The organism is Micrococcus luteus (assembly GCF_022664405.1).
GTDB classification, from domain to species: domain Bacteria; phylum Actinomycetota; class Actinomycetes; order Actinomycetales; family Micrococcaceae; genus Micrococcus; species Micrococcus luteus.
Genome location: NZ_JAKRLB010000010.1, coordinates 1 through 57,671 on the forward strand (window position 1 = coordinate 1; position 57,671 = coordinate 57,671).

The following is a 57,671-nucleotide window of genomic DNA, read 5'->3' on the forward strand; positions in this document are numbered from 1 at the left end:
GACGCGCCAGTCCCGGGCCCGCCGGCGGCGCTGGCCCGCCCCGGCGCCCGCGTGGGACGGGCCGCCGCCCCGGAGCGTGCTCGCGCGGGGCAGCAGGCGCGCACGGACGGCGTCGGAGACCAGCCACGGCGCCGGCAGCGCCCGGGTGAGCTCGGCGAGCGGGTCGTAGCCGCGCCGTCGGAATCCGACCGCGCCGCCCGGGACCGGGACGAGCAGGGCGTGCCGCGCCCCGGGCAGGTCCGGCTCGAGGCGCGCCGCGGCGACGGTCCGGCAGAGGGCCTCGCCCAGCACGCCGCGCAGGTGCAGCGCGTGATGGTCCTTGAACGCGAGCACGGCGGCCGCCAGCGGTTCTGCGTAGCGACCGGCCGCCATCACCGGCAGGGGAGCGCCGCCGGGGCCCAAGGGCAGGGCCGGGGCGTCCTGCTCCGCCCGGAAGGGCAGGGACAGGGCGGCGGTCAGTCCCTCCGCGCAGGCCGGGCAGAGCCGGTGGCCCGGCGCCGCGCACACCGCGCACTCGGCGGGCAGGACCAGGTCGGCCAGGGCCCGACCGAGGGCGCCGAACGCCGACGCCGGGGACGGGGAGGACGGCGGGGAAGGCATGCGATGAGTCCACCGCACGCCACCGCCGTCCGGGCGCCGGGGCGGGCCGCTGTGCGGGACGGGGCGGCTGTGCAGGAATGGACGACGGGCGCCCGGCGCGGGCCCGGCTCAGTCCGGGAACGAGAGGTCGCGCACCCCGCGGTCGAGCTCCTGCGCCCGCCACGAGGAGCCCACCAGCAGGAACACGAACTCCTCCGTCTCCGCGTAATAGGCGCCGTCGTCGCCGGCGGAGATCCCCCGCAGACCGCCCAGCGGGTTGAGCTCCCGGACGGTGCCGTCGATCGAGACGATCCGCGGCACCACGCGCTCCTCCGGCTTCTCGGCGTACGCCGAGACGAGCAGGTTCGTGTCGCCGGCCCACTCCACCGAGTCCTCCGACCCGGAGGAGGGCAGCAGGATCGGCTCGGTCAGGGCGTTCGGCACCCCGTCCGAACCGCGCACGACGCCGGACACGCGCAGAGTGGTCCGCTGGCCGTCGTCGACGAGCATCGCGGCCCGGGCCCCGCTCCGGGACAACCGCAGGTCGACGATCCGCTCGCCGGGCCGCAGCCACGTGGCCGTCACGATGCGCTCCTGCCCGCCGGGCTGGGCCGAGACGGCGCGGATCCGCGAGGTCGTCCCCCGGTCGGCCGCCCACACCCAGCCCAGGAGGTCCAGCGACGGGACGGTGAGCCCGGTGCCGCGCAGCACCTCCCGCAGGGAGCCGTCCGTGCCGGCGACGTGGACCGCCGTCCGGTCACGGGTGACGAACGCGAAGCGGCTGCGGTCGCCGGACATCGTCGGGCGGACCGGATCGAGCGCGGTGACGTCCGGGGCGCCGCCCACCGGCGTGACGCTGGTCCCCTGCACGTAGACGAGTCCGCCCGTCGCCGTGTCGATGCCCACCTGGACCGAGCCGACGGCGGCGTCGGTCTGGACCGGGGCGGGGCCGTCGTCTCCCGACGTGGACAGCTGGGCGCCGGCGACGGTCACCTCGACCTCCTTGACCGACTGGAGGCCCGTCAGGGTCAGCTCCAGCTGCTCCCGCATGCGGTGCCGCCGGTCGGCGTCGGCCCCCTCGGCAGCCGCCTGGGTGAGGTCGACGTGGGCCACCCCGTCGTCGTCGACGGGCACCGTGGGCGCGGCCAGGTCGGTGCCGGTGCGCAGCGGGAAGGCCGTGTCCACCGCCCCGGCCAGATACGGTGCCGGCCCGCGCAGCAGCGCTCGCGTCACCGCGGTCACGGTGGTGCCCCGATTGACGAACCACCGCACGTCCGGCACGACGTAGCGCTTCGCGGTGTCGTAGAAGGCGAGCTCGTGCGGGGCGAACAGCTGTCCGAACTGCGCCTGGGAGAGCAGCGTGCCGTTCTCCGTGGACGTGATCCGCATGCCCTGCGGCCGTTCCTGCACCGTGACCGCCCAAGCCCGCGTGGTCCCCGGCGGCGCGATGGTCCGCAGGCCGTACTCGTCGATCTCCGAGTCGACCTCGACCTGGATCTGGTAGTGCCCGGCGCCGTCGCCCCGGGTGATGCGCGGCTCCGCCGAGTACACGAGAGTGCGCTGTCCGGGCGTCCACTGGGTGGCCGCTGGCCCGTCGAGGAACTCGCGCGCCACCGCGTAGTCGTCCTGCGGGCTCGTGCCCGCGAGCAGGAAGCCCCGGATGGCCTCCTCCGCTGTGTCCGACTCGGCCGGTCCCGGCGGATGGAACTGCGGCGCGTCGGCGGCCGCGGTGGCCCCGTCGACCGGGTCGGCGCTGCGCACCTCGGAGCTCTGGGGGATCTGGGTGCAGCCGCTGAGGGCGAGCACCAGGGCGACGATCACGCCGACGACGGCGACCCGCGGCGGGCGGGGCGGCTGCGGATCCACGGTGGTCATCGGGCCTCCTCTGCCCCGTTATCGCCGGTCCGGTCCCCGGCAGCCGACCCGTCGGCGGGAGGGACCACGCGCACCGGCCGGGTCGGCGCGGTCAGGGCCTGCTCGGCCTGGCGCGCGGACGGCGGGGCGGCCGCGGCCGCCGCGGCGACGTCCGTGATCGCGCCGGCGGCGTCGGCGTCCGCCTCCTGCGGGACGGGCCGGGACAGGTCATCGGCGTACCGGCGGTCCGCCGTGCTGTAGCGGGGCGGAATGGGCAGCACGGAGCGGCCGATCGGTTCGGGGGCCTCCGCGCCCTGCACGGCCGGGCGCGGCGCCCGCGGCAGGGTCACCATGAAGGTGGATCCCTCCCCCAGCTCGCCCCACGCCTCGAGCCGGCCGCCGTGCAGCCGGGTGTCCTCGGTGGCGATCGCCAGACCCAGTCCGGACCCGCCGGTGGTGCGCTTGCGTGCGGGGTCGGCGCGCCAGAACCGGTCGAACACGCGCTGCACCTGCTCGGGGCTCATGCCGATGCCGTGATCCACGACGGCGAACGTGACGGCCTCCTCGTCGGCCGCCACGAGCACGTCCACCGGCCGGCCCTCGGCGTGCTCGATCGCGTTGTTCACCAGGTTGCGCAGGATCCGTTCGATCCGCCGCGGGTCGACCCAGGCGACGTGGCCGTCGGCGCGGTCCCGGTCCATGGGCACCACGTACACGGGCACGCCGATCTGGTCGGCCAGCGGCTGAGAGGTGAGCACGACGTCGCGGGCCAGCTCGAGCATGTCCGTGGCCTCGAGGGCCGGGGTGGCGGCGCCGGCGTCGAACCGGGTGATCTCCAGCAGGTCCGCGAGCATGGCCTGGAAGCGGTCCACCTGGTGGTAGAGCAGCTCGGTCGAGCGTCGGTTGACCGGGTCGAAGTCCTCGCGTGAGCCGTACAGCACGTCGGCCGCCATCCGCACGGTCGTCAGCGGCGTGCGCAGCTCATGGGAGACGTCCGAGACGAACCGCTGCTGCATCTGGGACAGCTGGGCGAGCTGGCCGATCTGGTCCTGGATGCTGTCCGCCATCCGGTTGAAGGACATGCTCAGGCGGGCCATCTCGTCCTCACCGTCGACCGGCATCCGCACGGCCAGGTTACCGCTCGAGAGGGACTCGGCCGCCCGGGCCGCCTGCTGCACGGGCCGGGTCACCCGCCGCGAGACCCACCACGAGACCAGCACGTTGATCACCAGGAAGCCGACGCCGAACACCAGCAGCACCCCCAGCACCGAGTCGAGCGAGCTCTGGACGTCCGAGAGGTCGTAGACGAGGTAGAGCCCGTAGGTGGCACCCGGGGGCAGCACCACCTGGGCGCCGAACACGAGGCCGGGTCGGGTGCCACCGCCGGGGTCCGGCAGCGCCACGCTCGCGTCATACACGCCCGGCCCGGAGGCGACCGCGTCCTGCAGCTCCTGGGGGATCACCGCGGGATCGAGCCCGGCGGAGGAGATCGTCCCCACGTACGCGGACTCGGAGTCCGGCAGCGGGGCGAGGTGGTAGCGGCGACGGATCGTGGTGCCCGAGTCCCCCTCGAGGGCACGCAGGGTCTGGGTCACCAGCACGTCCGTGCTCTGCGCGTCCGTGGCGGTGGTCTGCGCGAACGTCTCGCGCACCTGGCTCAGGCCACGGCGGGCCTCGGCCTGGACCTGCTCGTAGCGGGCCTCGAAGAGGGCCTGGGTGATCTGCTGCGTCAGGAACGCGGCGACCACGAGGCCCGCGAGGATCGAGAGCAGGGCCGCGAGCACCGCCGTGCGCAGCCGCAGGGACCGGCGCCACCGGCGGCGCAGCGCACGCCACGCGGGGCCGGGGACCCACGACCGTGGGCGGCCGGCGGCGGGCTCGACCGGCTCGGCACCGGACTCGGCCGCCGGGGCCGCGCTCACATCCGGGCCGGACACGGTCATGCGCTCAGCCCTGGCCGGCCTTGTACCCGACGCCGCGGACGGTCAGCACGACGCACGGGTTCTCGGGATCCGGCTCGACCTTGGAGCGCAGGCGCTGGACGTGGACGTTCACGAGCCGGGTGTCGGCCTGGTGCCGGTAGCCCCAGACCTCCTCCAGGAGCATCTCGCGAGTGAAGACGTGGCGCGGCCGCCGGGCGAGGGCCACGAGGAGATCGAACTCCAGCGGGGTGAGGGCGATGCCGACGCCGCCGCGGGTGACCTGGTGGCCCGCCACATCGATCTCGAGGTCCCCGATGTGCAGGACCTCCGCCGGCTTGGCCTCCCCCTCACGCAGGCGCGCCCGGACGCGAACCACGAGCTCGGCTGGCTTGAACGGCTTGGGCACGTAGTCGTCCGCACCCGACTCGAGGCCGCGCACCACGTCCGCCGTGTCCGATTTGGCCGTGAGCATCACGATCGGCACGTCCGACTCGGCTCGGATGAGCCTGCAGACCTCGATGCCGTCGATGCCGGGGAGCATGAGGTCCAGCAGCACGAGATCGGGGCGCTCGCGGTGGAACGCGGGCAGTGCGGAGGTGCCGTCTGCGGCGAACGTCGGCTCGAAGCCGTCGTTGCGCAGGACGATGCCGATCATCTCGGCCAGCGCCTCGTCGTCGTCCACCACCAGGATCTTGGCCTTGCCCATCCTGACCTCCTCGTCAGCGCTCCCCCCGGCGCCGCGGGCGGGACCGGCCCCGGGCACAGGAAATTTTCAGGATCAGCCCGATGATACCCGCCGGGCGGGCCCGTCCCCGGCGGACGACGCCGGAGGTCGCCCCGGTCCGTCGGGGCGCCGGCTCAGCCGCGCAGCTCGGCGAGCCGTGCGGTCAGCTCCTCCGCGTCCCGCCGCAGAGTGCGGAGCACGGCGGGGTCGTGCGACCCCGCCGCCGTGAGGCCGACGTCGCCCACGCGTCCGGGGTCCACCCCCAGCCGTTCCCACGTGCGGACGACGTCGACCGGGCGCACGCCCGGCTCGGGGGCCAGCGTCAGCCCGCGCCCCACGTCGGCCCAGCCGGCCGCCGCCTCCCACGCCTCGCGGGTGCCGGGCGTGCCGTCCGCGCCGTCGTCGAGGGCGCCCACGCCCACCACGAGCGAGACCGGGGCCGGGGCGGGCGCGTCCGCAGCTGCGTCGGGCCTGGGCAGGGACTCGCCCGTCAACGCCGCCAGCGCGGCGGGCCCGGGCAGCTCGGCCCCCGGGGAGCCGGCGCGGCGGCCCGGCGCGAGCCACACCCGGGCGACGTCGGGCAGGGCGGTGAGCCCGTCGAGGGCGGCGCGCCACAGCCCGCTGGCCTCCTCGCGCGGCAGCGACCGGACGGTGCGGTACCCGCTCGCGGTGGGCAGGGTCCCGGCGAGGACGGCCGCCGCCCACGGCTCGTCGACGACGACGCCGAGGCGTCCCGCGCCGGTGGCCCTCCGGAGGCGGGGCAGGGCGTCCTGCAGTCCCTCGAGATAGGACTCGGCGACGTCGCGGCGCGCGCCGTGGTCGCCGAGCACGCGCTCTCCCCCGGGCAGCCAGAGGCAGGCGAGCAGGCTGAGCGGGCCGCGCACCCGCACGGCCAGACGTTCGACGACGGCGCCCTCGGCCCCCGCGGTGTCCGCCCAGCGGTGCGCGTCCTCGCGCCAGAGGGAGACGGCCCGGCGTCGGTCTCGGCCGGAGCCGGCGGCCCCGGGCGGGCTGACCCGCCAGCCGTGCGGCTGCAGGTCGACGGCCAGCTGCTGCAGGAGGGCGGCCGAGCGGCCGGTGGCGTCGGCGCCGGGTCCGCGATCGGGCAGCTCGGGGAGTACCGGCCAGTGGTCCGCGCCGAGTTCGCCGAGCGTGACGCGCTGCGCCTCGGCGACGTCGGTGCCGCGCCACGGCGTGCCGCCGAGGGCGACGGGGCCGGTGGCGCCGTCGTCGTGGGCGGCCTCAGTCATCCGCGTCCCCGGGGCTCTCCCCCGGCTCCGCCTCGGCGTCCGGCCGGCCCTCGGCCGCCAGCGCGCGGTGGTGGCGGATGACCTCGGCGATGATGAAGTTCAGGAACTTCTCGGCGAACGCGGGCTCGAGGTCCGCCTCGAGCGCGAGTCGGTGCAGCCGCGCGATCTGGGCGGCCTCACGCCCGGGGTCCGAGGGCGGCAGGTCGTGCCGGGCCTTGAGCGCGCCGACCCGCTGCGTGAACTTGAACCGCTCGGCCAGCAGGTAGACGAGCGAGGCGTCGATGTTGTCGATGCTGCCGCGGATCGCGAAGAGCTCGTCGAGGACCGCCGGGTCCGCGGTGCCGGGCAGCGAGCTGGCGTGGGGGTCGTAGTCCGGGCTCATGGCCGAAGCCTACGCATCCGCGGGGGCGGACAGCCGGGCATTGCGGGCGGTGTCGATGGTGGCCTGGCCGAGCACGCGGGTGCCCCGGTACAGGACGGCCGTCTGACCGGGAGCCACGCCGCGCAGGGGGCGCCCCGGCTCGATCTCCCACCCCGGATGCCCCGCCGCGTCCGCGCGCTGGCGGGCGCGGGCCTCGACGATCTCGCCGTGGGCCCGGAACTGCAGCGCACAGTCGAACCAGGCGCCCGTGCGGGCTTCGGGCACCGGGGCGCCGGCCCAGGACGGGCGGATGCCGGTGATGCGGTCGACGTCGAGCAGCTCGCGCCCGCCGACGACCACGGTGTTCTCCTTCGGCCGCACCTCGAGCACGAACCGGGGCTTGCCGTCGGGCGCGGGACGGCCGATGGCCAGGCCCTTGCGCTGGCCGACCGTGAACGCCTGGGCGCCCGCGTGGGTGCCGAGCTCCTGCCCCTCCGGGTCGACGATGGGGCCGGGGGCCAGGTCGATGCGCTCGGCGAGCCAGCCGCGGGTGTCGCCGTCGGGGATGAAGCAGATGTCGTGGGAGTCCGGCTTCGCCGCCACGGACAGGCCGCGCTCGGCCGCCTCGGCGCGCACGAGCTCCTTGGACGGCGTGTCCGCGAGCGGGAAGAGGCAGTGCGCGAGCTGATCCGCGGTCAGCACACCGAGCACGTAGGACTGGTCCTTCGCGTCGTCCGCGGCGCGGTGCAGCTCCAGCGAGCCGTCCGGACCGGGCCGCACGGCGGCGTAGTGGCCGGTGCAGACGGCGTCGAAGCCCAGCTCGAGGGCGCGCTCGAGCAGCGCCGCGAACTTGATGCGCTCGTTGCAGCGCATGCACGGGTTGGGCGTGCGGCCGGCCTCGTACTCGGCCACGAAGTCGTCCACGACGTCCTCCGCGAACCGCTCGGAGAAGTCCCACGTGTAGAAGGGGATGCCGAGCCGCTCGCACGCGCGCCACGCGTCCGAGGCGTCCTCGATGGTGCAGCAGCCGCGCGAGCCGGTGCGCAGGGTGCCGGGCATGCGGGACAGGGCCAGGTGGACGCCGACGACGTCGTGCCCGGCGTCCACGGCACGCGCCGCGGCGACGGCGGAGTCGACTCCCCCGGACATGGCGGCCAGGACCTTCACGGGCGGGCTCCTCTCTCGACGACGGACGGGCGGTCCAGTCTAGACGCCCGGCCCCAGCAGTGTCCGCAGCGCGTCGATGAGCGCGGCCGCCTCGGCCGGTGTCGTCGTCCGGCCGAGGGTGAACCGCTGGGTGGCCCGCGCGTCGGCCTCCGTCCGCCCCGGCAGGGCCGCGACCACGTGCGACGGCTCGGCCACCCCGGCGGTGCACGCCGACCCGGACGAGGTGTCCAGCCCGGCCATGTCGAAGGAGAACAGCAGCGCGTCCGCCGTCCGGCCCGGCACGGTGATGTGGACGTTGCCGGGCAGTCGGCGCGTCCCCGGCGACAGCGCCTGCCCCGTCGCCGGGTCGAGGTCTCGCGGCCCGGTCAGGCGCACCCCGTCCAGGGCGTCGACGGCGGCGATCACCTCGTCCCGCAGCCCGCCCAGGCGGGCGGCCTCGGCGGGCTGCTCCGCGACGGCCTCCGCCACGGCGGCCGCCAGCGCGGCGGCCAGGGCCACCGAGACCGTGCCCGAGCGCAGGCGGCGTTCCTGGCCGCCGCCGTGCACCACGGCCTCCAGCGTGACGTCCCGGCGCACGAGCAGGGCGCCGACACCCACGGGGGCGCCGACCTTGTGCCCCGAGACGGCCAGGGTCGCGGCCCCGGACGCGGCGAAGTCCACGGGCACCGCCCCGAGGGCCTGGACGGCGTCGGTGTGCAACGGGACCCCGTGGTCGGCCGCAAGCCGGGCGGCCTCGGCCACGGGCTGGACCGTGCCGATCTCGTTGTTGGCCCACATCAGCGTGGCCAGGGCGGTCCGCTCGGGCGCGGTCGCCAGCGCGGCCCCCCATGCGGCGAGGTCGACCCGCCCGTCGTCGTCGACCGGGACGAGCACCGGCTCGGCGCCCTCGTGCGCGGCGAGCCAGTCCACCACGTCGAGGACCGCGTGGTGCTCGATGCCGGTCAGCACGATCCGGGTGCGCTCCGGAGCGGCCGCGCGGCGGGCCCGGTACAGCCCCTGGATGGCGAGGTTGTCCGCCTCGGTGCCCCCGGACGTGAGGATCACCTCGGTGGGGTGCGCCCCGAGCGCCGCGGCGATGCGCTCCCGCGCCTCCTCGAGGCGCAGCTTGGCCCGGCGGCCGGAGGCGTGGAGGGAGGCCGGGTTGCCGGGCAGCGCGGCCGCCTCGGCCAGGGCCGCGAGCGCGGTGGGGCGCACCGTCGTGGTGGCGGCGTGGTCCAGGTGCACGCGGTCCGGGGTGGTCACCCGGCCAGTCTAGGAGCCGCGCCGGATGTGCCCCGGCTCAGTCCCGGGCGAGGAACCGCTCGACGTCGCGGGTCGGGCCCACCAGGAGGATCGTGTCCTCGGGCTCGAGCACGTAGTGACTCGGCGGGTAGAGCCACGTGCCGCGGCTGCGGACGGCGACCACGCGCATGCCCCGCTCCCCCGCGAGCCCGGTGGCTCGCAGGTCCCTGCCCAGCAGGCGCGACGGCGGCGTGGCCCGGACCATGGCCAGGCCCGGCTCGACCTCGACGAAGTCCTGGAAGGACGTGCTGACCAGGTGCGCCACGCGGCGGCCCATGTCCCGCTCCGGGTGGACCACGTGCTCCACGCCGAGCTGACGCAGGATCTCGCCGTGGCGGTCGTCATTGGCCTTGGCCCAGAGCTGGTGCGTCCCGAACCGCCGCATCAGCGAGACGGTGAGGATCGAGTCCGCGAGGTCGCCGCCGATGGCGACGACGACGTGGTCCATCTCGTGGACCGAGAGCTGGCGCATCGCCTCCTCGTCCGTGCTGTCCGCGCGGACGACGTGGGTCAGCCGGCCGTTGAGCGCCTGGACGGCCTCGGCATCGGCGTCGACCCCCAGCACGTGGCAGTCGGACTCCATGAGCTCGCGGGCGACCCCGGAGCCGAACCGGCCGAGCCCGAGGACGGCCACGGTGGGGCGGTCGCCCCGGCGGGGGGCGAACAGGGAACGGGTGAGATCAGCCAATGAGGGGTCTCTCCTTCGGGTACTCGAAGTGGCGGGTGCGGTCGGTCAGGGCCAGGCTGCCGGCGACGGTGGCGGGGCCGATGCGGCCGACGAACATGAGGAGCATCAGGATGCCCTGCGCGGCCGGCGGCAGCTGGGCGGTGATGCCGGTGGACAGGCCCACCGTGCTGAACGCGGACACGCACTCGAACAGGATCTGGTCGGTCGTGAACGAGGACAGGCCCATGAGCGCCATCGTGGCGACGGCGATCGCGGTCGCGGAGAGCATGATCACGGTGATCGCCTCGCGGTGCGTGGTCCGGGAGAGCCGGCGGCCGAACGCATGGACGGCGCCCTCCCCCCGGATCTCCGCGAGCACGATGAACAGCAGGACGCTCGCCGTCGTGATCTTCACGCCCGAGGCGGTGCCGGCGGGGCCGCCGCCGATGAACATGAGCACGTCGGTGGCGAAGAGCGTCACGGGGTGCATCTGCCCGTAGTCCAGGGTGTTGAAGCCGGCGGTGCGGGTCGTGACGGACTGGAAGAACGCCGCGAGCACGCGCGAGGCCGGGTCCAGACCGCCCAGGGTCCGCGGGTTGGACCACTCGAGGACGAGGTACATGAGCGTGCCGCCCACCAGCAGCACCGCGGTGCCCACGAGCACGAGCCGGACCGTGAGGTTCCACCGCTCGGGTCGGCGCAGGTCTCGCCGCAGGGTCAGCACGACCGGCAGGCCCAGGCCGCCCAAGATGATCGCCGCCGCGATCGGCAGGCAGATGAACGGGTCCGAGACGAAGCCCATGAGGTTGTCGCTGAACAGCGCGAACCCGGCGTTGTTGAATGCGGAGACCGCGTGGAAGACCCCCTGCCACAGTGCCTGGCCCGGGGACATTCCCGCGCCCAGCCAGAAGCGCAGGCTCAGCAGCAGCGCCACCGAGGCCTCGACGGCCGTGGAGTACAGGATCAGGGCCCGCAGCACCCGGGGCAGGTCCCCGATCCCCTCGGCCCGGGTGGAGGCCGCGGCGTCGAGGCGCTGGGTGAGGCCGAGCCGCCGGAGGATCACCAGCCCCAGCAGCGACGTGAACGTCATGACGCCCAGGCCACCGAGCTTGATGAGCGTGAGGATCACGAGCTGACCCAGGGGTGTCCAGAACGTCTGGGTGTCCACGACGCCGAGGCCCGTCACCGTGGTGGCGCTGGTCGCCGTGAACGCGGCCTCCAGCGGGGTGGGCGCGCGGCCCTGATACGAGGCGGGCAGCAGCAGTGCGCCGGTGCCCGTCACGATGGCGACGAGGAAGGACCCGACCACGAGCTGGGTCGGACGGATGCGGGGCCGACGCGGGCCGACCCGCGGCGACGAGGTAAATGTCACGGGAGGGAAACATAGTCCTTCCGGGGCGCACTGTCACCGTGCGGCGCCGGTGGTTGAATGGCCGGGTGCCGACCCCCTCCGTCCCGCTCGTCCACCCGGTGCACCGGTTCGCCCACCACGAGATCGACTTCCGCCGCCGGATCGTCACGATGGCCGTGGTCAACCGCACCCCGGACTCCTTCTACGACGACGGCGCCGGCGCCGTCCTGGAGGACGCCCTCGCCCAGGCCCACGCCGCGGCGGACGCCGGAGCCGAGTGGGTCGACGTCGGCGGCGTGCCGTTCGCGCCCGGGGCGGAGCTCGACCCGACCGAGGAGGCGGCGCGGGTGGTCCCCCTGATCGCGGCCCTGCGGAGCGGGGACGGGGCCGGGTCGTCCGAGGCATCGCGCCGGCTGATCCTCTCGGCGGACACGTTCCAGCCGGCCGTGGCCGAGGCGGCCCTGGCGGCGGGGGCGGACGTCGTCAACGACACCACGGGACTGTTCCACGCGGACCTGGGCCGGGTGGTGGCCGCCGCGGGCGCGCACCTCGTGGTCACCCACTCCCTCGCCCACGTGCGCGGACCCCGGGCCGTGGTCCCCCGGCCGACCTACGGCGACGTCGTCAGGGAGGTCCGCGACCACCTGCGGCGCACCGTCGACCGGGCCGTGGCGCTCGGCGTCCCCGAGGAGAGGATCATCGTGGACCCCGGCCACGATCTGAACAAGAACACCCGGCACACCCTCGAGATCACGCGGCGGCTGGACGAGATCGCCACCCTGGGGCTGCCCGTGCTGGCCGCGGTCTCGAACAAGGACTTCATCGGCGAGAGCCTGGACCGGCACCGGCACGAGCGCCTGCCCGGCTCGCTGGCCGCGGCCGCGGCCTGCGTGTACGGCGGCGCCCGGATCCTGCGCATGCACGACGCCGACGCCTCCGTCTCGGCGGCCCGCATGCTCGAGTGCGTGTTCGGGTGGCGTCAGCCGGCGCGCCTGGTCCACAACATGGGCGCGGAGAACCCGCCGCCGGACCGCAGCACCCTGGCCGGACACCGCGCCCACCGCGGGGGGCGGGCATGAGACGGCTGACCGAGACCGGCCCCGGCCTGGACGACGACGCCCTCCGCACCGCCCTCGCGGCCCCGGCGGCTGAGGACACCGGCCCCGGACCCTGGGTCCGCGTCGTGTTCATCGCCTCCGCCGACGGCGCGGCCACCCTGGACGGCCGTGCGGGCGGGCTCGGTTCCCCCGCGGACCAGCGGCTGCTCTCGCTGTCCCGGCACGACGCCGACGTCGTGCTCGTGGGGGCCGGGACCATCCGGGCCGAGGGCTACGAGGGTGCGCTGCTGTCCGAGGAGGACCGGCGTCGACGCGCGGAGGCCGGCGGGCCCGCGGACCCGCCCGTGGCCGTGGTCAGCGGCAGCCTGGACCTGGACCCGGCGTCCGCGTTCTTCACGGCCGCCCCGGTGCGCCCCTGGATCCTGACGTCCCGGGCCGCCCTCGCGGCCGAGCCGGAGCGGGCGGCGGCGCTGGCCGCGCGCGCGGACGTGCTGGCGGTCGGCGAGGAGCACGTGGACCCCCAGACCGTGGTGGCGACCCTGCACGCGCGCGGCGCCCGCGTCGTCCACTGCGAGGGCGGACCGCGCCTGTTCGGCAGCCTCGCGGCGGCCGGCCTCGTGGACGAGGTGCACCTCACCGTGGCGCCGCTGCTGGCCGGACCCGCCGCCGGCCGCGTCCTGACCGGCGAGGACGGCCCCGGCCTCCCCGCCCGGCTGCAGCTGGTCCAGGTGCTCCACGACGACGGCATGCTGTTCCTGCGCCTGCACCACGAGCGGCATGCCTCCCCCGGCCCGGACCCCACGCCGTGAGCGCGGCCGAGGAGCACCGCACCGCCTACGAGGTCCTCGGCGTGCCCCGCGACGCGACCGCCGAGGAGGTCCGGCGGGCCTACCGCCGCGCGGCCCGGGCCGCCCACCCCGACGTCGGTGGCGACCCCGCCGCCTTCCGGGCCGTGACGCGGGCGTGGGAGCTGCTCGGCGACGCCGAGGCCCGGCGCCGGTACGACCTCTCGCTGCCCGGCCCGGACGTCGGGGCCCGCGGCCCCCGCGCGCCGGGCGGGTCAGCGCGGGCGCGATCGTCGGGACGGCCCGGACCCGGCGGACGTGCCGACCGCCCCGTGCGCTACGAACCCCCGCCCGGCGAGGCGGAGGCGGACCCGACCGTGCTGGACCTGCCGCGATCGAGCCAACGCGTCCACGGGGCGCCGCGGCCGCGCGGGATCCTGCCGGACGAGCACCGGGTGCTGCGGCAGGCCCGCACCCTCGACGTGCTGCTGCGCCACGTGGCGGACGCGCTCCCGGCCGCCCGGGTCCTGACGGGACTGCGGCTGGGCGGGCGCTGGGGACGGCACCTCGACGTGGACCACGCGGTGCTGTGCGGCCACCGCCTGGCGCTGATCGGCTCCGTCATGGTCCCGGAGGGGACCTACACCTGGGACGGGGCGGACCTGCGCTCCCGGGGCCGCCCCGTGGCCCCGCCGCTGCTCGGCCCCGCGATGATGGCGTGGCAGCAGGCCCTGCCCCAGGTCACCGTCGGCGGATTCGTGCACGTGATGACGGACCGCGACGCGCGGCACGCACCCGTGATCCGCCACACGCGCGGCGCCGACGCGCCGGAGGCGCAGGCCGACCTGCTCACCGCCCCGCCCGCACCCGGGATCGCGTTCGCGCGCGAGATCGCGCTCTTCCTGGGCACCGGCACGGACCCGGACCTCGTGGACCGGCGCGCGCTCGGCGCGCTGGTCGACCGGCTCCACTGAGGCACGCCCCCGCCCGGCGGCGCCCCACTAGGCTGGGCGCGTGCCCGACTCCCCCACCCCACCCCGACCGAACCCGCACGAGGGCGCCGACCGCGCCCCGGCGCCCGGCACCCCCGGCTTCCGGATCCTGCTGCTCACCCCGGAGATCCCCGGCAACACCGGCAACGCGATCCGGCTCGCCGCCCTCACGGGGGCCGAGCTGCACCTCGTGGAGCCGCTGGGCTTCGGGTTCGAGGACGCCCACCTGCGCCGCGCCGGCCTGGACTACCACGACCTCGCGGTGGTGACGGTGCACCCGGACCTCGACGCTGCGCTCGCGGCCCTCGCCCCCGCCCGTGTGCTGGCCTTCACCGCGCGCGGGTCCGTGCGGCACGACCGGGTCGCCTACCGGCCCGGCGACGTGCTGCTCTTCGGCCGCGAGTCCACCGGCCTGCCCGAGGAGGTGCTGACCGATCCGCGGGTCACCGAGACCGTCTGCCTGCCCATGCAGCCGGCCCGTCGGTCCCTGAACCTGGCGAACGCCGTCTCCATCGCCGTGTACGAGGCCTGGCGCCAGCACGACTTCGCCGGGTCCGCTGCCCGCCCCGATTCCCTAGACTGAGGCCACCATGCAGACTCCTGACGCGTCCGAGCCCCACGCCGACCGCCCCGATGACGCCGGCCAGCCCGCCCTGGACACCCTCCTGCGCCGCAGCGCCGAGGGTGACCGGGCCGCGTTCTCCGCGTTCTACGACGCCACGGTCCCGTGGGTGCACGGCCTGGCCGAAGCGATGTTCGGCCCCGGCGACGACGCCGCCGCGGCCACGGTCCGCACCTACCTGACGGCATGGGAGGAGGCCTCCGAGGCCGGGCTCGACCTGAGCGAGCGTGACGACGCGACCCACCGCGAGCGCCAGGTGTTCACGTGGCTCGAGGTCCTCGCCCACCGCGTGATGACCTCGCTGCGCCGCGCCGGCGGCTCCGCGGCGGAACGTGGGCGTCGTCCCGGCCCGGCCGGGCCCGCGCCGTTGCCCGAGGACCTCGTCGACCGCGTGGCCCCGGACGCCTACGAGGCCGTGCGACTGGCGTGGCTGGGCGGCTGCACCGACCGGGAGGTCGCCGATCGGCTGGGTCTGCCGGCCGACCAGGCCCGCACCCTCCTGCGTGACGGCGTGCGGCAGGTCGTGGCGGCCCGCCGCGACCTCACGCAGGACGCCGCCCGGCCGTCCGCGCCGGCCCCGGCGACCGGCCCGGCACTCGGCGCGGACGTGCGCGAGGACGTGGACGCCGGCCGCGCACTCGAGCTGGCCGACCTCTCGGCCGTGCACGCCCTCGACACGGCCGGGCACACCGCGGCCTTCTCCGCCGTGCAGCGGCGGGGCGGCGAGCTGGCCCTGTGGCGCTCCCGGGTGGACGGTGCGCGCCAGGCGGTGGCCTGGGCGTTCCGGTCCGTGACGGCCGAGCCGCCGTCGGCCCTGCTCGACGAGGTCCTGCGTCGCCTGCCCGCCCAGGACGTGGGCATGGACCTGATCGGCGACGAGTCCGCCCCCGCCGGCCCGCCGCGGGACCGCCTGCGCTGGCTCAAGGTGACCGCCCTCCTGCTGCTCGCGGCCCTCGTGCTCGGCGTCGGCGGGTGGACGGTGTGGAGTCAGTTCACGCGGCCGGGCATCGTGCACCGCATCGACCAGTCGAAGGACCTGTTCACGACCTCGGAGTACCCGGCACAGGACGGCGGCACGGTCCAGGCGTTCCTGTCCCGGGAGCAGAACAGCGGCTACCTGACGATCAGCGGGATGCCCCAGCTGCCGGAGGGTCAGTCCTACCAGCTGTGGCTCTACCCCTCGGACGGCACGGCCCCGGCCTCGCTCGGCACGTTCGACGCCAACGGCTTCGGCGAGCCCGTCACCTTCCGGGGGCTGGACCGCTTCGCGGCGATGGGCATCTCCGTGGAGCCCAGCTCGGGCTCGGAGGTGCCGACGTCGGAGCCCGTCGTCGGCGTGGACCTCGACCCCACCGCGCAGACCGGCCCGCGCTACGGCGGTCGGCCGAGCACCAACTGAGATCCCCCGCAGGGGGGGCGGTTCAGAACCCGGCGATGGTGCCCGGGCCGTTGACCGTGACCAGGTGGAACGCCTCGGCGTGACCCGGCGCGGCGGCCGGGCCGGCGGCGCGCCGGTGATGTTCGGCCATCTGGGCGAGCACGTGCCGCCGCATCGCGTCGACGTCCGGGTGCTGGGAGAGGTGGGCGTCGAGGGCGCGCAGCTTCTGCTCCGCCAGGCCCGTGACGTCCACGACCGTGTTCCGGCGCGCGGCGGGGGCGGCGTACAGCAGCAGGTTCCGGACCTTGAACGCCTCGAGCCCCTCCGCCGCGAGCTCCGGGTACGCGTACGGGTTCTCGGCCGCCGGGTACGCGGCGCGCACCACGGCCTCGCCGCAGGCGAGGTGGTCCGGGTGGGCGGCCTGCATCCGCTCCCAGTCCCGCTCCGGGTGGGTGCTGAGCACCACGTCCGGGCGGACGCGGCGCATCAGCGCCACGAGCTTGCGGCGCACGCCGTGGTCCGGCTCGAGGTGTCCGTCGCGCTCGCCGAGGAAGTGGACCTCGGCGGCACCGACGACGGCGGCGGCCGCGCGCTGTTCGGCGTGCCGGCGGGCGGTCATCGCCTCCGGGCCCTCCGAGTCGAAGCCGCCGGCGTCCCCGTCCGTCACGATGCACAGCTCGATGTGCAGCCCGGCCGCGCGGAAGCCGGCCAGGGTGGCGGCGGCCCCGAAGTCGAGGTCGTCCGGGTGGGCGCCGACGGCCAGGACCCGGCGCCAGCCGTGGTGGGCCGCGAGCGCGGCGGGGGTGGTGAGCGTGGTGGTCACGAGCGGGTGTCCTCCGTGAACGTCACCTCGGTCGTCTGCTCCGCGCCGTCGCGGAGGTAGGTGACGTCCACCGAGTCTCCCACGCGGTGCTCGCGGACGACGGCGGTGAGGGACTCGGAGTCGATCACCGCGTGGTCGCCGACGGCGGTGATCACGTCGCCCTCCTTCAGCCCGGCCGCGTCGGCCGCCGACTCTCCCACGACCTGCTGGACGCGGGCGCCGTCGCTGAACACGGTCTGAGCGTTCTCGCCGCCGCCCTGCACCTCGGCGGGCTCCGGGGTGACGCTCACGCCGAGCATGGCATGCGTGGCCTTGCCGTGGTCGATCAGGTCCTGTGCGACCCGCTGGGCGTAGTCCACGGGGATGGCGAAGCCGACCCCGATGTTGCCCGCCTCGCTCGGGTCCTGGCCGGTCGAGGCGATCGCGACGTTCACGCCCACCAGGCGACCCTCGGCGTCGACGAGCGCGCCTCCGGAGTTGCCGGGGTTGATGGCCGCGTCGGTCTGCAGCACGTTGATGTACACCTCGCCCCGGGTGCCCTGCGGGGTGCCCGGCAGCTGGAAACGGTACTGCTCGGCGCCGGAGGACGAGCCGGAGCTCTCGCCCTGCGGCTCGGGCGCCTCGGAGGACGCCACCGCGATGGTCCGGTCCAGGGTGGAGATGATCCCGTCGGTCACGGTGTTCGGCAGGCCCAGGGGGGCGCCGATGGCGACGGCCTCGTCCCCGACCTTCAAATCCCCGGACCGGCCGATCTGGATGGGGGTGAGGTCCGGGGCGTCGATCTTGATGACGGCCAGGTCGGACAGCGGGTCGGTGCCCACGACGGTGGCAGCGTAGACCTCCCCGTCCGAGGTGCGCACCGTCAGCTCGGCGTCGTTGGCCTGGCCGCCGAGGGTGACCACGTGGGTGTTCGTGAGGATGTGCCCCTCCGTGTCCAGGATCGACCCGGACCCGGAGCCGGAGGCGGAGCTCGACGTCGCGGAGATGGTCACCACGGAGGGCAGCGCCGTCTTCGCGGCGTTCCCGACGGCGGTGTCCGCCACGGGCTGTCCCCCGGCCTCGGCCGAGGTGTCCGTCGCCTGCGAGGAGGAGGAGCTCGCGGCCTCGCCGCCGTCCTCCGCGACCGCGCAGCCGGAGAGCCCCACCATGAGCACGGCCGCGGCGAGCAGGCCCGCCCCGGCACGGGCGCGGGCCTGGGGCCGGGGACGCGCGACGGGGCGGGCCGTCGGCACGGGGGGCTGGGTGGGGGCGGCGGTCTGGTCCACGGGGTCCTCGCTTCGGGTCGGGCCCCGGGCGGTCGACACGGACGCCCGTCGTCTTGCGGACGTGCGCCCCGGGGCGCGTCCATGCTGACGTGGATGGCTGAACGCCGCCTGGACGTCGGCCTGACATCCGCTCCGCCGACGGTCCCGGCCGCGCCGGATCCCTGGTGCCTGCTTCCCACGCCGCCCTACACTCAACCCCAGGATCCGGCGGGTCCGCCCGGTGCGGCGGCTCGCCTCAGCCGTCGAAGGAGACCCCGCATGACCGTGTCCGCCCGTCCCGCCGACGTCGGCCGTCTGGCGCGAGCCGTGACCGCCGCGGGTCTGGGAGGCCTGGGCCTCCTGGTGGCGGCGCCCGCCGCGCACGCCGTGACGGTGCCGCCGGGCGTGTACGTGGTGGACGAGGCAGGTGTGCTCTCGACCTCCGATGAGCAGCGGCTGACCCAGGAGATCCAGGACCTGCGCCGGGACACCGGGCAGGGGCTGTACGTCGTCTACGTGGATGAGTTCAGCACGGACGCCCAGACGCTGGCCCAGGACGTGGCGCGCCAGCGCGGGCTCGGGACGAACGACTCGGTCCTGGCGATCGCGGTCGAGGACCGCGCCTATGGGCTGGACAGCGGCGGGGACGCGAACCTGCAGAACCAGGTGACGCGCACCTACGTGGGCCCGGAGCTGTCCAAGATCGGCACGGACCCCGGCTCGGCGGAATGGCTCGCGGTGGGCACCGCCGCGGTGCAGGGGCTCGACGACGCCGCCGACGGCACGCTCGACGGCACGGGGGCCAGCGGGGCGGAGTACGATCCGGCCGGCGCCCTGCCGGCCGGCACCACGGGCGGCGGGAGCACGGCCCAGGGCGCCTCCGACGGCGGCGGGGCCCTGACGGCGGTCCTCGGCGCAGGTGCGGTGGCCGCGGCCGTGGGCGGCGGCGTGCTCGTGGCCCGCAGCCGGAAGCGCACGCAGGGTGGCGCCGTCGAACGGGGCCGCACCGAGGAGGCCCGCCGCGACCCCCTCGACGAGCTCAGCGTGGAGCAGCTGCGCACCCAGGCCGGCTCGAAGCTCGTGGCCGCGGACGACGCCATCCGCTCCTCGGAACAGGAGCTGGGCTTCGCCGAGGCGTCCTACGGGGAGAAGTCCGTGGCGACGTTCCGCGAGGACATCGACCGGGCCAAGGAGCACATGCGGGCCTCGTTCCAGCTCCAGCACCAGCTCGACGACGAGATCCCGGACACCGAGGCCGAGCAGCGCGCCTGGCTCAAGGAGATCATCCAGCGCAGCGAGGCCGTGGGTGCGGCCCTGGCGGCGCACAAGAAGGAGTTCGACTCCCTGCGCGACCTCGAGAACCAGGTGCCCGAGGCCCTGGAGCGCGTCGACGCCCGCCTGCCGGAGGCGCGGTCCCGGGTGCAGGAGTCCGAGTCGGCGATCGCCGCGCTGCACGGCCAGTACGCGGAGTCCGCCCTCGCCGAGGTCGCGGACAACGCGACGCAGGCCCGGGAGCGGCTCGAGTTCGTGGAGACCGCCGTCGCGAAGGCGCGGAGCGCGTGGGACGTCCAGGACCGCTCCACGGCGGCGCTGGCCGTGCGTGCCGCCGAGGAGGCGCTCAGCCAGGTGGACACGCTCACGGAGGCGGTGGGCAAGGCCGAGGGGTCCCTGCGGGCCATGCTGGGCAACCTGCAGACGGGCCTCGCCCAGTCCGAGCAGGACGTCGCCGAGGCCGAGGCGCTCGTGGCCAACGGGTCGAACCCCGAGCTGGCCGGCCCGGTGGCGGGGATGAAGAACGCCGTGAACGCGGTGCGCCGAGCCCTCGCGGCCGGCCGTCCGGACCCCCTGGAGCTGCTGCACCAGCTCGAGGCCGCGCACCGCCAGCTCAACACCCCGCTGGCCGGCGTCCGCGACGCTCGGGAGCAGGCCCGCCAGGCCTCCCAGGTGCTCACCTCCACGATCGCCCAGGCCCAGGCCCAGATCGACGGCACGGCCGACTTCATCGGCGCCCGTCGCGGTGCGGTGGGCTCGGAGGCCCGGACCCGGCTCGCGGAGGCCGACCACACGCTGCGTTCGGCGATCAGCCTCGGCCGCACCGACCCCGTGACCGCCCTCCAGCAGGCGCAGCGCGCCTCCCAGCTGGCCGAGCGCGCGAGCGAGCTGGCCCGCGCGGACGTCGAGGGCTTCGGCTACGGCCCCGGCATGGGCGGCATGTACGGTGCACGCCCGCGCGCCGGAGTGGGCGGCAGCTTCGGCGGCGGCCTCGGCGGCGCGCTGCTCGGCGGCATCCTGATGAACTCGATCCTGAACAGCGGCAGCTGGGGCGGCGGTGGCTTCGGCGGGTTCGACGGCGGCGGCCTCGGCGGCGGCGACTTCGGCGACATCTCCGGCGGCGGCTTCTGACCGCCGCCCCATGAACTCCGGCGCCTCGGGCGCCGGCCCGGCCCGCAGGAGCGGGACGGGGTGGACGCAGGCCGACGGTCTGCGCTGACGTGAAAGACCGACGAAAGGCAGACACCATGGTCAAGCAGTCCATCTTCGGCCGCATCAGCACGCTGGCGAAGGCCAACATCAACGCGATGCTGGACAAGGCCGAGGACCCCCAGAAGATGCTGGACCAGATGGTCCGCGACTACACGAACAACATCGCCGAGGCCGAGGCCGCCGTCGCCCAGACGATCGGCAACCTGCGGATGATCGAGGACGACTACCGCGAGGACCAGGACGCGTCCCGCAGCTGGGGCCAGAAGGCGCTGGCCGCCTCCCAGAAGGCCGACGACTTCCGCGCCAAGGGCGACACCGCCTCGGCGGACAAGTTCGACAACCTCGCCAAGGTGGCCATCGAGCGCCAGATGGACTTCGAGCGCCAGGCGAAGTCCGCGGAGCCGACCATCGCCTCGCAGCGCGAGATCGTCGAGCGCCTGAAGACCGGTCTGGACCAGATGAAGGTCAAGCGTCAGCAGCTGGTCGCCAAGCGCGACGAGCTGACCGCCCGCGCCAAGTCCGCCCACGCCCAGTCCGCGGTGGCCGACGCCGTGAAGTCGATCGACCTGCTGGACCCGACCTCCGAGGTCTCCCGCTTCGAGGAGAAGGTCCGTCGCGAGGAGGCCCGCGTGCGCGGCCAGCAGGAGATCGCCGCCTCCTCCCTCGACGCCCAGTTCGAGTCCCTCGAGGACCTCGGCGAGAAGACCGAGGTGGAGGCCCGCCTCGCCGCCCTCAAGGCCGGCGGCGCCGGCCAGGCCGCCCTCACCTCGGGCGACGTCGACGCCGACGAGACCCTCACCCTCGACTACGCCGCCGAGGGGACCGCCGAGGAGACCGGCACCGCGCGCGGCTGACCTCGCCCCGCCCCACGGCCCGTCGCCCGGCCCACGCCGGTGCGGCGGGCCGTCGTCGTGTGCCCCGGCCCGGTGCTCCTGGCCGTGGGCACGCTGGCCCGTGCCGTCATCACGCCCCTCCAGACCCTGATGATCCCGGCCTCCGTCATCGCCGGCATCCTGGGCCTGGCCCTCGGCCCGAACGGCCTGGGCTGGCTGCCGTTCAGCTCCCAGCTGGGCACATACGGCTCGATCCTGATCGTCATCGTGTTCGTGTGCATCGCGCTCACCGACGACTTCGACGTCCGCAAGATCGGCCGCCCCGTGGGCGCGTTCGCCTCGTACGGCGTGCTGATCTACGCCTCCCAGGTGGCCATCAGCGCGCTCGTCACGCTGGTCGTCCTGCAGCCGCTGTTCGACGCGCCCGACTCGTTCGCCGCCCTGCTGTTCGCCGGCTGGGCGGGCGGCTTCGGCTCCGCGGCCGCCGTGGGCCAGGCATACGCGGCCAACGGTGATGCGACCGTCACCTCGCTGGCCTACACCTCGGCCACGGTCGGCATGATCGTCGGCGTGGTGGGCGGCATCATCCAGGCCAAGATCGGCGCGCAGCGCGGCCACGCGCAGGAGTTCGCGGGCCTGACCTCCATCCCGGAAGAGCTGCGCACCGGAGTGCTGGACCAGGTGGAGGAACGCCCGGTCATCGGCCGGCACACCTTCTCGGCGGCCTCGTTGGAGTCGCTGGCCTTCCAGGTCGGCGTCGTCGCGATGATCGCGGCGGCCGCGCACGGCGTGGTCTCCTGGATCACGGCCGTGTGGCCGAGCATCGTGGGTGAGGACGGACCCCAGCTGATCATCCCCGCGTTCGCGATCGCGTTCATCCTCGGCCTGATCGCCCGCGTCCTGTTCCAGGCCACGAAGACGGCGAAGTTCCTCGACCCGGGCTCGCTGAACGCGGTGTCCGGCACCGCCACGGACATCCTCATCGTCTGCGGCATCGCCGCGATCGCCCCGACCGTGGTCGTGGACTACTGGCAGCCGCTGCTGCTCCTGTTCGTGATCGGCCTCGCGCTGGCCCTGTTCCTGGGGATCGTCGTGGCGCCGCGCGTCATGACCGACGCGTGGTTCGAGAAGCAGCTGTTCACGTGGGGCTGGGCCACCGGCGCCGTCGCCACGGGCGTGGCCATGCTGCGCATCGTGGACCCGAAGCTGAAGTCCGGGACCATGGAGCAGTTCGGGGTGGCGTACATCCCGGTGGTGCCCGTGGAGATCGCGGCGGTGTCCTTCGTGCCGCTGCTGCTCATCGCGGGCCTGTCCTGGGCCGTGGTCGGCATCTGGGGCGCGATTGCGGTCACTGCGATCATCGCTGCTGTCTGGCTGCGCCGCACCGATCCGGGCCGCCGCACGCCGGCCCAGCAGGCGGTCCGGGCCTCGAGCCGCTGACGCTCCCGCTCCCCCGCGTTGATCGTCCGAGGGCGGTCGCCCCGGCCCGCCGGCACCGTGCCGGCGGGCCGGGGCGACCGGGCCCGGACATGCGAGAAGGCCCCCAGCCGAAGCTAGGGGGCCTTCTCCTTCTCGTTGCGGGGGCAGGATTTGAACCTGCGACCTCCGGGTTATGAGCCCGGCGAGCTACCGAACTGCTCCACCCCGCGGCGACTCCTAGAACTATACACACCTGTTCCGTCGAGTTCAAATCGGCGTCAGCACCCCGCCATCCGGCGGCCATGCGGCGGCCACCTGTCCCGAGACGACAGCGGCCCCGACCACGCGCGGTGCGTGGCCGGGGCCGTCGTCGACGGTCCGGCGGGCCCGGCCCGCCGGCGCCGGCTCAGCCGCTCGGCGTCGGGCTGGCGCTCGACGACGGCGCGGGGCTCGCCTCTCCCTCGGCCGGGGCCTGGTCCCGGGCGGGCGCGTCGCCGCCCAGGGCGTCGTCGGCGGCGGTGGCACGCTTCAGGGCCTCGTTGAGACGCTTCTGCTGCTCGCCGTAGCCGGCCCAGTCGCCCTCGGCCAGACGCTCCTGGCCCCGGGTCAGGGCGTCCTGAGCCTCCTCGAGGGCCGCCGAGAGCTCCTCCTCGACGGTGCCCGGAGCCGTCGGCTCCTCGCCCGGTGCGGGCGCCTCCGCCTGGTTCTCCTCCGGGGTGACCGCGCCCGAGTCGCCGTCGAACACCTGGTCCAGGGCCTCCTGGAGGGTGTCCGCGAAGCCGACCTTGTCGCCGAAGGACACGAGCACCTTGCGCAGCGTCGGGTAGGTGGTGCCGCCCGAGGAGCGGACGTACACCGGCTGGACGTAGAGGATGCCGCCGGCCACGGGCAGGGTGATCATGTTGCCGTTGAGCACCTCGGACGCGCCCTGGCGCAGCAGGTTCAGCTCCCGCGAGACGTCCGCGTTCGAGTCGAAGTTCGCCTGCGCCTGGCCCGGGCCGGGCACCGTGGTGGACCGCGGCAGCTCGAGCAGTCGGAGCTTCCCGTAGCCCTCGGCCTTCACGCCGTCCTCCCCCGTGCCGGCGTCGCCGGTGGCGGACAGGAAGCCGTAGAGCACGTTGCGCTGCTGGGCACCGTCCGTGATCTGCGGGATGTAGCTGCTGGTGAGGGAGAACGCCGGCTCGTCCTGGCCGGGCATCTGCAGCGTCATGTAGTACGGCGGCTGCTTGACGTCCTCCTCGCGCGTGGGGTCCGAGGGCACGGACCACGCGTCGTTGTTCTCGTAGAAGTCGTCCGCATCGGTCACGTGGTAGCGGCCGAGCAGCTCGCGCTGAACCTTGAACATGTCCTCCGGATAGCGGACGTGGTCCATGAGTCCGGCGCTCATCTCCGAGTACGGGCGCAGCGAGGACGGGTAGACGTTCTGCCAGGCCCGCAGCAGCGGATCCTGGTCGTCCCACGCGTAGAGGGACACCGAGCCGTCGTACGCGTCCACCGTCGCCTTCACCGAGTTGCGGATGTAGTTCACCCGGCCCTGCAGCGCCGGGTTCTGGCCCTGGCTCAGGGAGTCCACCGTGACCTCGCCCAGCTGCTGGGCGGTGGAGTACGGGAACTGGTCCGAGGTCGTGTAGGCGTCCACGATCCACTGCACGCGGCCGTCGACGATCGCCGGGTAGGGGGCGGTGTCCACCGTCAGGTAGGGCGCGACCTTGCGGACGCGCTCGGCCGGGTCGCGGTCGTAGAGGATCTGCGAGGCCTCGTTCACGTCCGAGGACAGCACGAGCTCGGGCGAGCCGAACTTCACCGCGTACGCGAGCCGGTTGAACAGGTTGCCCACCGAGGGGCCGCCGTCGCCGGAGAAGGTGTACGCCGTGTCCTCCTGGGAGTCGGCCGTCTGCGGCCGGTCGCGTTCGACGGCCGGCGCGCCCTCGGGCGCACCCACCACCGAGTACGAGGGCGAGTTGTGCCCGAAGTAGATGCGCGGCTCGTAGTCCTGGTCGGAGGCCAGCGGCCCGCGCGTCGGGATCTCGGAGAGCAGCCACTGGGGCCGGCCGCCGGCCGCGACCTCGGAGGCGTCGGCCACGACCATGCCGTAGCCGTGCGTGTAGATGGTGTGGCGGTTCACCCACGACTGCGAGTCGTCCACGTTGACGTCACGGGCCGCCAGGATGGTGTCCCGCGTCTGGCCGTCCACCTCGTAGCGGTCCACGTGCAGGGTGGTGGGGAACGAGTAGTACGGACGGAATTGCTGGAGCTGCCCGAAGGTCTGGGAGATCAGGTTCGGGTCCATGAGACGGACGTTGGCCGTGTTGGCCTCCTCGCCCGCCAGGGCCCCGGCCTCCGTGTCCGTGGCGCCCTCATAGTTCGTCACCTCGACGTCGTCCAGGCCGTACGCCTCGCGCGTCATGGCGATGTTCCGCTCGATGTACTCGGACTCGAGCGTGCGCTCGGACGGCTTCACCTGGTACTCCTGCACGATGAAGGGGTACGCCGTGCCCACCACGAGCGCCGTGATGACCAGGACCGCGGTGCCGATCAGCGACAGCCGCCACCGGCCCGAGACCACCGTCCACACGAACAGGCCGGCCACGATCGCGGCCGTGACCGCCAGGATCGCCGACGTCGGGATGACCGCGTTCACGTCCGTGTAGAGCGCGCCGGCCCAGTTGCCGGTCTGCGACTGCGTGGTGCGGTAGCGGTTGAGCCAGAAGTTGACGCCCTGCAGCAGCAGGAACACGGCGAGGGTGATGCCGATGTGGGCGCGCGCCGCCGGGGTGATCCGCACGCCGCCGCCCTCCTCCACGCGTACCGCGCCGTACAGGTAGTGCACGAGCAGACCGGTGATGCCGGAGACCAGGACCACCGAGATCAGGTACCCGACCACGAGCGTCAGGAACGGCAGGGTGGCCATGAAGAACATGAGGTCCAGGCCGAACTCCGGGTCCGCCTGGCCGTAGGGCACCTGGTTCAGGAACAGCAGGACCGTGTTCCAGCCGTTCATCGCGGTGGAGCCGGCGAACACGCCGAGCACGAGCGGGACACCCAGGAACACCAGGCGCCGGATGGGCTCCAGCTGGCGCTGGGCCTGGCTGAGCGAGTCCCGCGCGGCCGCGGACGCGTCCGCGGGGCGGTGGCGCCAGGCCGTGCGGATCGCCAGCCACACGGCGAGGGCCATCCCGAGCCCGGCGATCAGGAACAGCGCGGCCTTGGCGACGACCTCGGTCCAGAAGACCTCGGTGAAGCCCAGCTGCGAGAACCACAGCACGTCCGTGTAGACGTTCGTGAACACCACGAACAGCCCCACGAGCACGGCCACCGCGATGATGGTCAGCACGAGCGCGCTCGGCCGGCCCGGCCGGCCCCTGCCGCGCGCGGCGGAGGACCCGCCCCCGCCGAACGGGCCGCCGGGGCCGCGGTCGCCGTCGTCGCCCGGGCCGCGCGGGGCGCCGCCGAAGGGGCCGAACGCCCCGAACGGGCCGGACTGGCCCCCGGCGGTCCCGCCGCCGTCACGGGGCGGGCCGCCGAACGGTCCGCCGCCTCCCTGTCCGAAGCTCACTGCTCTGTCCTCTTCCCTCCCGCGTCCGCGGGGCTCTGCTCCGGTCCGGGGCGCTGCGCCCCGGACATGTCGTCCGGTCTGGTGGTCTGGTGGTCTGGTGGTCCTGGTGTGCGTCGGCTCAGCCGCACGTCCACGCGGCGGCCGGGCTCTCCCCCCGGGCCACCGCCTCGACGATGTCGCGGGCCTGGCCCAGCGTGTCCACGGGGTACACCGTCAGACCCTCGGGCACACGGCCGGCCAGCTCCTCGCAGTTCGCCGAGGGGGCGAGGAACGTCGTGGCCCCCGCCTCGGCGGCGCCGCGCACCTTCTGCGGGATCCCGCCGATGGGACCCACGACGCCGTCCCCCGTGATCGTGCCCGTTCCGGCGATCGGGGCGCCCCCCGTCATCGCGCCCGGGGTCAGCCGCTCGATCACGGTGAGCGCGAACATCAGACCCGCCGAGGGCCCGCCGATGTCCGGCACGGTCAGCTCGACGTCCACCGGGACGTCGTAGGCGGTCTCGATCAGGGCCCCCATCTGCCACGGCTGGGGCGCGCCCTCGGGGGCGGCCGCCACCGGCACCTCGAGGTCCTGCTCCACGCCGTCGCGGCGGACCGTCAGCGTGACCGGGTCGGGCCCCGCGGCCCCGACGGCGGCGCGCACGGCCTCCAGGTCGGCCACGGGGCGTCCCTCGGCGGCGCTCACCTCGTCCCCGGCCCGCAGGACGCCCTCGGCGGGCCCGCCGGGCACGAGCTGCTGCACGACGAGCCGCTGGGGCACCTCGCGTCCGAGCTCGTGCAGGGCCGCGGCGGTCGCGGTCTGCTGGGAGTCCGACATGGCCGCCGAATTGGCCTCGCCGACCTCGTCGGAGGTGACGCCGGTGGGATACATCAGCTCGCGCGGGACCACGTCCACGGCGGGGTCCGTCAGGCCGCGGCCGAGGTCGAGCAGGGAGGTGGTGCCGATGGGCGGGCCCCCGACCATCACGGTGGTCATGTGCAGGGTCCCCTCACCCGGGTCCGCCTCGCCGCCCTCGACGCGCAGCACGGGTCGACCCTCGCGTTCGCCCAGCAGGTCCACGGCGGGGCCGGGGCCCTCGAGGATGTAGGGGGTGGGGGCCAGCAGGGCCAGCCCGACGCTGCCCAGGGCGAGCCACCCGGAGAAGGGCACGCGGGCGGCGCGGATGGTCCTCGAGGGCACTGCGCGCACGCGACACCGTCTTTCCTGGGGGTCCTGATCGGGCCGTCCTCGCCGCCGGGCACGTGCCGCGCGGCGACGGTCACACCAGTCTACGCGGGGCCGCGACCGACGCCTGCCCCTCGCGCGACGCCGTGCGCCATGGGCGAACCGCGCCGCCGCGAGGTCGGGAGGGCGGGCGTGCCGCGCCGGCGCGGATACGCTGGAGACATGAGCAACGACGCGCGCACGCCCGGATCCGACGACGGCCGCGACCCCCTGGAGGAGATGCTGCGGCAGCTCTTCGGCGGCCAGGGCCCCGACCCGGACGAAGTCCGACGCGCCATGGAGGGCCTGGGCGGCCCCGGCGGGGTGCCCTTCGACCCGTCCCAGCTGAATCCGGCCATGATGCAGCAGGCCATGGCCCAGTTCCAGGCGATGATCAGCTCCGGCTCCGGCTCGGACGGCCCCGTGAACTGGTCCCTGGCGAAGCAGGCCGCCCGCCAGGCCGTGGCCGGCGAGGACCCGGCCGTCGGCTCGTTCGCGCGACGCGAGGTGGACGAGGCGCTGCGGCTGGCCGAGCTGTGGCTCGACGGCGTCACGCAGACCGAGCCCGTCGGCAGCGTCGGCGTGGCCTGGTCCCGTGCCGAGTGGGTCGAGGCGACCATGGACCAGTGGCGCCGGCTCACCGAGCCCGTGGCCGTCTCGATGTCCCGCGCGATGTCCGCGGCCATCGAGCAGCAGCTGCCGGGCCAGCTCCCCGAGGGCATGGACGCCTCCCTGCTCGGCGGGCTGCAGCCCATGCTGAAGAACATGGGCGGCACGATGTTCGGCCTGCAGCTCGGGGGCGCCGTGGGCGCCCTGGGCAAGGAGGTGCTCTCGGGCACGGACATCGGCCTGCCCGTCGCCGGCCACCGTCTCGCCCTCGTCCCCGTGAACATCGAGGAGTTCGGCGACGGACTCTCGGTGCCGGACGACCAGATCCGCATCTACCTGGCCCTGCGCGAGGCCGCACGCATGCGCCTCTTCCTGCACTCGCCGTGGCTCGAGCGGGACCTGTACGCCGCCGTCGAGCAGTACGCCGCGGGCATCCGCCTGGACACCGAGGGCATCGAGCGGGCCGCGCAGTCGGTGGACCCGATGGACCCCGGTTCCCTGCAGGCCGTGTTCGACGGCGCGTCCTTCATCGCCGCCCCGGACGCCACCCAGCAGGCCGCGCTGGACCAGCTGGAGCTGCTCGTCGCCCTCGTGGAGGGCTGGGTGGACGTGGTGGTCGCCGAGGCCGCGCGCCCGCTCGAGTCGGCGGCCGCCCTGCGCGAGACCATGAACCGCCGCCGCGCCTCGGGCGGCCCGGCCGAACAGGCCTTCGCCGCCCTCGTGGGCCTCGAGCTGCGCCCGCGCCGCCTGCGCGAGGCCGCCGCGTTCTGGGAGCACGTCACGGCTGAGCACGGCACGGAGTACCGCGAGGAGATCTGGCGCCATCCCGAGCGTCAGCCCACCGCGGAGGACCTCGAGGACCCCGCCGGATACGCCGGGCGCCGCTCCGCCGCAGACGCCAGCACCGAGTCCCTCGACGACGAGCTGCGCAAGCTCCTCGAGGGCGGCTTCGGCGACGCGCCGCGCGAGGGCTGAGCCCCTCCCGGCACGACGGCGGCGGGCGGTCCGGCACCTCGGGTGCGGGCCGCCCGCCGCCGTGTCAGTCCGCGTCCTCGTCCTCCGCCCACCGGTCCGGCGCCGTGCGACCGCGGCCCTCGGCGAAGGTGACCCCCTCGAGGAAGGCCATCGCCTCGGCGTAGCGCGGGTACCGGTCCACGAGGCGTCGGAAGGCCGGGCCGTGTCCGGACTCCAGCAGGTGGGCCAGCTCGTGGACGAGCACCGCCGCCACCACCCAGTCCGGCATGCCGCGCAGCTGCGTCGAGAGCCGGATGGTGCCGCGGGCCGGCGTGCACGAGCCCCAGCGGCGGCGCTGCCGGGCCGACCACGTGACCGAGACCGGACGGGCCCGCCCGCCCAGGTGCGCCGCCGAGAGCCGTCCCGCCCAGGCCAGGAGCGCGTCGTCGGAGCGGGCGTCGGCGGGGCGGCCGTCCGGGTCGGCCGCGGGCTGCCCCGTCCCGCCGCGTGCGCCCACCTTCGCGACCATCCGGCCGATCCACTCGCGCTCCTGCGCGGCCGAGAGCCGGGCCGGGACGTTGACCTGCAGGCGGCCGTCGCGCCACCCCGCCGAGACGGTGCGGGTGCGGGCCGTGGAGCGCACGAGCCGCACGGGCGTGCCCTCCCAGTCCACATCGATGCTCTCGCGGGCGGGACCGCGGTGGGCGGCCGGGACGGCACGCGGAGGAAGGCCGGGGGCGGGCGGGACAGGGCGCATCCGGCCATTGTCCGGCATGGGGCGCAGGCTGTGGACAATCCGGCACGGTCCGGGAGTGCCCTGGCAGGGTGGGAGGGACCGAGCCGAGAGGAGAGCCGTGCGCACCGTCGCCGAGACCGTCACCACCGTCCCTCATGACGCCGCCGCGTCAGCGCTGGAGCCGGGGGCGTGGGCCCCGCCGACGGACGTCCACGTGGCGGGCCTCGACGCGGTGGGCGCGGCGATCGCCCACGCACTGGCGGGGGCCGGGGCGCTGCGCCTGGCCCTGTGGGATCCACGGCCCGTCGACGCCGCGGACCTGGGGACCGGCCTGCTGCCCGGGGACCTCGGTCGGCCCCGGGCGGGTGCGCTCGAGCGCCGGCTGGGCGATGTGGCCCCCGGACTGCGCCGCTACGCGCACCACGGCCCGGTGCCGGTGCTCGTGGGGCAGGCGACGGTGGCGGTGGGGTCCGTGCTCGACGCGGACCTGGCCGCGCAGGCCCTGGCCGCCGACCACCCGCTGCTGCCGGTCGCGGTGGGGCCGAAGGTGGTCACGGTCGGACCGTGGTGCGCCCCCGGGGTGCGCGGGTGCCCGCTGTGCCGATGGCCCGCGGACCCGGCGGGCGTCCCCGGTGCCCCGACGGCGCCCGGCCCGTCGGCGCACCGGGGACAGGTGGACGGGCTCGCGGCGCTGCGGGCCGCCGTGCTGACCGTGGACGCGCTGCGGACCGGACCGGCCCCCGGCGTGCTGCGGGCCGATCGCGTGACGGGACGCACGCGCCGGGTGAAGGTCCGCCCCCGGCCCGGCTGCGCCTGCGACCCGGATGCGCTCGGCTGGGCGTTCTGACGGGGTCGGCGCCGCCGGCGGAACGGGGTGCGGGCCCGCGGCTCAGGCCGTCGGGGTGCCGTGCAGCAGCTCGAGCAGCTCCGGTCCGTGCTTCTCCAGCTTGGCCTTGCCGAGGCCGGGCACCTTCAGGAGCTCTGCCGGGGTCCTCGGCATGGCCTCGGCGATGGCCATGAGGGTGGCGTCCGTGAACACCACGAACGCGGGCATCCGCATCTCGGCGGCCGTGCGGGTGCGCCAGTCGCGCAGCTCCTCGAGCACCGCCTCGTCGTACGTGGCGGGGCAGTCCAGGCAGCGGCCGACCTTGCGCTCCGCTCCCGTCTCGAGGGGCTTGCCGCACGTGCGGCACACGGCGACCTTCGCACCCCGGCGCCGCGGCGCCGTCGGGCCGGCCGCGGATCCGCGGGCCGGGGCGTGCTCGCGGGTGCCGCCGAGGGTCGGGTCGATGGCCCACAGGAACCGGGAGGGCCGCCGGGTGGAGCGCCCGCCCGTGCCCCGCGAGAGCGTCCACGTCAGCGACAGGTGCTGGCGGGCACGCGTGATCCCCACGTAGAGCAGGCGCCGTTCCTCGTCCACCTCGGCCTGGGTCTCCGCGAAGGAGATCGGCATGAGCCCCTCGGACAGGCCCACGAGGAACACCGCGTCCCACTCGAGGCCCTTGGCGGAGTGCAGCGAGGCCAGGGTGATGCCCTGCACCGTCGGCGCGTGCTGGTGCTGGGCGCGCTCGTCGAGCTCGGCCACGAGTTCGGTCAGCGTGAACTCGGCCCCGCGTGTCGTGGCGAGCTGGTCGGCGAGGTTGACGAGGGCGTGCAGGGACTCCCACCGTTCACGGGCCGCGCCGGTGGCCGACGGCGGTTCCGCGGAGTAGCCGAGCGAGGAGAGCACGTCCCGCACCCGGTCCGTGACGTCGTCGCCCGTCAGGTCCTGGGCGGCGCGGGCGGCGGCCCGCAGCTGCAGGATGCCGTCGCGCACCTCGCGCCGGGAGAAGAACCGCTCGCCGCCGCGCAGCTGGTAGCCGATGCCCGCCGAGGACAGCGCCGTCTCGAAGGCCTGGGACTGGCCGTTGGTGCGGAACAGGACGGCGATCTCGGAGGCGGGCACGCCGTCGTCGATCAGCGCCGCGATCCGGTCCGCGACCCAGCCGGCCTCGGCCTCGTCGTCGGTGCACTCCGCGAACACGAGGTCGGGGCCGGCCGGCCGCTGGGAGACGAGCTCGAGGGGGTCGGGCCAGCGCGGCATCGTGCGGTCCCGCTCCCCCGCCTTGGTGCGGTCCGCCAGCAGGCGGTTGGCCGCCTCCACGATCTGCGGGCTGGACCGGTAGTCGCGCACGAGCCGGACCACCGTGGCCGCGGGGTACCGCTCACGGAAGTCGGTGAGGAAGCGGGAGGTCGCGCCCGTGAACGAGTAGATCGTCTGGGAGGCGTCGCCGACGACGCACAGGTCGCCGCGGTCGCCGAGCCAGAGGTCGAGCAGGCGGTGCTGCAGCGGCGAGACGTCCTGGTACTCGTCCACCACGAACACGCGGTACTGGTCCCGGATCGTGGCCGCGATCTGCGGCTCGGTGGACAGGATCCCCACGAGGATCAGCAGCACGTCCTCGAAGTCGATCATGTTCCGGGCCGTCTTGGCCTCCTCGTAGCCCGTATAGAGACGGGCGACGGTGGTGGCGGTCCAGCCGGCGGGCATCTCCCGCTCCTTCGCGGCCTCCGCGTAGCCCTCGGGGGCATGCAGGGAGACCTTGGCCCATTCGATCTCGCCGGCGAGGTCGCGCAGGCCGGCCCGGTCCACGGTCATGCGCATGCGCTGGGCGACCTCGGTGAGCAGGCGCACCTTGTTCTCGATCAGCGAGGGCATGGGACCGCCCACGGCCTGGGGCCAGAAGTACTGCAGCTGGCGCAGGGCCGCCGAGTGGAAGGTGCGGGCCTGGACGCCGGCCACGCCGAGGTCTCGCAGGCGGGTGCGCATCTCCGCGGCGGCGCGCGCCGTGAAGGTCAGGGCGAGGGTGCGGCGCGGGTCGAAGACGCCGGAGGCGACGCCGTAGGCGATGCGGTGCGTGATGGCGCGGGTCTTGCCGGTGCCGGCGCCGGCCAGGATGCAGACGGGTCCGTGCAGGGCCGTGGCGGCCCGGCGCTGCTCCGGGTCGAGGCCGCGGAGGATCTCGTCGGGAGTGCTCATGCTGGACGAGTCCTCCTTAGGTGATCAGGGTCTGCGCATCGGGCAGCGTCCCACCGTACCAATCCTCGATGAGCGCCCGCGCGATGGACACGGCCCCGGGCAGGGTGACGTCGCCCTCGCGGGCCAGATGCGCGAGCTCCTCCCGCTCGAACCAGCGCACGGAGAGGATCTCCTCGCCGTCCGGGACGGGCTCGGCGCCGGCCGGGGCCAGCGCGGTGAACCCGAGCATGAGCGAACGCGGGAACGGCCACGGCTGGGAGCCGCGGTAGCGCGGCTGCGTCACCGTGATCCCGGACTCCTCCGCGATCTCCCGGACCACCGCGTGCTCCAGGGACTCCCCCGGCTCCACGAACCCGGCCAGGCAGGAGTACAGCCCCTCGGGCCATGCCGCGTTGCGGCCCAGCAGGATCCGCCCGGCCGGGTCGATGACGGCCACGATCACCGCCGGGTCCGTGCGCGGGAACTGCTCCCGGGAGCAGTCGCGGCAGCGACGCACCCAGCCGGCCGCCTCGACGTCCGTGGCCCCGCCGCAGAACGGGCAGAAGCGGTGGGTGGCGTGCCAGTTGGCGTTCGCGACGGCGGCCACGAACAGCCCGGTGTCCGCGTCGCCGAGGGCGGCGGCCGCGTCGCGGAGGCCCACCCACACGGCGTCCGCGAGCGCGGCGGCCGCGTCCTCCGGCAGGGCCGCCGGCGGCTCGACGGCGACGGAGACCACCTCGCGCTCCCTCCCGTGCGGGCCCCGGTCCGCCGCGGTGCCGCGGCCCAGATACGCGGCCTCGGCCGGCACGGGACCGGAGGGCGCGGTGAAGACGAGCCGGCCGTCCGCGACCGGTGCGCGGCCGCCCTGCAGCCACAGGACCTCCGTCCCCTCGCGCGCCCAGACCGCCGCCAGGTGGCCCGGGTCGAGGCGGGCCACGGCACCGCGGTCCAGCTCCTCGCGGGCCAGCGGCAGGGCCAGCGGCGGTGCGGCGGTGGGGTCGGACGACGACGGGGGGCAGGAGGCCATGCGTCCAGGCTAGCGACCCGTCTCCGGTGCGCCCGACGACGGGGGAGGGCGTTCCGCGCCTAGGCTGGAGGGGTGGATCGTCAGCCCCTTCGTCTCGCAGCCCTGGCCGCCGCGGCCGTCCCCGGCCTCGCCCCCGTCTCCGTGGAGGCGAGCCCGGACGACCCCGCGGACTTCTCGACCGCCGTCGTCGTGGACGGTGAGGGCCAGCGGTGGCGTGTCCGCTCGCCCCGCACCCCGGAGGCGGGCATCCGTCTCGAGACGGAGCTGCAGGTGCTGGCGGGCCTGACCCCGGCGGTGCGCGCCGGCCTGCCGTTCCGCACGCCCTCCGTGGCGGGCGCGGTGCGGCTCGAGGGGCTGCGCACCTTCGTCTACCAGGACATGCCCGGGCGTCCCGTCACCCTGGACGAGCTGGCCCGGTTCGGCGAGCCCGCGGTGCAGGACGTGGGCCGTGTGCTGGCCGCGATCCACACGCTGCCCTCGGACGTCGTGGACCACGCGGACCTGCCCTCCTACACGGCGGAGCAGATCCGGCAGCGTCACCTCCACGCCCTCGACCAGGCGGCCACCTCCGGCCGCGTGCCGCCCCTGCTGCTGCGCCGCTGGGAGGAGGCCATGGAGGAGGAGGCCCTGTGGCGGTTCACACCGGTGCCCGTGCACGGTGACCTGCACGAGGACAACCTGCTCCTCGAGCGCGGCCGCGTGGTGGGCGTGACGGGCTGGACGGACCTGCACGTGGGCGACCCGGCCGACGACGTCGCCTGGCTGGCCGCCGCCGCGGACCCGGACCTGGCCGACCGTGTCCTCGACGCCTACGCGGCCCGGCGGGCCGACGCGGGGGTCGCCGACGACGGCGACGCCCACCTGATGCGCCGTGCGGCGCTGCTCGCCGAGTTCGCCCTCGCCCAGTGGCTCACGCGGGGCCTGGACCGGCACGACGAGGGGATGGTCGCCGAGGCGGAGGCCATGCTGGCCGAGCTCGAGGGCGACGTGCGCGCCGCGCAGGAGGCGGCCGCGCGCCAGGCGGAGGCCGACGCGGCCGCTGACGCCGCGGAGGACGCCCGGGATGCGGCGGAGGACGCCCGGGAGGCCGCGGACGCGAGGACCGCGGACCCGGAGACGGGCCCGCTGCCCGCCGTCGAGGTGGTGCGGCCGATCAACGGCGGGCCAGGGCGTCCGTGATGTGACGCTCGAGCTCCTCCTCCCCCGGCAGGTCCGGGAAGGAGCGCTCCTGCCCGTGGGCCACGTACACGAAGCTGGCCCCGATCCGTTCCAGCGGGATCCCGTGCAGCCGTGACCAGGCGAGCCGGTAGACGGCCAGCTGCAGCGACTTGAGCTCGAGGTCGCGGCCCCGCGGCACGGCGCCGGTCTTCCAGTCGACGAGCTCCCAGTCGGCCTCGGGGTCGAAGGGCAGGCGGGGGTCGCCGCCGGAGCGGTAGATCGCGTCGACCCGGCCCCGCAGCGTGATCCCGCCGACCGTCGTCTCGACCGGGGCCTCGACGAAGGCCGGGGTGCGCTCCGCCCAGCGCGAGGAGCGGAACCACTCCTGCATCGGGCCGAGGTCGAGGGCCTCGTCGACCCACAGGTCCGCGGCGTCCTCGGCCGAGTCGATGTCCAGCATGCCGGTGGCCCCGAAGCGCTCCTCGAGCCACGCGTGGAACGCCGTGCCGCGCCGCGCCGAGTGCGCGGGCGGCCGGGGCAGGGGCCGGCGCAGCTGCTCGGCCACGGCCTGCGGGTCGGCGGCGAGCTCGCCGTAGAGGGACACGGAGACGTGCTCGGGCAGGGCGGTCTCCCCGCCCGTCCCGGCGACGTCCCGGCGGCGCAGCAGCACCCAGTCCACCTGGCGGGCCAGCTCCGGGTCGTCCCCGAGCGCCGCCGGGTCCGCGGCGTGCACGGCCGCGGCGGCCGCCTCCACCCTGTGCCGGCGGGCCCGGGAGCGGCGCGGCAGCGGCTGCCAGCGTTCCTCGTCCTCGGGGTCCTCCGGGTCGGCGACGAAGGCCTCCGGGCCGTCGAGCGGGTCGAAGGGCCAGCGGGCGACCAGCGTCCGGCCCGCGGCGGGGTTGGCCTCGGGCAGGTCGTCCTCGGCCGGGGCGGGGCCGAGCGCGACGCCGGGCACCTCCCCCGCCAGGCCGGCCACCTCCTCGAGGAAGGCCGAGGCCGGCAGAGGCTCCTTGTTGACGCCCTTGAACAGGGAGGTGCTCAGCCACAGGGCGGATCGCGCGCGCGTGTACGCCACGTAGGCCAGGCGCCGCTCCTCGCGCTCGGCGTGCGCGGCCACGGCCACGGCATACGGATCCGGGTTGCCCTCCTGGGCCGCCTTGGAGCTGTACTTGGTGCCGGCGGACTGGACCCAGTCCCGCTGGTCCTGGGCCCACGAGCCGTCCCACTGCGGCAGCGACGCGCGGTCCCCGCGCAGGGGCCACGGCAGCGCGCCGGCCCCGGGGCTGGTCCAGCGGTCCGCCCGCGTGGACGGGAACGTGCCCTCCTGCAGGCCGGGGACCGCGACGTCGTCCCACTCGAGCCCCTTCGAGGCGTGCGCGGTGAGCACCTGGACCAGGCCGGGGGTGGGTTCGGCGTTCTCGACGCCGAGGCCGTCCTCGTGCTCGAGGACGGACTCCGTCCAGGCCAGGAACGCCGTCAGGTCCGTCGCCGTGGTGCCGGCGCCGAAGTCGCGGGCCGCGTCCTGGAACGCGTTCAGGTGCCGCCGGGCCGCGGCCGCGGAGACGCCGGGCCGCAGGGCCACCTCGACGTCCAGCCCCGTCTCACGGATCACCTCCGCGATGAGGTCGGCCGGGTCCTCCCCGGTGCGCGTGGAGAGCCGGCGCAGCTCGGCGTTGACGGCCCTCAGCCGGGCCAGGCCCTCGGGTGAGAAGCCGCGGCCACGGGAGCCGACCCAGTCCGTCCCCTCCCCGGGCAGGGAGTCGAGGGCCTCCAGCAGGGCGGCGGCGTCGGCGTCCTCCTCGGGGCTCACGTCCCGGTCCGGGGCCGCGTCCGGGGCGGCCCCGGCGGGGTCCTCCCGCCCACCGGCGGCCCGCTGGGCCCGCAGCCGCGAGACGAACCGGGCGCGCTCCTGGAGCACCTCGAGGTCGGCCACGCCGATGCGCCAGCGCGGGCCGGTGAGCAGGCGGACGAGCTGGTCGCTGCGCGTGGGGTCGGCCAGCACGTGGAGGACGGCGAGCACCTCGGCGACCTCCGGCAGCGCCAGCAGCCCGGAGAGCCCGAGCACCTCGTAGGGCAGGCCGGCGGCGTCGAGCGCGTCCAGCACGGGGCCGAACTGGGCGCGGGTGCGGCACAGGACGGCGCGGCTCGGGGTGGCCCCCCCGGGCCCGGACCCGGTGAGGGCGCCGAGGCGGGCGACGACGTCGGCGGCCTCCTCCTCCGCGGTGACGAACCGGTCCACCCGGACGACGCCCTCCCCCGCGCCCGGCCGGGGCCGCAGGGTGCGCACCTCCACCGGCGCGCCGCCCGTCGCGGCGGCGTGGGCGTTCAGCGGTGCGGCGACGGCGTTGGCGACCGCCAGGATCGACTCCTCGTTGCGCCACGCGATCGTCAGGTGCGAGACGTCCGCGTTCACGCGCCGCGGGGCGCCGCCGGGGCCGGTCTCCAGTCGGGGGAAGGCGTGCGGGAAGGCGAAGAGCTGCCCGGCGGAGGCGCCGCGGAAGCCGTAGATCGACTGGTGGGGGTCACCCACCGCGGTGACGCAGTGCCCCAACCCGGGCGCGTCGTCCTCGGGGCCGCGCGGGCCGAACAGCCCGGCGAAGATCCGCATCTGGGCGTGGGAGGTGTCCTGGAATTCGTCCAGCAGCACCACGGGGAACCGCGCGCGCTCCTGCTCGCCGGCCGCCGGCACCTCGACGGCGATGCGCGCCGCGTGGCGCAGCAGGTCGCCGAAGTCCATCACGTCCTGCTCGCGCTTGACCTCGTCGTAGCGGGCCACGAGGTCCGCCATGAGGGCGCGGTCCGCCAGGCCGGTCAGGAACTCCTGGATCTCCTTCGAGGGGGTCTTGGCGCGCGGGGGCAGCGGCAGGGCGCTCCCCTGCTCGGCCAGCCGGGCGAGGAACTCGCGCACCTCGTCCGCACTCACCAGGTGCTCGGCCATGTCCCCGGCCAGCCGCAACGCCTGCGTGATGAGCCGGGACGGGGCCACGCCGAGGGTGTCCGCGACCACCGGATGCGAACGCACGACGGCGCCCATGAGCCGGTGGGCGTCCGCGCCTCCGAGCAGCCGCGCCTCCGGTTCCACGCCGATCCGCAGGCCGTGGTCCCTGACGAGCGCGCCGGCGTAGGAGTGGTACGTGGACACCGAGGCGCGGCCCAGGTCCTCGGGCTCCCCGTCGAAGCCGGGGATCTCGAGGCCGGAGCGCAGCAGGGCGTCCACGCGCCCGTTGATCCGCTCGGCGAGCTCACCGGACGCCTTCCGGGTGAACGTGACGCCGAGGACCTCGTCCGGGCGCACGAGACCGTTGGCCACGAGCCAGACCACGCGGTCGGCCATGGTGGCGGTCTTGCCGGAGCCGGCGCCGGCCAGCACCAGGCGCGGAGTGAGCGGGGCGGTGACCACCTCGGCCTGCTCCTCCGTGGGCGGGGGCAGCCGCAGCCGCGCCGCGATGTCCTCCGGGGAGTGGACCGCGTCCTCGACGCGCGGACGATCGGTCTGAGCGGCGGGATCGCCGGTCAGCGGGGCCATTCGGTGACCTGCCTTCCTTCGGAGCAGAGCGGACAGACGGAGGGCAGCGCGCACCGGCGGGCGCCGGCCTCGTGGAGGGCGAGGAAGCGCGGCCCCGTGGTGCGGCGGGCCGCCGTGAACACCTGCTCGAGCGCCCAGGTGTCCTCGTCCTCGAGGGCCGGCTGGTCCTGCACCTTGGTCTTCTGGGTGCCGGCGCCGAGCTGGACGAGGGCCGCGCCGGCCGGTGTCGTGGGGTGCTCCAGACCGGCGAGCGCGGCGCGCAGGGCGGGGTCCGTGGCGGGGTCGTCCCGGACCTGCTCCAGACCGCCGGCGCGGACGGCCACCTGATAGGCGGCCAGCTGGGGCTGGCGCGCCATCTCCGCGCCGGTGGGCGCGCTGCGGCCGGTCTTGAGGTCGGCGATGAAGGGTCGGCCCTGCGCATCCGCCTCGAGCCGGTCCACGACGCCGGTGATCCGGACGGTGGTCCCGCCCCAGGTCAGGTCCGCGAGGAGCCGCACCTCCTGGGCCACGGGCCGACGCCCGGCCGCCCGGGCGATGCTCCAGTAGCCGATGTAGGCGTCCACCAGGCCGCGGGCCCGGTCGTGCTCGATCTCCGTGATCCAGCCCTCCGGCAGGCCGAGTTCGGGCAGGCGGCGTTCCAGTTCGGCGCGCACGTCCTCGGGCACGCCCTCGGGGTGGTGTTCGGCCACCGAGTGCACGAGCGTGCCCACGGACTGGGCGAGGGTTCCGCCCGCGTTCGCGCCGACGTGGTACAGCACCCAGTTCAGCGGATTGCGCAGGGCCGTCTCCACGCGGGAGGGCGAGAGCGCGACGACCTCGCGCTCCGGGTCGACGAGCGCGGCCTCGGTGGACAGCGGCAGCAGGCCCCACCAGCGTCGGGGGTCCGCGACGGTCACGCCGTCCTCGGCGAGGACCGCCAGGCCGGCGGCCGCCGCGGCCCGGGATGTCGCCCCGTCGGCCGCGTCCGCCTCGTCCCCGGCCTCCAGGACGCGGCGCAGCCGGCCGACGAGCGCGGACGCCGTGATCGGGTCGGGGACCGCGGTGAGCCGCCGGACGCCGGCGGCGTCGCGCGCCTCGGCGGGCAGCCGTTCGGGCGGGTCCACCAGGTCGAGGAAGTCGGAGGGGCCCTCATCCGGCGAGCGGACGGCCGTGACGACCACCTGACGCCGTGCCCGGGAGACCGCGGCCGCGAGCATGCGCAGCTCGTCCTGACGCACCTCGCGCAGCCGGGTGCGGTGATCCGTGGGCCACGGGGCGTCCGCGGGCAGGGTCACGAGGTCCACGAGGTCGGTGGCGCCGAGCAGCTGGCCGCGCAGCCGGGTGTTCGGCCACACGCCCTCCTGCAGGCCCACGACGATCACCGTGTCCCACTCCTGGCCGGCCGCCGCGGCGGGGGTGCGCACGTGCACGGCGTCACCGGACTCGGCACGGCGGGCCAGGGTGTCCACGGGCAGGTCCTGGGACTCCATGTAGACGGCGAACGACTCGGGCGACGCGCCCGGGAACTGGTCCACGAAGCGCTCGGCCACCTTGAACAGGGCGACGACGGCGTCGAGGTCCGCGTCCGCCCGGCGGGACTCGCGGCGCTCGTTCGCGTGCTCGGCGGGCCGCAGCGCGAGCGAACGCCACCGCTCGGCCCGACCGGAGGCGGACCACAGCGCCCACAGCACGGTCTCGGGCGAGGCCGAGGGGGCGCGGGCGGCCTCCAGGCCGTCCCGGAGCATCCAGTGGACGCGGCGCAGGGCGCGGTGCCGCTCGTGCTCGGGGCCGGCCAGGCTCGGGTCCAGCAGGGCCGCGGCGAGCAGCGCGTCCGAGGTGCGCCGGCCGCCCCGGCCCCGCTCGGCGGCCAGCAGGTCCTGGCGCAGCCGCCGCACGTGCAGCGCGCTGGCCATCCCGTACCGGCCGGTGAGCAGTCCCACGACCTCGTCCGGGTCGAGCACGTCCTCGACCCGGGCCTCCGGATCCTCCGCGAGCGCCCCCGCCGCGTCCACCAGCGTGAGCAGGGGCGCGACGGCGGGCTCCTCCTTCAGCACGAGCCCGGCGGCGTCGCGCAGCACGGGGACGCCCTCGGCCTCCAGGTGGCGGGCGAGCGCGGCCACACGGGAGCCGGAGCGGGCGACCACGAGGATCCGGTCCAGGGGCACCCCGTCCTCGTGGTGGACCCGCAGCACCCGTTCGAGGACGAGCTGGTCCTCGTGGGCGCGGGTGGGCACGACGTGCGCGCGGACGGCGCCGTCACCGTCCGCCGGGACGGTCTCGGTCCGGGTCCGTTCGACGCCGGCGGTGCGCTGGCGGACCCGGCGGGCCACGCGCAGGTAGGCGTCCTGGACCTCGGCGCGCATGCGGTGCCCGCGCGTCAGCACCCGGACGCGCCCGTCCGGGGACGCGGGCGGGGCGGCCCCCGGCACGGGATCGGGGTCGAGGACCCCGGGGTACCGGGCGAGGAGGTCGGGCCGGGCGCCGCGGAAGCCCTCCACTGTGGTGTCCGGCGACGCGGTGAGCAGCACGTCCCGCCCGCGTCCGAGCACGGTGAGCAGGTCGTGCACGGCGGGGGTGGCCTCGTGGAGGTCCTCGACCACGAGCACGGCCAGGCGGTCCCGCTCCGCCGCCACGAACGCCTGCGCCGCGGCGTCGCGCTCCGGGTCCTCGGGATGCCGCTCGGTGAGCACGCGGACGGCGGCGGACAGCAGCCCGGCGGCGTCGAACGCCTCGGCCATGCCCAGGTCGATCCGGTCCCGGTAGTCCTGCAGCAGCACGGCCGCGGCCTCCCACTCGGGGCGCCCGTGGGCGGTGCCGAGCTCCTGCAGGCGGCCCGGCTCGAGGCCGAGCTCGCTCATGCGGTCCACGAGCTCGCGGACCTCGCGGCGGAATCCCCGCGCCTCCACGGCGGGGGCGACGTCGGCCGGCCAGTCCGGCGCGGCGGCGAGGCCGGCGGCGTAGCCCTCGAGCAGCTCGGCGATGACCGTGTCCTGCTCGGCACCGGTGAGCAGCCGGGGGGCGACCTCCAGATGCCTCAGCGGTCCCGTGACGCGGGCACGGCGCAGCAGGTCGAACGCGTAGGAGGACCAGGTCCGCACGGGGGTGACGGCGCGGGTGCCCCGACCGGCGGCGGCGAGCCGGCGGGTCAGCGCGTCGCGCAGCCGCGCCGCCGCATCCCGGCTCGGGGCCAGCAGCAGGAGGGACTCGGGGTCCAGCCCCGCCTCGATCCGGCGGGCCGCGTACTCGACCGCCACGGTGGTGCGCCCCGTGCCGGGGGCGCCCAGCACGAGCACGGCGTTGTGCCCGGGGGCGAGCGAGGCGATCGCCTCCTGCTCGTCCGTGAGCGTGATCCGGTCCTCGGGCGCGGCGGCCGTGCGCACCAGCCGAGCGGCCCGTTCCGGCGCCGCCGCGTCGTCGTCGAAGGGGTCCACCCCGTGTTCCCTGGTCATGGCCTCATCCTCGCACCGGGCCCGGACACGATACGGTCGGCGATCGCACGGATCGCCCGCGCGGCGCCGTCGTCGGGCTCCCAGCGGGCCCGGGGCAGGTCCACGCGCCCGGCCGGGGTGCGGGGCATGGCCTCGCGTTCGTGCTCGACGGCGGCCCGCGCGGCCAGCTCCGGAGGCAGCGAGCCGTCGGCCCGGACCACCCGCCACCACGGCGTGCCGGGGCTCGATTCGGCCATCGCCCGGCCGGCCTGCCGCGGACCGCCGACCCCCAGCAGGCCGGCCAGCCCCCCGTAGCTGACGGCGCGTCCGGGCGGGACCAGACGGGCGAGCGCCTCGAGCCCCTCGCCGAGGGTGAGCGGTCCGTCGTCGCGGTGGCGGGCGCCGGGGAGCACAGGGTGATCGGTCACGACCCCATCCTGTCGTGTCCGCCGCTCCGGGTAGCGTGAGGCGCGTGACTTGGCATGAGAGCATCCGCGCCGGCTTCGACCTCGAGACCACCGGACGTGATCCGCGCACCGCGCTGATCGTGACCGCCACCCTGGTGATGGTGGACGAGCAGGGCCGCGCCGCGTCGTCGGCCGAGTGGCTCGTGGACCCGGGCGTGCCCATCCCGGCCGAGGCGGCCGAGGTCCACGGCGTCACCACGGAGCGGGCGCAGGCGGAGGGCATGCCCGCCGCGCAGGGTGTCACGGAGATCACCGAGACCCTGCGGGACCTGTTCGCCGCGGGCATCCCCGTGGTGGCGTTCAACGGCGTGTACGACTTCACGGTGATGGACCGGGAGGCGCGCCACCACGGGCTGACGCCGCTCGAGGCCCGCCCCGTGATCGACCCGTTCGTGCTGGACAAGCAGGTGGACCGGTTCCGCAAGGGCAAGCGCACGCTCTCCGCGGTGTCCGAGCACTACGGGGTGACCCTGGAGAACGCGCACACCTCCGCGGCGGACGCCCTCGCCGCCGTCCAGGTGGCCGACGCCCTGGCCGCCCGGTACGAGCAGCTGCGCGTCGCGCCGGTGGACCTGCACGAGCGGCAGGTCCGCTGGAAGGCCGAGCAGGCGGAGAGCTTCGAGCAGTACCTGCGACGCAAGGACCCGCAGGCCACCGTCTCGCGCCACTGGCCGGTCGAGGCCGAGCGCTGAGCGCCCGGCCCCGACCCGCACCCGGGTCTCAGCCCTGGGGCGTCGCCGCCGCGGCCGCCTTCGCCGCGGCCGGCAGCGCGTCGAGCACCCGGGTGACCGCCGCGTCGTCGTGGGCGGCGGAGACGAACCAGGCCTCGAACACGGACGGCGGCAGGTACACGCCGGAGGCCAGCAGCGACTGGAAGAACGGGGCGTAGCGGAAGACCTCCTGGCCCTGGGCGTCCCGGTAGTCCCGCACGCCGGTGCCGGAGGTGCCGAACGCCAGGGAGAACAGGGTGCCGGCCCGCTGGATCGAGTGGTCCACGCCCTCGGCGTCGAGCGCGGCCACGAGGCCCTCGCGCACGGCGTCCGAGGCGCGCGTCACGGCCGCGTAGACGGCCTCGTCGGCGCGGGAGAGCGTGGCGTGGCCGGCGGCCATGGCCACCGGATTCCCGGAGAGGGTGCCGGCCTGGTACACGGGGCCGAGCGGGGCCAGGTGGTCCATGATCTCGGCGGAGCCGCCCAGGGCGGCCGCGGGCATGCCGCCGCCGATCACCTTGCCGAAGCACCAGACGTCCGGGGTCCAGCCCTCGGGCTGTCCGGACAGGCCCCAGCCGCCCGTGGCGGTGGCGCGGAAGCCGGTGAGCACCTCGTCCCAGATCAGCAGCGCGCCGTGGCGGCGGGTGATCTCGCGCAGGAACGCGTTGAAGCCCTCGGCGGGCTCCACGACGCCCATGTTGCAGGGCACGGCCTCCGTGATGAGCGCGGCGATGCGCTCGCCGTGCTCGGCGAACACGGCCTCGACGGCGGCGCGGTCGTTGTAGTCCACCACGAGGGTCTCGGAGGCGGCGGCCTCGGTGACGCCCGCGGAGCCGGGCAGGGCGGCGGTCGCCACGCCCGAGCCGGCCGCGGCCAGCAGGCCGTCCGAGTGGCCGTGGTAGCAGCCGGCGAACTTCACGATCAGGTTGCGGCCGGTCACGCCGCGGGCCAGGCGCAGGGCCGTCATGGTGGCCTCGGTGCCGGTGGACACGAAGCGCACGCGCTCGACCGGGACCTTGGAGGCGATCAGCTCGGCCAGCGCGGTCTCCTCCAGCGTGGAGGTGCCGAAGCCGAGGCCGCGGTCCACGGCGGCGTGCACGGCCTCGACGACCTCGGGGTGCTGGTGGCCCAGCAGCATGGGGCCCCACGAGCAGACCAGGTCCACGTACTCGTTGCCCTCGACGTCGGTCAGGTACGGGCCGCGTGCGCCGGCCATGAACCGGGGCGTGCCGCCCACCGAGCCGAAGGCGCGCACGGGTGAGTCGACGCCGCCGGGGATGACGGCCTGGGCCGCGGCGAAGGCGGCGGCGTTGGTGGTCGGCTGGGACGCGGTCACAGGGACCCCTCCTTCATCCAGCGGCCGAGCTCGGCCGCCCAGTAGGTGAGCACGGAGTCGGCGCCGGCGCGCCGGATGGAGAGCACGGACTCGACGATCGAGGCCTTCCGGTCGATCCAGCCGTGCGCGGCGGCGGCCTCGATCATCGCGTACTCCCCCGAGATCTGGTACGCGGAGACGGGCACGTCCGCCATGTCCGCCACGTCGCGCACGATGTCCAGGTAGCTCATCGCGGGCTTGACCATCACCATGTCCGCGCCCTCCTCGAGGTCGAGGGCGACCTCGAGCAGGGCCTCGCTCCGGTTGGCGGCGTCCATCTGGTAGGTCTTGCGGTCGCCCGTGAGCTGGGAGTCGACGGCGTCGCGGAACGGCCCGTAGAACGCCGAGGAGTACTTCGCGGCGTAGGCGAGGATCGCGGTCTCGTGGTGGCCGGCGCCCTCGAGGGCCTCCCGGATCACGCGGACCTGGCCGTCCATCATCCCGGAGGGGCCGAGCACGTCCGCACCGGCCTCGGCCTGCGCGACGCCCATCCGGGCGTAGATCTCCAGCGTCGCGTCGTTGTCCACGGTGCCCTCGGCGGTGAGCACGCCGCAGTGGCCGTGGTCGGTGAACTCGTCCAGGCACAGGTCGGACATCACGACGAGCCCGTCCCCCACCTCCGCCTTCACGTCCCGGATGGCCCGGTTCAGGACGCCGTCCGGGTCCAGGGCGGCGCTGCCGACGGCGTCGCGCGTGGTCGGCACGCCGAACAGCATGATGCCGCCCAGGCCCAGCTCGGCGGCCTCGGCCGCGGCGGCCTTGAGCGAGTCCGCGGTGTGCTGCACGACGCCCGGCATCGAGGCGATCGGCACGGGCTCGGCGGCGCCCTCCTTGATGAAGGCCGGCAGGATCAGCTCGGCGGGGTGCAGGCGCGTCTCAGCGACGAGGCGGCGCATCGCGGCGGACCGGCGCAGACGCCGGGGACGGTGCAGCGGGACGGACATGACGGGGTCACACGCTCCTGGTTCGGGGACCCGTCCAGTCTAGGCGCGGAGGCTGACCGCGCGCCGGGTACAGTCATGGCGCCCCGTCCGCCGTCGAGAGGCCCGTGATGCCCCCGCGCCTGCGCCCCGGTCAGACCCTGCTGCTGGCCTCGCTCGTCTTCGGCCTGTTCTTCGGCGCGGGCAACCTGATCTTCCCCGCCGGCCTGGGCCGGGATGCGGGCGCCGCGGTCACGCCGGCCACGCTCGGCTTCCTCGTCACGGCGGTGGGGCTGCCGGTCCTGGGCATCGTCGCCTCGGCGGTGACGGGGGCGCGCTCGGTCCGTGAGATGACGGCGCCCGTCTCCCGGCGCTTCGCCGTGGCGTTCACGTGCCTGCTGTACCTGACGATCGGCCCCCTCTTCGCCATCCCCCGCACCGCCACGGTGTCCTATGAGATCGGTGTCGCGCCCCTGGCGGGCGACGGCGGCCTGCGGCTGCTCGGCTTCACGGCGGCGTTCTTCGCGGTCGCCGCGGTCGCGGCGTTCCGTCCGGGCCGGCTCATGGAGTGGGTGGGGCGGTACCTGACCCCGGCGTTCCTGGTCCTGCTCGGCGCCCTGGTGGCGGCCGCCGTCGTGGCCCCGATGAGCACGGGCGCCCTGCCCTCGCCGACCCCCGCCTACGCCGACGGGGCGCTCGTGCGGGGCCTGCTGGACGGCTACGCCACGATGGACGCGCTCGCCTCGCTCGCCTTCGCGGTCGTGATCGTCGACGCCGCCCGGCGCCTGGGCGTGACGGGCCCGCGCCGCATGGCGGTGGAGCTGGGCAAGGCGGGGCTGCTCGGCGGCGCGGCGATGACGGTGGTCTACGCCTCGCTGGCGTACATCGGCGCCACGAGCCACGGCGCGTTCGCGCAGGCCACGAACGGCGGCGACGTCCTCGCCCGCAGCGCGAGCCACTTCTTCGGCACGGCGGGCGCGTACCTCATCGCGGCCATCGTCTTCGTCGCGTGCCTGAAGACCTGCATCGGACTGATCGTGGCGTGCGCCGAGATGTTCGCGGAGATGTTCCCCGGGTCCTACCGGCTGTGGGCGGGCCTCTTCCTCGTGGTGTCCTTCGCGCTCGCCAACCTGGGCCTGGAGGCGATCATCGCCTGGTCCGTCCCGGTGCTGATGTTCCTCTACCCGATCGCCGTCGTCGTCATCCTGCTCGGCCTCGCCTGGGCCTGGGTGCGGGACCGCCCGGCGGTGGCCCGCTGGGTGGTCGCCTGCACGGGGCTCGCCGCCTTCTTCGACCTGCTGGGCGCCCTGCCGGAGGCGCTCGTGACGACGCCGCCCGTCACCGCCCTGACGGGCCTGGCCGGCCGGGTGCTGCCCGGCTACGCGGTCGGCTTCGGCTGGGTGGTCCCGGCGCTCGTCGGGCTGGTCGTCGGCACGCTGGCCGCCGCCTCGCGGCCCCGCTCCCGCCGGGGCGAGCGGGAGGCGATCCCGGTCACCGCCGGCCACGGGCGCACCGCCGCCGACTAGGGTGGGACACATGCCCGAACCCACCCCCGCATCCCTGCGCATCGCCGTCCTGATGGACAGCGACAACGTCTCCCCCAAGTTCGCCCCCCTGATCCTCGAGGAGCTCGCCACCTACGGCACCCCCACGATCAAGCGCGCGTACGGCGACTGGACCACGACCAACCTCAACGGCTGGAAGAAGGCGCTGAACCACCACGCGATCCAGCCGGTCCAGCAGTTCGCCTACACCGTGGGCAAGAACTCCTCGGACTCCGCGCTCATCATCGACGCGATGGACCTGCTCTGGATGGGCAACGTGGACGCGTTCGCCCTCGTCTCCTCCGACTCCGACTTCACGCGCCTGGCCACCCGCCTGCGCGAGGGCGGCAAGCGCGTGATCGGCCTGGGCGCCCGCAAGACCCCCGCCTCCCTGCGCAACGCCGTGGACCAGTTCATCTACCTCGAGCTGCTCGGCACCGCCACGGACCACGACGTCGACGACGACGAGACCGGCGAGGACGCCCCCGCCAAGGAGGAGAACGCCAAGGCGTCCGAGGGCTCCGGCCGCTCGGGGTCCCGCCGCGGCGGTCGAGGCCGCGGTCGCGGGGCAAAGACCACCGACGCCACCGACACCCCCGAGGCCACGGACGCGGACGCGGAGGCCCCCGCTGTCGACGAGGCCCCTGCTGCCGACGAGGCCCCCGCCGCCGACGAGGCGCCCGCCGGGGACGCCGCCGCCGGCAAGGACGGGAAGGCCGCGGAGGCGAAGTCCGGGGCCGGTCGGCGGGGCCGCCGTGCGTCGTCGTCGGACGTCACCGAGGACCCGACCCCGCCCGAGGTGCCGGTCGAGGCCGAGCCCGAGCACGACGAGGCCGACGCCGCCCCGCGCATCGACCTGCAGGCCGCGCTCACCAAGGCCGTCAACGCCACGAGCACCGACGACGGCTGGGCCACGCTGTCCCTGATCGGCCAGCACCTGAGCCGCACCCACGTGGACTTCGACCCGCGCGACTTCGGGCACTCCAAGCTCTCCACCCTCGTGGAGGACCAGCCGTACCTGCGCACCCGCACCGAGGGCCGGACCATGGAGGTCTCGCTGGTCCGCCGCCGCAGCCGCCGCGCCGAGGGCTGAGCGGCACGGCCCGTCGTCCCCCGCGGCCGGCGGGCCGGTCAACCGGCCGTTCACCCGCCGGCCACCCGCCCACCACGCCCGCCCGGTAGGCTCCCCGCCATGGGGAACACTCTGGGCTTCCTGCGCGGCGTCGACCGCCTGCACGCCTTCTACACGGAGAACGTGCGCATGCTCGCGCACGCGTACGACCTGACGGACGAGGAGGCCTCGGAGCTGCTCGCCAACACGGGCTTCACCAACGTCTCGGTCGCCATCCTGCGCGGCCCGCGGGTGGACATCATGGCCGCCGCCACCGGCGTGCCGCAGGACGAGAAGCACGACGCCGGCCCGGCGCCGTCGGAGGACGACGCGCCCGACCCGGACGGCGACCGCCCCGACTGAGCCTCGCCTCGCGTGCGGCCGGGCGGCTCAGGCCGCACCGCGCAGCACGGCCAGCACTCCGGCCGCGTCCGGCGTGGGGGCCGTCCCGAGCAGGGGCAGACCCCGCCGCGCGCACGTGTCACGGGTCGGCGCGCCGATCGCCACGAGCCGCACCCGCTCCCCCACCAGTGGCGTCAGACCCGCGGCCACGAACTCCTCCGCCGCGGACGAGCTGGTGAGCACCACGGCGGTCCCCGCCGCGACCGCGGCCAGCCGCGCGGGCGTCACGACGTCCCCCCGGCCCTCGTCCGCCGCCCCGTCGAGCAGCCGCCTGCCGGCCTGCGCCGGATACGGCACCGTCCGGTAGGCGAGCCCGGTCCGCACGTCCCAGCCCGCCGCGCGCAGGCCGTCGGCGAGGCGGGACCGGGCCCGATCGGACTGGGGCAGCCACGCGCGGGCGCCGCGGGGATGCAGGGCGGCGAGTCCGGCGATCAGGCCCTCGGCGGAGCGGTCCTCGGGCGGCAGCCACGGCGCCGCGTCGCAGCCCGCCTCGGTCAGCACCCGTGCCGTGCCCGGTCCGGTGACCGCGATCCGCGCGCCCGCCGGGACATGGCCGTCCCAGCCGACGGCCCTGAGCGCGCGCACGGTGTTGGGGCTCGTCAGCACGAGCCAGCGGGACCCGTCCGAGCGCACCGGCCCGGCCGCATCACCGTCGGCCCCCGCCCAGTCCGCGAGCAGCGCGCGCAGGGGGCCGTCGTCGTCGGGCAGCGCGAAGTCGGTCAGCGGCAGGAAGCCGACCCGCAGCCGCCGCCCCGCCACCTCGGTGCCGGCGAGACCGGCCTCGAGGTCGCCGGCCTGGGCCGGCTGGCGGGTGAGCAGGACGCGCATCTCAGGCCGGGTCGTCGGGGCGCGGGGCGCCGTCGCCCCGGTCCACCCCGCGCACCGTGCCGGGCAGCAGGTCGGCGCCCTCGGCCACGAACTGCTCGGCCACGTGCACGCCGAGTGCCTCCGCGGCCACGAACAGGGTGTCCTCGAGCCACTCGTCGGCGGCCGCCGGGTCGCCGGCCACGTCGGCCGGCACCGGGTCGAGCTGCACGGACGAGGTCCGGCGCAGCACGCGCGAGCCGTCGAGGGCGGCCACCATCGCGGTCATCTCGATGCGCGGCGCGCCGGCCTCGCCGTCGGTCACGCGGGCCACGGCCCCGATCGGCGCGGCGCAGCCGGCCTCGAGGCGGCGCAGCAGGGCCCGCTCGGCGGTGACCGCCACGTGGGTGTCCCGATCGTCGACCAGCTCGAGGGCGGCGTGCAGCCTCCCGACCGGCGCCTCGGGGTCCAGGAGCGCCCGACCGAGGAAGGACTCGTCCTCGGCCCGGATCTCCACGGCCAGGGCGCCCTGCCCGGGGGCGGGCACCATGACCTCCGGGTCGATCCGCTCGGTGATCACGTGGTCCAGGCCGAGCCGGTCGAGCCCGGCACAGGCCAGGATCACGGCGTCGAGGTCACCGCGGGGCGAACCCGCGGCGGCCGGGGCGTGATCGTCGTGCTGCTCCAGCCCGGGCACGCGGGCCAGGCGGGTCTGCACGTTGCCGCGGATGTCCACCAGCTCCAGATCCGGGCGCAGCGCCTTGAGCTGGGCCACGCGGCGCGGCGAGCCCGTGCCCACCCGGGCGCCCTCGGGCAGGGTCGCCAGGGTGAGGCCGTCGCGGGCGCACAGGGCGTCCCGCAGGTCGGCCCGGGCCGGCACCGCGGCGATCTCGAGGGTCTCCGGTTGGACGGCCGGCAGGTCCTTGAGCGAGTGCACGGCCGCGTCCACGACGCCGTCGAGCACGGCGGCCCGCAGCGCCGAGGCGAACACGCCGGTGCCGCCCAGCGAGGCCAGCGAGCCGGTGGTGACGTCGCCCTCGGTGCGGATCACCACCAGCTCGTGGGCCAGGCCGGAGCGCTCCGTGAGCGTCTCGGCCACGTGGGTGGTCTGCGTGGTCGCCAGGGCGGAGCCCCGGGTGCCGATGCGCAGGGGGGTCACGGTCTCAGGCCTCCTCGGCGGGGGCCGCGGCGCCCGCCTCGTGCTCGGCCAGCCCGCGCACGGCGGCGTCGACAGCGGACGTCGTCGGCCGCGTCGAGCCGTCCCGCATCACCTTGACGCAGCAGTCCGGCCGGCACACGTCGTACCACGCCGGGAAGCAGCCGACCGCGGCGCGACCCTCGCGCCGGCCCAGCCGCTCCTCCACGATGTCCACGAGCCCGGCCACGAACCGCGGGTCGGTGCCCGGGGTGGGGCTGCGACGGAACCCCACGCCCAGCCCCTCGGCGGTCTCCTTGGCCTCGGTGTCGAGGTCCCAGACCACCTCCATGTGGTCCGAGACGAACCCCAGCGGCACGACGATGAAGCCCGCCACGGCACGCCCCTGCGCGTCCGTCTCGGCGCCCTCGCCCGCGAGGTGCTCCATCGCGTCGTTGATGTCCGGCTCCAGCCACGGCACCGAGGGCGGGCCGGAGCGCGACTGGTACACGAGCGACCACGGCACGTCCGCGGCCTCGGGCACGCCGGCGAGGATCTCGCGGGCCACGTCGAGGTGCTGCGCCGAGTACACGTCCGCACCCTCGTCGCCCGGCTCCGCCCCCGCCTGCGCGCGCAGGTCTGCGGCGAGGCCGCGCGGGCCGGCCGCGGCGGCGTCGGAGGTGGGGATCGAGTGGGTCGCGAAGAGCACGTGGATCCGCGCGTCGTCCCCCAGCTCCGCGCGCAGCGACGCCAGGTCCGCGCGCAGGCCGTCCCGGAACGGCTCGATGAAGCCGGGGTGGTTGAAGTACTGGCGCGTCTTGTCCAGGTCCACCTTCCCGGTCAGGCCGGTCTGCTCCAGGGCCATGCCCATGTCCTCGCGGTACTGGCGGCACGAGGAGTAGCAGGAGTACGCGGAGGTGGTGACCGTCAGGATGCGGCGGTGCCCGTCGGCGTGCATCCGCTCGAGGGTGTCCGGGAAGTAGGGCTCCCAGTTGCGGTTGCCCCAGTACACGGGCAGGTCCAGGCCGCGGGCGGCCAGCTCGGCCTCGATGGCCGCCTTCAGCGCGCGGTTCTGCGCGTTGATGGGGCTGACGCCGCCGTTGGCGCGGTAGTGGGTGGCGACCTCCTCGAGGCGCTCGTCCGGGATGCCGCGCCCGCGCGTGACGTTGCGCAGGAACGGGATCACGTCGTCCTGGCCCTCGGGCCCGCCGAAGGAGGCGAGCAGCAGGGCGTCGTAGTCCTTGGGGGCCATCACGCCGCACACGTCGTAGTCGACGCCGGCGGCGGCCTTCTCGGGCGTCCGGAGGGCCGGGGCGACGCCGGCGTCCGGGCCGGTGTGGACGGGCGCGTCGGCGCGGGGCTCGGGGGCGGCGGTCATCAGGCCAGCACCTCCGCGATCTCGGCGGTCTCCAGACGGCGTCCGGTGTAGAACGGCACCTCGCTGCGCACGTGCAGGCGGGTCTCGTTGTTGCGCAGGTGGCGCATCATGTCCACCAGGTCCGTCAGCTCGTCCGCCTCGAGGCCCAGCAGCCACTCCCAGTCGTTCAGGCCGAACGCGCTGGTGGTGTTCGCCCATACCTGCGGGAAGTCCTGGCCGAGCTGGCCGTGCTCGCGGAGCATGCGGGCCCGCTCCTTCGGGTCCAGCAGGTACCAATCGTACGAGCGCACGAACGGGTAGAAGCACAGCCACTTCAGGGCCTTGCGGCCCATGGCGAAGGCGGGGACGTGGTCCTTGTTGAACTCGGCCATGCGATCGGCGCCCATGGCCGAGAGCACCATCGTGGTGCCCTCGAGCAGACGGGTGCGGCGCAGCTCGCGGATGGCGGCCTGCAGGTCCTCGGGCACCTGGCCGTACATCCACACCATGACGTCGCCGGCCTCGCGCATGCCCGAGACGTCGTAGACGCCGCGCACGGTCACGCCGGTCTGGGCCACCCGCGCGACGGCCTCGTCGAACTCCTTGGCGGCCTTCTTCGCGTCACGGCCCTCCAGTCCCAGCCAGCCGGGCTCGCCCTGTGGGCGGGCGAACACGGTGTAGGTGGTGAACCAGTCCTTGCCGGCCTCGGCAGGGGTGGTGGTGCTGTCCTTGGTCATGGTCCTCTTCCTTGAGATCCGATTGCGTCAGGGGTGGTCTGGGGGCGAGGTCAGCCCGCGGGCGGCGCGTCGGCGCCGAGGGTGCGGTCCACGCCGGCGACGACGGCGGCCAGCCCGGTGCCGTGCACCCAGCTGCCCACGAGGTCGAGGCCGGGCACGTCCCGTGCCCAGTCGATCAGCGTGTCCGCCTTCGCGCGGTCGGGGCCGGCCTGCGGCGGGATGGAGCGGCGCCAGCGGGTGACGGTGCGGGCGACGACGTCCTCCTCCGCCAGCGGCACCCCGGTGAGAGTCGCCGTGTCCACGAGCGCCTGCGCGAGCAGCTCCTCGTCCGCGCTGCGGTGGCCCAGGGCCTCGGGCCCGCCGCCCTGGCGGCCGTAGGACAGGCGCAGCACGTGGCGGTGGGGATGGCGGGCGACACCGTCCTCCTGCGGACGCGCGACGACCTCGCGCAGCCACGCCCACTTGGCGGTGGCGTGGGTCAGGGCCTTGGCGGCCACGTCCGTCCCGGCGCCGACCAGCACTCCGGTGCCGCGTGGCGCGTCGTCCAGGCCCGCGGCCTCGACGACGAGCGTGGCCAGCGCGATGCCCTCGCCGAGGGCGGGGCCGGCGTCGGGGTCCAGGGCCTCGGCCGAGAGCGGGGCCAGCAGGTCCCAGGCGGTGACGCCGTCCACGGCCAGCACGACGCGGTCCACGTCGAGCCCGCGGACGACCTCGTCGTCCCGGTCCGAGATCTGGGCCCACCAGCCGCCGGTGGCGGGCACGCGGGACAGGGCGGCCACCCGGACACCGCGCAGGACGGTGGCCCCGTCCTCGCGCAGCGCCTCGACGAGCCGGCCGGTGAGGCGGACCATGCCGCCGTCCAGACCGGCCACGAGCGAGCCGGGGGTCCCGGTGGACCGCAGCGCGGCGACGCCCGCGGCCAGCCCGCCGTGCTCCACGGCGGCGGCGAGCAGGCCGGGGGCCACGCGCTCCAGCTCGACGACCGCGGGGTCGGCCGAGTGGACTCCGGCGACGACGGGGGCCACGAGGCGGTCGAGCACCTCGTCGCCGAGGCGGTCGGCCACGACCTGCGCGACGGTCACCGGCTCGCCGGCCGCGAGCGCGGCGGCCCAGCGATCCATGGGGGCCTCGGCGTCCTGCCGGGCGCGCTCCAGGCCGGCCGGCGTGAGGGCGGCGGCGAGGTCCTCGGCGTCGAGGTCGCCGGGGATGCCGACGATGCCGAGACGCGGGGCGCGCACGGGGCCGGCGGGACCGTGCAGCCACGAGCCGAGGGGCTCGGGCGCGACGATCTTCTCGCCCAGCCCGAGCTCCTCCACGAGCGCGCGCACGGCGGCGCCGCGGACGGCGAACGACTCGGCGCCGCCGTCGAGTTCGAGGGTCTGGGTCTCGGGGGCCCCGGTCTCGCCGTGCGAGGGGACGTCGAGGAAGCGCGGGGAGACCGCGCCCCCGAGCACGGAGGTGGCCTCGGCGAGGGTCACGTCCCAGCCCGCCGTGGACAGTCGGTGGGCCGCGACGAGGCCGGCGATGCCGCCGCCGACCACGAGCGCCGTGCCGCTCATGCGCGCTCCTCCCGCTCGGCGGTCTCGACCCCCGGTGCCGGGTCCTGGCCCTCCCGCTCCGGCACGGGCAGGGAGTGGATCAGCTCGACCACGCGGGTCAGCACGGCCGCGTCCGTCTCCGGCGGCACGCCGTGGGCGAGGTTGACGACGTGGCCGGGCGCGACGGCGCCGGAGGCGACAACGTCGCGCACGTGGGCCTCGAGGACCTCCCACGGGGCGGCGAGCAGGGCCGGGTCGATGTTGCCCTGCAGGGGCACGGCGCCGCGTCCGTCGGGGCCGGGGTTCGCGCTGAGCCGGCGGTGCGCCTCGGCGAGCGTGAGGCGGTGGTCCACGCCGACGGCGGTCGCGCCCGCGTCACGCATGTGGTGCAGGAACTCTCCGGTGCCCGTGCCGAAGTGCAGGAGCGGGGCGCCGTCGGGGACGCCGGGCCCGGCGAGGTCGGCGACATGGGCGAGGGCCGCCGTCGAGTGCGGCTGCACGTGCTCGAGGTAGTCGTCCGCCGAGAGCGAACCGGCCCACGAGTCGAACAGCTGCGCGGCGGAGGCGCCGGACTCGAGCTGGGCGCGCAGGAACTGGCCGGACACGGTGGCCGCCCAGCCGGCCAGGGCGGCCCAGGTCTCGGGGTCGGCGTGCATCATGCGTCGCGGGCCGAAGTGGTCGCGGGAGGGACGGCCCTCCACCATGTACGCCGCCAGCGTGAAGGGGGCGCCGGCGAAGCCGATCAGGGGGCGCGGGCCCAGCTCGGCGACGGTGGCCGCGACGGCCTCGCGGATGACGTCCAGGGCGGCGTCCTCGAGGACGGGCAGCGCGGCGACGTCGTCGGCGGTGCGGACGGCCTGGCCGAGCACGGGGCCCACGCCGGGCTGGATCTCCACGTCCACGCCCGCCAGGCGCAGGGGGACCACGATGTCCGAGAAGAAGATCGCTGCGTCGACGTCGTGGCGGCGCACCGGCTGCATCGTGATCTCCCGGACCAGGTCCGGCATGAGGCAGGAGTCGAGCATCCCGATCCCCTCGCGCACCCGGCGGTACTCGGGCAGCGAACGGCCGGCCTGCCGCATGAACCACACGGGGTGGCGGTCGGGGCGCTGGCCGCGCAGCGCGCGAAGGAGCGGGCTGGCCACGGTCGAGCGTGACGGATCCTCGGTGCGCAGCGGGTGCTCGGCGGGCAGTGCCGGGACGGCCGCGGGGGTCTCGGGGGTCTGGGACAGGGCGGACATGCCCCCAGTGTCCCACCGGTCGTGTCCCGGTGGCACATCAGCGTCCTCCGTGAGCGCCGTCACACTGGCCGACGGCACCCGGGTCAGGTCCGCCTTCCCGGACGGGCGGGGCGGTCGGGGCTAGACTTGGCCCGCTGTGACTGTCTTCTCTCTCGTCGCCTCCCACCATGACCTGGACCTGGACACGGTCGCCCGCCTCAGCGCCGGCGCGACCGGGGTCGGGCCCGCCCTGCCCGGCAGCGGCGCGGCGGGCGCCATCGTGCTGGCCACGTGCAACCGCGTGGAGATCTACGCCGAGGCCGACGGGGCCGGCGTCGAGGCCGCCCGCGCGGGGCTGCTGTCCGCCGTCGCCGCCTCCACCTCCCTGCCGGACGAGGACGTGCACGCCGCGTTCCGCACGCTCGACGCCGACGCCACGGCCCGTCACCTCTTCGAGGTCGGCGCCGGACTGGACTCCGCCGTGGTGGGCGAGCGCGAGATCGCCGGTCAGGTCCGACGCGCCCTGACGGCGGCCCAGGAGGCCGGCACCGCCTCGGGCCCGCTCGTCCGCCTCTTCGAGTCCGCCACGCGCACGGCCAAGGACGTCGGCTCCCGCACGGCGCTCGGCGCGGCCGGCCGCTCGGTCGTCTCCGTCGCCCTGGACCTCGCGGAGGAGCTGCGCGGTCTCACCGACGCCGCGGCCCAGCGCGACTTCTGGGCCGGGGCCACCATCCTGCTGATCGGCACGGGCGCCTACGCCGGCACCACGCTCGCGCAGCTGGCGGACCGGGGTGCGACCACCGTCGGCGTGCACTCGGCCTCGGGCCGCGCGGAGCAGTTCGTCGCGGACCGCGGCGGCTGGGCCCTCGCGCTCGGCGGCGAAGCCGTGGCCGGTGCCGTCGCCGAGGCGGACGTGATCATCGGCTCCTCCGGGGGCGAGCGCCAGATCAGCCCCGAGCGCCTGCAGGAGCTGCGCGAGGGCGGACGGCGCCCGCTCACGGTGGTCGACCTGGCCCTCTCGCGCGACTTCGCCCCCGCCGTCGCGGACCTGCCGGACGTCGACCTCATCACCCTCGAGTCGGTGCGGCTGGCCGCCCCCGAACAGGCCGAGGTCGCCGTCGCCGAGGCCCGCGCACTCGTGGACGACGCCGTCGAGGAGTACCGCGCGGCGCAACGCGGCCGCAGTGCCGACGCGGCGATCAAGGCCCTGCGCCGCCACACCCTCGGCGTGCTCGACCGGGAGCTCGAGCGCGTGCGCGCCCGCCACGGCTGCACGGCGGCCGCCGAGGAGGTGGAGTTCGCCCTGCGCCGCATGGTGAACCTGCTCCTGCACGAGCCCAGCGTGCGCGCCAAGCGACTCGCCGCCGAGGGCCGGCTCGACCGCTATGAGGACGCCCTCGAGGCGGTCTTCGGGATCGAGGCCCCCGGCCGCCCCGCCCCTGCCGTGGGCACGGTCGAGGCGGCCTGCCCCGCGCACGAGGACGAGGGCGGCGCCGCGCGCATCGCGTGAGCCCGCCCCGCGCCAGGAGGACCCCGTGACCGCCCACCCCGCCGCCACCGCGCCCGACGAGCCCGGGCGAGGCCGTCGTCTGCCCCGGCACGAGCGTCGCCGCCAGCTGCTGGACTGCGCCCGCGCGGTCTTCGCCGCGGAGCGGTACGCGGGGGCCTCCATGGAGCAGATCGCCGAGCGGGCCGAGGTCTCCAAGCCGGTCCTCTACCAGCACTTCCCCGGCAAGCACGAGCTCTTCCTCGAGCTGCTGGACGCCGAGGTCGCGAGCCTGCGCGCGCTCCTCGAGGCGGCGATGGACACCCGCCGCGACAACCGCGAACGGGTGCGGGCCACCGTCGCCGCCGTGTTCGAGTACATGGCCTCCCCCGAGCGGACCCACCGCCTCATCTTCGACTCCGGCATCGACGGGGACCCGGAGGTGCGCACGCGGAGCGAGGCCGTGCACCGGCTGCTCTCCTCCGAGGTCGCGCGCACCATCCGCGCGGACACCACCGTGGCCGAGGCCGAGGCCGAGGTGCTCTCCCGCGGACTCGTCGGCTACCTCCTGGGCGCCGCCCGCCACTGGGCGGACCGGCTCGACGCCGACGCCCGCCCCGCCGCGGCCGAGACGGCCCGCACGGTGGACGCGCTCATCTGGCGCGGCCTCGCCTCGCTGCCCTCCGCGGACGATGCCCCGCGCTGACCCGGCCGTCCGGCCCGTTTCGCCCGCGGGTGAACCTCGTGGGCGCCCGTCCACCCCGCCGAGCGGTCCCGTAGGCTGACGGCGGACCGCACAGGACGCGACGAAGAGAAGAGGTTCCCCATGGAGATCCGCATCGGTGTGCAGCACGTCGGCCGCGAGGTCGTCATCGACAGCGAGCAGTCGGCGGACG

Annotated in this window: 46 protein-coding genes and 1 tRNA gene (1 of these 47 running past the window's edge); 18 read left to right on the plus strand and 29 right to left on the minus strand. The window is 75.6% G+C overall.

The features are described 5' to 3' along the window. The 10 genes from MF605_RS05935 to MF605_RS05980 form a co-directional block, all read right to left on the minus strand. On the minus strand, positions 1 to 600 hold a 600-nt coding region (locus MF605_RS05935; RefSeq protein WP_242821249.1), incomplete at its 3' end, for a ComF family protein. A gap of 108 nt (positions 601 to 708) precedes the next feature. Next, on the minus strand, positions 709 to 2,454 hold the full coding sequence (locus MF605_RS05940; RefSeq protein WP_002854873.1) for an LpqB family beta-propeller domain-containing protein: 1,746 nt from the start codon (positions 2,452 to 2,454) through the stop codon (positions 709 to 711). Continuing rightward, entirely contained in the window at positions 2,451 to 4,376 is a 1,926-nt protein-coding gene (gene mtrB, locus MF605_RS05945; RefSeq protein WP_041105228.1) for an MtrAB system histidine kinase MtrB, read from the minus strand. The genes MF605_RS05940 and mtrB overlap by 4 nt, the downstream gene beginning before the upstream one ends. Positions 4,377 to 4,380: 4 nt before the next feature. Beyond that, the gene (gene mtrA, locus MF605_RS05950) at positions 4,381 to 5,061 is read right to left on the minus strand and encodes an MtrAB system response regulator MtrA (RefSeq protein ID WP_134415749.1); all 681 of its coding nucleotides are present in this window, start codon (positions 5,059 to 5,061) and stop codon (positions 4,381 to 4,383) included. A gap of 152 nt (positions 5,062 to 5,213) precedes the next feature. Beyond that, on the minus strand, positions 5,214 to 6,329 hold the full coding sequence (locus MF605_RS05955; protein WP_134415747.1) for a hypothetical protein: 1,116 nt from the start codon (positions 6,327 to 6,329) through the stop codon (positions 5,214 to 5,216). Continuing rightward, a complete protein-coding gene (locus tag MF605_RS05960) occupies positions 6,322 to 6,711 on the minus strand; it encodes a chorismate mutase (protein WP_060974202.1) in 390 nt (129 codons plus the stop codon). The genes MF605_RS05955 and MF605_RS05960 overlap by 8 nt, the downstream gene beginning before the upstream one ends. Positions 6,712 to 6,720: 9 nt before the next feature. Continuing rightward, entirely contained in the window at positions 6,721 to 7,857 is a 1,137-nt protein-coding gene (mnmA, locus tag MF605_RS05965) for a tRNA 2-thiouridine(34) synthase MnmA (RefSeq protein ID WP_069942006.1), read from the minus strand. 39 nt (positions 7,858 to 7,896) lie between these two features. Then, on the minus strand, positions 7,897 to 9,099 hold the full coding sequence (locus tag MF605_RS05970; protein WP_078025574.1) for a cysteine desulfurase family protein: 1,203 nt from the start codon (positions 9,097 to 9,099) through the stop codon (positions 7,897 to 7,899). 37 nt (positions 9,100 to 9,136) lie between these two features. Next, complete coding sequence (locus tag MF605_RS05975; RefSeq protein ID WP_036315984.1) at positions 9,137 to 9,826, minus strand: potassium channel family protein; 690 nt, start codon at positions 9,824 to 9,826, stop codon at positions 9,137 to 9,139. Continuing rightward, complete coding sequence (locus tag MF605_RS05980) at positions 9,819 to 11,177, minus strand: TrkH family potassium uptake protein (protein ID WP_162833775.1); 1,359 nt, start codon at positions 11,175 to 11,177, stop codon at positions 9,819 to 9,821. The genes MF605_RS05975 and MF605_RS05980 overlap by 8 nt, the downstream gene beginning before the upstream one ends. A 65-nt stretch (positions 11,178 to 11,242) precedes the next feature. Between MF605_RS05980 and folP the strand changes: the two genes are divergently transcribed. Genes folP through MF605_RS06005 form a run of 5 tightly spaced genes read left to right on the plus strand, consistent with a single transcriptional unit; the run spans position 11,243 to position 16,012 of the window. Continuing rightward, entirely contained in the window at positions 11,243 to 12,235 is a 993-nt protein-coding gene (gene folP, locus MF605_RS05985) for a dihydropteroate synthase (RefSeq protein WP_036315981.1), read from the plus strand. Beyond that, positions 12,232 to 13,023 (plus strand): pyrimidine reductase family protein, encoded by a 792-nt coding sequence (locus MF605_RS05990; RefSeq protein WP_036315978.1) that lies wholly within the window; start codon positions 12,232 to 12,234, stop codon positions 13,021 to 13,023. Before folP ends, MF605_RS05990 begins: the two co-directional genes overlap by 4 nt. Further along, positions 13,020 to 13,973 carry a J domain-containing protein gene (locus MF605_RS05995; RefSeq protein WP_115166084.1) on the plus strand — a complete coding sequence of 318 codons (954 nt, stop codon included), beginning with the start codon at positions 13,020 to 13,022 and terminating at the stop codon, positions 13,971 to 13,973. Before MF605_RS05990 ends, MF605_RS05995 begins: the two co-directional genes overlap by 4 nt. Positions 13,974 to 14,013: 40 nt before the next feature. Continuing rightward, positions 14,014 to 14,574 (plus strand): tRNA (cytidine(34)-2'-O)-methyltransferase, encoded by a 561-nt coding sequence (locus MF605_RS06000; RefSeq protein ID WP_044659766.1) that lies wholly within the window; start codon positions 14,014 to 14,016, stop codon positions 14,572 to 14,574. A 7-nt stretch (positions 14,575 to 14,581) separates the two neighbouring features. Continuing rightward, entirely contained in the window at positions 14,582 to 16,012 is a 1,431-nt protein-coding gene (locus MF605_RS06005; RefSeq protein WP_041105211.1) for an anti-sigma factor, read from the plus strand. 22 nt (positions 16,013 to 16,034) lie between these two features. On the opposite strand, the gene MF605_RS06010 is transcribed toward MF605_RS06005, so the two are convergent. Both MF605_RS06010 and MF605_RS06015 read right to left on the minus strand, forming a co-directional pair. Beyond that, positions 16,035 to 16,814, minus strand: coding sequence for a PIG-L deacetylase family protein (locus tag MF605_RS06010; RefSeq protein WP_126860775.1), 780 nt, complete (start codon positions 16,812 to 16,814; stop codon positions 16,035 to 16,037). Then, positions 16,811 to 18,079, minus strand: coding sequence for a S1C family serine protease (locus tag MF605_RS06015; RefSeq protein ID WP_242821250.1), 1,269 nt, complete (start codon positions 18,077 to 18,079; stop codon positions 16,811 to 16,813). Before MF605_RS06015 ends, MF605_RS06010 begins: the two co-directional genes overlap by 4 nt. 258 nt (positions 18,080 to 18,337) lie before the next feature. Between MF605_RS06015 and MF605_RS12000 the strand changes: the two genes are divergently transcribed. From MF605_RS12000 to MF605_RS06035, 3 genes are all read left to right on the plus strand, one after another. Continuing rightward, entirely contained in the window at positions 18,338 to 20,461 is a 2,124-nt protein-coding gene (locus MF605_RS12000) for a TPM domain-containing protein (RefSeq protein WP_134415745.1), read from the plus strand. Positions 20,462 to 20,577: 116 nt separating this feature from the next. Further along, positions 20,578 to 21,396 (plus strand): PspA/IM30 family protein, encoded by an 819-nt coding sequence (locus MF605_RS06030; protein WP_036341166.1) that lies wholly within the window; start codon positions 20,578 to 20,580, stop codon positions 21,394 to 21,396. 57 nt (positions 21,397 to 21,453) lie between these two features. Beyond that, the gene (locus MF605_RS06035) at positions 21,454 to 22,815 is read left to right on the plus strand and encodes a sodium/glutamate symporter (protein WP_242821251.1); all 1,362 of its coding nucleotides are present in this window, start codon (positions 21,454 to 21,456) and stop codon (positions 22,813 to 22,815) included. Between the two features lie 135 nt (positions 22,816 to 22,950). On the opposite strand, the gene MF605_RS06040 is transcribed toward MF605_RS06035, so the two are convergent. The 3 genes from MF605_RS06040 to MF605_RS06050 all read right to left on the minus strand — a co-directional run bounded on the left by MF605_RS06040 (position 22,951) and on the right by MF605_RS06050 (position 27,539). Next, positions 22,951 to 23,024 (minus strand) — tRNA-Met (locus tag MF605_RS06040). 176 nt (positions 23,025 to 23,200) lie between these two features. Next, complete coding sequence (locus MF605_RS06045; protein ID WP_134415741.1) at positions 23,201 to 26,350, minus strand: UPF0182 family membrane protein; 3,150 nt, start codon at positions 26,348 to 26,350, stop codon at positions 23,201 to 23,203. 118 nt (positions 26,351 to 26,468) lie between these two features. After that, positions 26,469 to 27,539 (minus strand): YlbL family protein, encoded by a 1,071-nt coding sequence (locus MF605_RS06050; RefSeq protein WP_235186540.1) that lies wholly within the window; start codon positions 27,537 to 27,539, stop codon positions 26,469 to 26,471. A gap of 198 nt (positions 27,540 to 27,737) precedes the next feature. Between MF605_RS06050 and MF605_RS06055 the strand changes: the two genes are divergently transcribed. Then, positions 27,738 to 29,138, plus strand: coding sequence for a zinc-dependent metalloprotease (locus MF605_RS06055; protein WP_036384613.1), 1,401 nt, complete (start codon positions 27,738 to 27,740; stop codon positions 29,136 to 29,138). A gap of 64 nt (positions 29,139 to 29,202) precedes the next feature. Here the strand turns inward: MF605_RS06055 and MF605_RS06060 are convergent, their stop codons facing one another. Then, positions 29,203 to 29,874, minus strand: a complete 672-nt coding sequence (locus MF605_RS06060) for a M48 metallopeptidase family protein (protein ID WP_134415739.1) — start codon at positions 29,872 to 29,874, stop codon at positions 29,203 to 29,205. A gap of 97 nt (positions 29,875 to 29,971) precedes the next feature. On the opposite strand from MF605_RS06060, the gene MF605_RS06065 reads away from it, so the two are divergent. Beyond that, positions 29,972 to 30,700 carry a dinucleotide-utilizing protein gene (locus tag MF605_RS06065; protein WP_134415737.1) on the plus strand — a complete coding sequence of 243 codons (729 nt, stop codon included), beginning with the start codon at positions 29,972 to 29,974 and terminating at the stop codon, positions 30,698 to 30,700. A 42-nt stretch (positions 30,701 to 30,742) separates the two neighbouring features. On the opposite strand, the gene MF605_RS06070 is transcribed toward MF605_RS06065, so the two are convergent. Together MF605_RS06070 and nudC are read right to left on the minus strand one after the other, a co-directional pair. Continuing rightward, entirely contained in the window at positions 30,743 to 32,872 is a 2,130-nt protein-coding gene (locus MF605_RS06070; protein ID WP_036381078.1) for an ATP-dependent DNA helicase UvrD2, read from the minus strand. 16 nt (positions 32,873 to 32,888) lie between these two features. After that, positions 32,889 to 33,878: an NAD(+) diphosphatase gene (gene nudC, locus MF605_RS06075; RefSeq protein ID WP_036381081.1), complete on the minus strand. Its 990-nt coding sequence runs from the start codon at positions 33,876 to 33,878 to the stop codon at positions 32,889 to 32,891. Between the two features lie 72 nt (positions 33,879 to 33,950). On the opposite strand from nudC, the gene MF605_RS06080 reads away from it, so the two are divergent. Then, complete coding sequence (locus MF605_RS06080) at positions 33,951 to 35,057, plus strand: phosphotransferase (RefSeq protein ID WP_134415735.1); 1,107 nt, start codon at positions 33,951 to 33,953, stop codon at positions 35,055 to 35,057. Here the strand turns inward: MF605_RS06080 and MF605_RS06085 are convergent. From MF605_RS06085 to MF605_RS06095, 3 genes are read right to left on the minus strand one after another with little or no spacing between them, the layout of a single operon-like run. After that, the gene (locus tag MF605_RS06085; protein ID WP_134415733.1) at positions 35,032 to 38,562 is read right to left on the minus strand and encodes an ATP-dependent helicase; all 3,531 of its coding nucleotides are present in this window, start codon (positions 38,560 to 38,562) and stop codon (positions 35,032 to 35,034) included. The genes MF605_RS06080 and MF605_RS06085 overlap by 26 nt on opposite strands. After that, positions 38,550 to 41,990 carry an ATP-dependent helicase gene (locus tag MF605_RS06090; RefSeq protein ID WP_134415731.1) on the minus strand — a complete coding sequence of 1,147 codons (3,441 nt, stop codon included), beginning with the start codon at positions 41,988 to 41,990 and terminating at the stop codon, positions 38,550 to 38,552. The genes MF605_RS06085 and MF605_RS06090 overlap by 13 nt, the downstream gene beginning before the upstream one ends. Continuing rightward, positions 41,987 to 42,397 carry an MGMT family protein gene (locus MF605_RS06095; protein ID WP_036314337.1) on the minus strand — a complete coding sequence of 137 codons (411 nt, stop codon included), beginning with the start codon at positions 42,395 to 42,397 and terminating at the stop codon, positions 41,987 to 41,989. The genes MF605_RS06090 and MF605_RS06095 overlap by 4 nt, the downstream gene beginning before the upstream one ends. A 44-nt stretch (positions 42,398 to 42,441) precedes the next feature. Between MF605_RS06095 and MF605_RS06100 the strand changes: the two genes are divergently transcribed. Further along, positions 42,442 to 43,128: a 3'-5' exonuclease gene (locus MF605_RS06100; protein ID WP_036314335.1), complete on the plus strand. Its 687-nt coding sequence runs from the start codon at positions 42,442 to 42,444 to the stop codon at positions 43,126 to 43,128. A 28-nt stretch (positions 43,129 to 43,156) separates the two neighbouring features. On the opposite strand, the gene hemL is transcribed toward MF605_RS06100, so the two are convergent. Then, a complete protein-coding gene (gene hemL / locus MF605_RS06105; RefSeq protein ID WP_036314334.1) occupies positions 43,157 to 44,482 on the minus strand; it encodes a glutamate-1-semialdehyde 2,1-aminomutase in 1,326 nt (441 codons plus the stop codon). Beyond that, on the minus strand, positions 44,479 to 45,465 hold the full coding sequence (gene hemB, locus MF605_RS06110; protein WP_134415729.1) for a porphobilinogen synthase: 987 nt from the start codon (positions 45,463 to 45,465) through the stop codon (positions 44,479 to 44,481). Before hemB ends, hemL begins: the two co-directional genes overlap by 4 nt. Before the next feature lie 107 nt (positions 45,466 to 45,572). On the opposite strand from hemB, the gene brnQ reads away from it, so the two are divergent. From brnQ to MF605_RS06125, 3 genes are all read left to right on the plus strand, one after another. Further along, positions 45,573 to 46,967 (plus strand): branched-chain amino acid transport system II carrier protein, encoded by a 1,395-nt coding sequence (gene brnQ / locus MF605_RS06115; protein ID WP_095346900.1) that lies wholly within the window; start codon positions 45,573 to 45,575, stop codon positions 46,965 to 46,967. Between the two features lie 10 nt (positions 46,968 to 46,977). After that, a complete protein-coding gene (locus MF605_RS06120) occupies positions 46,978 to 48,078 on the plus strand; it encodes an NYN domain-containing protein (RefSeq protein ID WP_049147277.1) in 1,101 nt (366 codons plus the stop codon). 99 nt (positions 48,079 to 48,177) lie between these two features. Continuing rightward, positions 48,178 to 48,459 (plus strand): hypothetical protein, encoded by a 282-nt coding sequence (locus MF605_RS06125; RefSeq protein WP_049147275.1) that lies wholly within the window; start codon positions 48,178 to 48,180, stop codon positions 48,457 to 48,459. 27 nt (positions 48,460 to 48,486) lie between these two features. On the opposite strand, the gene MF605_RS06130 is transcribed toward MF605_RS06125, so the two are convergent. The 6 genes from MF605_RS06130 to hemE are packed head-to-tail and all read right to left on the minus strand — an operon-like array spanning position 48,487 to position 55,310. Then, the gene (locus tag MF605_RS06130; protein WP_049147273.1) at positions 48,487 to 49,326 is read right to left on the minus strand and encodes a uroporphyrinogen-III synthase; all 840 of its coding nucleotides are present in this window, start codon (positions 49,324 to 49,326) and stop codon (positions 48,487 to 48,489) included. A gap of 1 nt (position 49,327) precedes the next feature. Continuing rightward, positions 49,328 to 50,461, minus strand: a complete 1,134-nt coding sequence (hemC, locus tag MF605_RS06135; protein WP_049147271.1) for a hydroxymethylbilane synthase — start codon at positions 50,459 to 50,461, stop codon at positions 49,328 to 49,330. A 4-nt stretch (positions 50,462 to 50,465) separates the two neighbouring features. After that, positions 50,466 to 51,815 carry a ferrochelatase gene (locus tag MF605_RS06140; protein WP_049147270.1) on the minus strand — a complete coding sequence of 450 codons (1,350 nt, stop codon included), beginning with the start codon at positions 51,813 to 51,815 and terminating at the stop codon, positions 50,466 to 50,468. After that, positions 51,815 to 52,531, minus strand: a complete 717-nt coding sequence (gene hemQ, locus MF605_RS06145) for a hydrogen peroxide-dependent heme synthase (protein ID WP_036314319.1) — start codon at positions 52,529 to 52,531, stop codon at positions 51,815 to 51,817. The genes MF605_RS06140 and hemQ overlap by 1 nt, the downstream gene beginning before the upstream one ends. Positions 52,532 to 52,581: 50 nt before the next feature. Next, positions 52,582 to 54,090, minus strand: a complete 1,509-nt coding sequence (locus tag MF605_RS06150) for a protoporphyrinogen/coproporphyrinogen oxidase (RefSeq protein WP_101965984.1) — start codon at positions 54,088 to 54,090, stop codon at positions 52,582 to 52,584. Continuing rightward, positions 54,087 to 55,310: a uroporphyrinogen decarboxylase gene (hemE, locus tag MF605_RS06155; RefSeq protein ID WP_069941430.1), complete on the minus strand. Its 1,224-nt coding sequence runs from the start codon at positions 55,308 to 55,310 to the stop codon at positions 54,087 to 54,089. Before hemE ends, MF605_RS06150 begins: the two co-directional genes overlap by 4 nt. A 136-nt stretch (positions 55,311 to 55,446) precedes the next feature. Here hemE and MF605_RS06160 point away from each other — a divergent pair, with 136 nt between their 5' ends. From MF605_RS06160 to MF605_RS06170, 3 genes are all read left to right on the plus strand, one after another. Beyond that, on the plus strand, positions 55,447 to 56,799 hold the full coding sequence (locus tag MF605_RS06160) for a glutamyl-tRNA reductase (protein ID WP_134415727.1): 1,353 nt from the start codon (positions 55,447 to 55,449) through the stop codon (positions 56,797 to 56,799). 25 nt (positions 56,800 to 56,824) lie between these two features. Next, a complete protein-coding gene (locus MF605_RS06165; protein ID WP_134415725.1) occupies positions 56,825 to 57,481 on the plus strand; it encodes a TetR/AcrR family transcriptional regulator in 657 nt (218 codons plus the stop codon). Between the two features lie 120 nt (positions 57,482 to 57,601). Further along, positions 57,602 to 57,671, plus strand: the 5' end (the start) of a protein-coding gene (locus tag MF605_RS06170; RefSeq protein WP_002854967.1) for a DUF3107 domain-containing protein. The gene runs 155 nt beyond the window's last position; 70 of the gene's 225 nt are visible here — the first part of the coding sequence; it begins with the start codon at positions 57,602 to 57,604; its stop codon lies off the right edge, out of view.

Bases quoted from the DNA above. Each gene is read 5' to 3' on its own strand.
- hemB (WP_134415729.1), bottom strand. From the start codon at position 45,465: ATGTCCGTCCCGCTGCACCGTCCCCGGCGTCTGCGCCGGTCCGCCGCG.
- MF605_RS05960 (WP_060974202.1), bottom strand. From the start codon at position 6,711: ATGAGCCCGGACTACGACCCCCACGCCAGCTCGCTGCCCGGCACCGCG.
- mtrB (WP_041105228.1), bottom strand. From the start codon at position 4,376: ATGACCGTGTCCGGCCCGGATGTGAGCGCGGCCCCGGCGGCCGAGTCC.
- hemQ (WP_036314319.1), bottom strand. From the start codon at position 52,531: ATGACCAAGGACAGCACCACCACCCCTGCCGAGGCCGGCAAGGACTGG.
- MF605_RS06070 (WP_036381078.1), bottom strand. From the start codon at position 32,872: ATGAGCACTCCCGACGAGATCCTCCGCGGCCTCGACCCGGAGCAGCGC.
- MF605_RS05990 (WP_036315978.1), top strand. From the start codon at position 12,232: ATGAGACGGCTGACCGAGACCGGCCCCGGCCTGGACGACGACGCCCTC.
- MF605_RS05955 (WP_134415747.1), bottom strand. From the start codon at position 6,329: ATGACTGAGGCCGCCCACGACGACGGCGCCACCGGCCCCGTCGCCCTC.
- MF605_RS05940 (WP_002854873.1), bottom strand. From the start codon at position 2,454: ATGACCACCGTGGATCCGCAGCCGCCCCGCCCGCCGCGGGTCGCCGTC.
- hemE (WP_069941430.1), bottom strand. From the start codon at position 55,310: ATGTCCGCCCTGTCCCAGACCCCCGAGACCCCCGCGGCCGTCCCGGCA.
- mtrA (WP_134415749.1), bottom strand. From the start codon at position 5,061: ATGGGCAAGGCCAAGATCCTGGTGGTGGACGACGACGAGGCGCTGGCC.
- MF605_RS12000 (WP_134415745.1), top strand. From the start codon at position 18,338: ATGACCGTGTCCGCCCGTCCCGCCGACGTCGGCCGTCTGGCGCGAGCC.
- MF605_RS06130 (WP_049147273.1), bottom strand. From the start codon at position 49,326: ATGCGCGTCCTGCTCACCCGCCAGCCGGCCCAGGCCGGCGACCTCGAG.
- MF605_RS06140 (WP_049147270.1), bottom strand. From the start codon at position 51,815: ATGACCGCCGCCCCCGAGCCCCGCGCCGACGCGCCCGTCCACACCGGC.
- MF605_RS06030 (WP_036341166.1), top strand. From the start codon at position 20,578: ATGGTCAAGCAGTCCATCTTCGGCCGCATCAGCACGCTGGCGAAGGCC.
- MF605_RS06060 (WP_134415739.1), bottom strand. From the start codon at position 29,874: ATGCGCCCTGTCCCGCCCGCCCCCGGCCTTCCTCCGCGTGCCGTCCCG.
- MF605_RS06120 (WP_049147277.1), top strand. From the start codon at position 46,978: ATGCCCGAACCCACCCCCGCATCCCTGCGCATCGCCGTCCTGATGGAC.
- brnQ (WP_095346900.1), top strand. From the start codon at position 45,573: ATGCCCCCGCGCCTGCGCCCCGGTCAGACCCTGCTGCTGGCCTCGCTC.
- MF605_RS06005 (WP_041105211.1), top strand. From the start codon at position 14,582: ATGCAGACTCCTGACGCGTCCGAGCCCCACGCCGACCGCCCCGATGAC.
- MF605_RS06090 (WP_134415731.1), bottom strand. From the start codon at position 41,990: ATGACCAGGGAACACGGGGTGGACCCCTTCGACGACGACGCGGCGGCG.
- MF605_RS06125 (WP_049147275.1), top strand. From the start codon at position 48,178: ATGGGGAACACTCTGGGCTTCCTGCGCGGCGTCGACCGCCTGCACGCC.
- MF605_RS06150 (WP_101965984.1), bottom strand. From the start codon at position 54,090: ATGAGCGGCACGGCGCTCGTGGTCGGCGGCGGCATCGCCGGCCTCGTC.
- nudC (WP_036381081.1), bottom strand. From the start codon at position 33,878: ATGGCCTCCTGCCCCCCGTCGTCGTCCGACCCCACCGCCGCACCGCCG.
- MF605_RS06085 (WP_134415733.1), bottom strand. From the start codon at position 38,562: ATGGCCCCGCTGACCGGCGATCCCGCCGCTCAGACCGATCGTCCGCGC.
- MF605_RS06055 (WP_036384613.1), top strand. From the start codon at position 27,738: ATGAGCAACGACGCGCGCACGCCCGGATCCGACGACGGCCGCGACCCC.